This is a genomic window from Micromonospora sp. RTBAU3-60 (genome assembly GCF_054963695.1).
Genome location: NZ_JBUEGB010000055.1, coordinates 1 through 45,468, shown reverse-complemented (window position 1 = coordinate 45,468; position 45,468 = coordinate 1). Strand labels below are relative to the sequence as shown.

General features: G+C 74.0%; 47 protein-coding genes. 33 read left to right on the top strand and 14 right to left on the bottom strand.

The features are described 5' to 3' along the window. The 8 genes from ACY34I_RS31560 to ACY34I_RS31525 form a co-directional block, all read left to right on the top strand. Nucleotides 1-584 (top strand): glycosyltransferase family 9 protein (locus tag ACY34I_RS31560; RefSeq protein ID WP_462758828.1); only part of this gene is annotated, 584 nt, incomplete at its 5' end. Continuing rightward, nucleotides 581-1,555, top strand: a complete 975-nt coding sequence (locus ACY34I_RS31555) for a glycosyltransferase (protein ID WP_148794119.1) — start codon at nucleotides 581-583, stop codon at nucleotides 1,553-1,555. The genes ACY34I_RS31560 and ACY34I_RS31555, both read left to right, overlap by 4 nt. Continuing rightward, nucleotides 1,540-2,757, top strand: coding sequence for a glycosyltransferase (locus ACY34I_RS31550; RefSeq protein WP_462758827.1), 1,218 nt, complete (start codon nucleotides 1,540-1,542; stop codon nucleotides 2,755-2,757). Before ACY34I_RS31555 ends, ACY34I_RS31550 begins: the two co-directional genes overlap by 16 nt. Continuing rightward, a complete protein-coding gene (locus ACY34I_RS31545) occupies nucleotides 2,757-3,443 on the top strand; it encodes a D-sedoheptulose-7-phosphate isomerase (RefSeq protein ID WP_462758826.1) in 687 nt (228 codons plus the stop codon). The genes ACY34I_RS31550 and ACY34I_RS31545 overlap by 1 nt, the downstream gene beginning before the upstream one ends. A gap of 11 nt (nucleotides 3,444-3,454) precedes the next feature. Continuing rightward, nucleotides 3,455-5,008, top strand: a complete 1,554-nt coding sequence (locus ACY34I_RS31540) for a PfkB family carbohydrate kinase (protein ID WP_462758825.1) — start codon at nucleotides 3,455-3,457, stop codon at nucleotides 5,006-5,008. Continuing rightward, a complete protein-coding gene (locus tag ACY34I_RS31535) occupies nucleotides 5,005-5,706 on the top strand; it encodes an SDR family oxidoreductase (RefSeq protein WP_148794115.1) in 702 nt (233 codons plus the stop codon). Before ACY34I_RS31540 ends, ACY34I_RS31535 begins: the two co-directional genes overlap by 4 nt. Next, nucleotides 5,703-6,674, top strand: a complete 972-nt coding sequence (locus ACY34I_RS31530) for a glycosyltransferase family 9 protein (protein WP_462758824.1) — start codon at nucleotides 5,703-5,705, stop codon at nucleotides 6,672-6,674. Before ACY34I_RS31535 ends, ACY34I_RS31530 begins: the two co-directional genes overlap by 4 nt. Beyond that, nucleotides 6,658-7,644 carry a DNA topoisomerase IB gene (locus tag ACY34I_RS31525; protein ID WP_462758823.1) on the top strand — a complete coding sequence of 329 codons (987 nt, stop codon included), beginning with the start codon at nucleotides 6,658-6,660 and terminating at the stop codon, nucleotides 7,642-7,644. The genes ACY34I_RS31530 and ACY34I_RS31525 overlap by 17 nt, the downstream gene beginning before the upstream one ends. Nucleotides 7,645-7,996: 352 nt before the next feature. Here ACY34I_RS31525 and ACY34I_RS31520 read toward each other — a convergent pair whose 3' ends face one another. Continuing rightward, the gene (locus ACY34I_RS31520; protein ID WP_462758822.1) at nucleotides 7,997-8,500 is read right to left on the bottom strand and encodes a hypothetical protein; all 504 of its coding nucleotides are present in this window, start codon (nucleotides 8,498-8,500) and stop codon (nucleotides 7,997-7,999) included. A 239-nt stretch (nucleotides 8,501-8,739) separates the two neighbouring features. Between ACY34I_RS31520 and ACY34I_RS31515 the strand changes: the two genes are divergently transcribed. Further along, nucleotides 8,740-9,579: a class I SAM-dependent methyltransferase gene (locus tag ACY34I_RS31515; protein WP_462758821.1), complete on the top strand. Its 840-nt coding sequence runs from the start codon at nucleotides 8,740-8,742 to the stop codon at nucleotides 9,577-9,579. A gap of 30 nt (nucleotides 9,580-9,609) precedes the next feature. Continuing rightward, nucleotides 9,610-10,248, top strand: a complete 639-nt coding sequence (locus ACY34I_RS31510) for a TetR/AcrR family transcriptional regulator (protein WP_462758820.1) — start codon at nucleotides 9,610-9,612, stop codon at nucleotides 10,246-10,248. A gap of 13 nt (nucleotides 10,249-10,261) precedes the next feature. On the opposite strand, the gene ACY34I_RS31505 is transcribed toward ACY34I_RS31510, so the two are convergent. Together ACY34I_RS31505 and ACY34I_RS31500 are read right to left on the bottom strand one after the other, a co-directional pair. After that, nucleotides 10,262-11,212: a TIGR03557 family F420-dependent LLM class oxidoreductase gene (locus ACY34I_RS31505; RefSeq protein ID WP_462758819.1), complete on the bottom strand. Its 951-nt coding sequence runs from the start codon at nucleotides 11,210-11,212 to the stop codon at nucleotides 10,262-10,264. Nucleotides 11,213-11,301: 89 nt separating this feature from the next. Beyond that, the gene (locus ACY34I_RS31500) at nucleotides 11,302-11,424 is read right to left on the bottom strand and encodes a hypothetical protein (protein ID WP_255471749.1); all 123 of its coding nucleotides are present in this window, start codon (nucleotides 11,422-11,424) and stop codon (nucleotides 11,302-11,304) included. Nucleotides 11,425-11,564: 140 nt separating this feature from the next. Here ACY34I_RS31500 and ACY34I_RS31495 point away from each other — a divergent pair, with 140 nt between their 5' ends. Then, the gene (locus ACY34I_RS31495) at nucleotides 11,565-13,067 is read left to right on the top strand and encodes a glycoside hydrolase family 3 protein (RefSeq protein ID WP_462758818.1); all 1,503 of its coding nucleotides are present in this window, start codon (nucleotides 11,565-11,567) and stop codon (nucleotides 13,065-13,067) included. Between the two features lie 60 nt (nucleotides 13,068-13,127). Here the strand turns inward: ACY34I_RS31495 and ACY34I_RS31490 are convergent, their stop codons facing one another. Further along, nucleotides 13,128-13,415 carry a GNAT family N-acetyltransferase gene (locus ACY34I_RS31490; RefSeq protein WP_148794107.1) on the bottom strand — a complete coding sequence of 96 codons (288 nt, stop codon included), beginning with the start codon at nucleotides 13,413-13,415 and terminating at the stop codon, nucleotides 13,128-13,130. Further along, complete coding sequence (locus ACY34I_RS31485) at nucleotides 13,412-14,638, bottom strand: cysteine desulfurase-like protein (RefSeq protein ID WP_462758817.1); 1,227 nt, start codon at nucleotides 14,636-14,638, stop codon at nucleotides 13,412-13,414. The genes ACY34I_RS31490 and ACY34I_RS31485 overlap by 4 nt, the downstream gene beginning before the upstream one ends. Nucleotides 14,639-14,757: 119 nt before the next feature. On the opposite strand from ACY34I_RS31485, the gene ACY34I_RS31480 reads away from it, so the two are divergent. From ACY34I_RS31480 to ACY34I_RS31450, 7 genes are all read left to right on the top strand, one after another. Beyond that, nucleotides 14,758-15,123 carry a hypothetical protein gene (locus tag ACY34I_RS31480; protein ID WP_148794105.1) on the top strand — a complete coding sequence of 122 codons (366 nt, stop codon included), beginning with the start codon at nucleotides 14,758-14,760 and terminating at the stop codon, nucleotides 15,121-15,123. A gap of 64 nt (nucleotides 15,124-15,187) precedes the next feature. Further along, nucleotides 15,188-16,018: a DUF1206 domain-containing protein gene (locus ACY34I_RS31475; protein ID WP_462758816.1), complete on the top strand. Its 831-nt coding sequence runs from the start codon at nucleotides 15,188-15,190 to the stop codon at nucleotides 16,016-16,018. A gap of 76 nt (nucleotides 16,019-16,094) precedes the next feature. Continuing rightward, on the top strand, nucleotides 16,095-17,291 hold the full coding sequence (locus ACY34I_RS31470) for a mechanosensitive ion channel family protein (RefSeq protein WP_462758815.1): 1,197 nt from the start codon (nucleotides 16,095-16,097) through the stop codon (nucleotides 17,289-17,291). 300 nt (nucleotides 17,292-17,591) lie between these two features. Next, nucleotides 17,592-18,026: a phage holin family protein gene (locus ACY34I_RS31465; protein WP_462758814.1), complete on the top strand. Its 435-nt coding sequence runs from the start codon at nucleotides 17,592-17,594 to the stop codon at nucleotides 18,024-18,026. Next, on the top strand, nucleotides 18,023-18,385 hold the full coding sequence (locus ACY34I_RS31460) for a DUF3618 domain-containing protein (RefSeq protein WP_148794101.1): 363 nt from the start codon (nucleotides 18,023-18,025) through the stop codon (nucleotides 18,383-18,385). Before ACY34I_RS31465 ends, ACY34I_RS31460 begins: the two co-directional genes overlap by 4 nt. Next, complete coding sequence (locus ACY34I_RS31455; protein WP_462758813.1) at nucleotides 18,382-18,654, top strand: DUF4235 domain-containing protein; 273 nt, start codon at nucleotides 18,382-18,384, stop codon at nucleotides 18,652-18,654. Before ACY34I_RS31460 ends, ACY34I_RS31455 begins: the two co-directional genes overlap by 4 nt. Nucleotides 18,655-18,942: 288 nt before the next feature. Then, the gene (locus ACY34I_RS31450) at nucleotides 18,943-19,146 is read left to right on the top strand and encodes a cold-shock protein (RefSeq protein WP_013732668.1); all 204 of its coding nucleotides are present in this window, start codon (nucleotides 18,943-18,945) and stop codon (nucleotides 19,144-19,146) included. 93 nt (nucleotides 19,147-19,239) lie between these two features. On the opposite strand, the gene ACY34I_RS31445 is transcribed toward ACY34I_RS31450, so the two are convergent. Further along, nucleotides 19,240-19,437, bottom strand: a complete 198-nt coding sequence (locus ACY34I_RS31445; RefSeq protein ID WP_462758812.1) for a hypothetical protein — start codon at nucleotides 19,435-19,437, stop codon at nucleotides 19,240-19,242. 91 nt (nucleotides 19,438-19,528) lie between these two features. Further along, nucleotides 19,529-20,512: an aldo/keto reductase gene (locus tag ACY34I_RS31440; protein ID WP_462758811.1), complete on the bottom strand. Its 984-nt coding sequence runs from the start codon at nucleotides 20,510-20,512 to the stop codon at nucleotides 19,529-19,531. Nucleotides 20,513-20,597: 85 nt separating this feature from the next. Between ACY34I_RS31440 and ACY34I_RS31435 the strand changes: the two genes are divergently transcribed. Together ACY34I_RS31435 and ACY34I_RS31430 are read left to right on the top strand one after the other, a co-directional pair. After that, nucleotides 20,598-21,392 (top strand): trans-aconitate 2-methyltransferase, encoded by a 795-nt coding sequence (locus ACY34I_RS31435; RefSeq protein ID WP_462758810.1) that lies wholly within the window; start codon nucleotides 20,598-20,600, stop codon nucleotides 21,390-21,392. Continuing rightward, the gene (locus tag ACY34I_RS31430) at nucleotides 21,389-22,414 is read left to right on the top strand and encodes an adenosine deaminase (RefSeq protein WP_462758809.1); all 1,026 of its coding nucleotides are present in this window, start codon (nucleotides 21,389-21,391) and stop codon (nucleotides 22,412-22,414) included. The genes ACY34I_RS31435 and ACY34I_RS31430 overlap by 4 nt, the downstream gene beginning before the upstream one ends. 206 nt (nucleotides 22,415-22,620) lie before the next feature. Here the strand turns inward: ACY34I_RS31430 and ACY34I_RS31425 are convergent, their stop codons facing one another. Beyond that, nucleotides 22,621-24,009: a HAMP domain-containing sensor histidine kinase gene (locus ACY34I_RS31425; protein WP_462758808.1), complete on the bottom strand. Its 1,389-nt coding sequence runs from the start codon at nucleotides 24,007-24,009 to the stop codon at nucleotides 22,621-22,623. A gap of 29 nt (nucleotides 24,010-24,038) precedes the next feature. After that, nucleotides 24,039-24,728, bottom strand: a complete 690-nt coding sequence (locus ACY34I_RS31420) for a response regulator transcription factor (protein WP_089155714.1) — start codon at nucleotides 24,726-24,728, stop codon at nucleotides 24,039-24,041. Nucleotides 24,729-24,801: 73 nt separating this feature from the next. On the opposite strand from ACY34I_RS31420, the gene ACY34I_RS31415 reads away from it, so the two are divergent. From ACY34I_RS31415 to ACY34I_RS31405, 3 genes are all read left to right on the top strand, one after another. After that, nucleotides 24,802-25,731, top strand: coding sequence for an ADP-ribosylglycohydrolase family protein (locus ACY34I_RS31415; protein ID WP_462758807.1), 930 nt, complete (start codon nucleotides 24,802-24,804; stop codon nucleotides 25,729-25,731). A gap of 155 nt (nucleotides 25,732-25,886) precedes the next feature. Continuing rightward, nucleotides 25,887-27,893 carry a threonine--tRNA ligase gene (thrS, locus tag ACY34I_RS31410; protein WP_462758806.1) on the top strand — a complete coding sequence of 669 codons (2,007 nt, stop codon included), beginning with the start codon at nucleotides 25,887-25,889 and terminating at the stop codon, nucleotides 27,891-27,893. Nucleotides 27,894-28,031: 138 nt separating this feature from the next. Then, a complete protein-coding gene (locus tag ACY34I_RS31405) occupies nucleotides 28,032-28,589 on the top strand; it encodes an HIT family protein (RefSeq protein WP_462758805.1) in 558 nt (185 codons plus the stop codon). Nucleotides 28,590-28,740: 151 nt separating this feature from the next. Here ACY34I_RS31405 and ACY34I_RS31400 read toward each other — a convergent pair whose 3' ends face one another. Then, nucleotides 28,741-29,277, bottom strand: coding sequence for a hypothetical protein (locus tag ACY34I_RS31400; RefSeq protein WP_462758804.1), 537 nt, complete (start codon nucleotides 29,275-29,277; stop codon nucleotides 28,741-28,743). Nucleotides 29,278-29,357: 80 nt separating this feature from the next. Between ACY34I_RS31400 and ACY34I_RS31395 the strand changes: the two genes are divergently transcribed. Further along, a complete protein-coding gene (locus tag ACY34I_RS31395) occupies nucleotides 29,358-29,990 on the top strand; it encodes a CG0192-related protein (RefSeq protein ID WP_462758802.1) in 633 nt (210 codons plus the stop codon). 79 nt (nucleotides 29,991-30,069) lie between these two features. Here the strand turns inward: ACY34I_RS31395 and ACY34I_RS31390 are convergent, their stop codons facing one another. Further along, nucleotides 30,070-32,232, bottom strand: coding sequence for an elongation factor G-like protein EF-G2 (locus ACY34I_RS31390; RefSeq protein ID WP_462758800.1), 2,163 nt, complete (start codon nucleotides 32,230-32,232; stop codon nucleotides 30,070-30,072). 252 nt (nucleotides 32,233-32,484) lie between these two features. Between ACY34I_RS31390 and pgsA the strand changes: the two genes are divergently transcribed. The 7 genes from pgsA (at nucleotide 32,485) to ACY34I_RS31355 (ending at nucleotide 38,570) form a co-directional block, all read left to right on the top strand. Further along, nucleotides 32,485-33,099, top strand: coding sequence for a phosphatidylinositol phosphate synthase (pgsA, locus tag ACY34I_RS31385; RefSeq protein WP_148794089.1), 615 nt, complete (start codon nucleotides 32,485-32,487; stop codon nucleotides 33,097-33,099). Continuing rightward, nucleotides 33,096-34,037 carry a phosphatidylinositol mannoside acyltransferase gene (locus ACY34I_RS31380; protein WP_462758797.1) on the top strand — a complete coding sequence of 314 codons (942 nt, stop codon included), beginning with the start codon at nucleotides 33,096-33,098 and terminating at the stop codon, nucleotides 34,035-34,037. Before pgsA ends, ACY34I_RS31380 begins: the two co-directional genes overlap by 4 nt. 14 nt (nucleotides 34,038-34,051) lie before the next feature. Beyond that, nucleotides 34,052-35,212, top strand: a complete 1,161-nt coding sequence (locus ACY34I_RS31375; RefSeq protein ID WP_462758795.1) for a glycosyltransferase family 4 protein — start codon at nucleotides 34,052-34,054, stop codon at nucleotides 35,210-35,212. An 82-nt stretch (nucleotides 35,213-35,294) separates the two neighbouring features. After that, nucleotides 35,295-35,798 carry a hypothetical protein gene (locus ACY34I_RS31370; protein ID WP_462758793.1) on the top strand — a complete coding sequence of 168 codons (504 nt, stop codon included), beginning with the start codon at nucleotides 35,295-35,297 and terminating at the stop codon, nucleotides 35,796-35,798. A gap of 139 nt (nucleotides 35,799-35,937) precedes the next feature. Continuing rightward, nucleotides 35,938-36,855: a pyridoxal 5'-phosphate synthase lyase subunit PdxS gene (gene pdxS, locus ACY34I_RS31365; protein WP_148794085.1), complete on the top strand. Its 918-nt coding sequence runs from the start codon at nucleotides 35,938-35,940 to the stop codon at nucleotides 36,853-36,855. Nucleotides 36,856-36,928: 73 nt separating this feature from the next. Next, entirely contained in the window at nucleotides 36,929-37,534 is a 606-nt protein-coding gene (gene pdxT / locus ACY34I_RS31360; RefSeq protein WP_462758791.1) for a pyridoxal 5'-phosphate synthase glutaminase subunit PdxT, read from the top strand. A gap of 286 nt (nucleotides 37,535-37,820) precedes the next feature. Beyond that, nucleotides 37,821-38,570, top strand: coding sequence for a YebC/PmpR family DNA-binding transcriptional regulator (locus ACY34I_RS31355; RefSeq protein ID WP_148794083.1), 750 nt, complete (start codon nucleotides 37,821-37,823; stop codon nucleotides 38,568-38,570). Nucleotides 38,571-38,675: 105 nt separating this feature from the next. On the opposite strand, the gene ACY34I_RS31350 is transcribed toward ACY34I_RS31355, so the two are convergent. Then, a complete protein-coding gene (locus tag ACY34I_RS31350; RefSeq protein WP_462758789.1) occupies nucleotides 38,676-39,674 on the bottom strand; it encodes a hypothetical protein in 999 nt (332 codons plus the stop codon). Nucleotides 39,675-39,738: 64 nt separating this feature from the next. On the opposite strand from ACY34I_RS31350, the gene ACY34I_RS31345 reads away from it, so the two are divergent. Further along, nucleotides 39,739-40,308 carry a GNAT family N-acetyltransferase gene (locus ACY34I_RS31345; protein ID WP_462758787.1) on the top strand — a complete coding sequence of 190 codons (570 nt, stop codon included), beginning with the start codon at nucleotides 39,739-39,741 and terminating at the stop codon, nucleotides 40,306-40,308. Nucleotides 40,309-40,358: 50 nt separating this feature from the next. Here the strand turns inward: ACY34I_RS31345 and ACY34I_RS31340 are convergent, their stop codons facing one another. Together ACY34I_RS31340 and ACY34I_RS31335 are read right to left on the bottom strand one after the other, a co-directional pair. Beyond that, nucleotides 40,359-41,303: a permease prefix domain 1-containing protein gene (locus ACY34I_RS31340; protein WP_462758785.1), complete on the bottom strand. Its 945-nt coding sequence runs from the start codon at nucleotides 41,301-41,303 to the stop codon at nucleotides 40,359-40,361. Further along, the gene (locus tag ACY34I_RS31335) at nucleotides 41,300-41,641 is read right to left on the bottom strand and encodes a PadR family transcriptional regulator (protein ID WP_462758783.1); all 342 of its coding nucleotides are present in this window, start codon (nucleotides 41,639-41,641) and stop codon (nucleotides 41,300-41,302) included. Before ACY34I_RS31335 ends, ACY34I_RS31340 begins: the two co-directional genes overlap by 4 nt. Before the next feature lie 183 nt (nucleotides 41,642-41,824). On the opposite strand from ACY34I_RS31335, the gene dnaE reads away from it, so the two are divergent. After that, nucleotides 41,825-45,358, top strand: a complete 3,534-nt coding sequence (dnaE, locus tag ACY34I_RS31330) for a DNA polymerase III subunit alpha (protein WP_462758781.1) — start codon at nucleotides 41,825-41,827, stop codon at nucleotides 45,356-45,358. Nucleotides 45,359-45,468: the final 110 nt, after the last annotated feature.

Genomic DNA, 45,468 nt, shown 5'->3' with positions numbered 1-45,468 from the left:
GGCTGCGGACCGACCGGCTGCCGCCCGTCCCGGCCGCGGCCGGCGAGCCGGGCTACGTCCTGCTGCACCCGGGCTCCTCCGTGGAGACCCGCGCCTGCCCGCCCGAACTGGCCGCCCGGATCGTCCGGGTGCTCAGCGCCGCCGGCTACCGGGTGGTGGTGACCGGTGGTCCGGACGAGCGGGAGCTGACCGCGCGGGTCGCCGCCGCCGGCGGTGTGGACCTGGGCGGGCGTACCGGCCTCGACGAACTGGCCGCCGTCATTGCCCGGGCCGGCGCGCTGGTGGTCGGCAACACCGGGCCGGCGCACCTGGCCGCCGCGCTCGGGGTGCCGGTGGTCAGCCTGTTCGCCCCCACCGTCCCCTTCGGGCAGTGGGGGCCGTACCGGGTGCCGACCGTGCGGCTCGGCGACGCCGGCGCGCCGTGCCGGGACACCCGGGCCACCCGCTGCCCGGTCCCCGGGCACCCCTGCCTCTCCGCGGTGGAGCCGGGGCGCGTGCTGGAGGCGCTGCGGCTGCTCGGCGTGCCCGCCGACGCGCCGGAGCCGGTCGGCGCCCTGCCGATGGCTGGTGGGGTGGCGCGATGAACGTCCTGGTGTGGCACGTGCACGGGTCGTGGACCACGTCGTTCGTCCACGGCAAGCACCGCTACCTGGTGCCGGTCACCCAGGACCGCGGTCCGTACGGCCTCGGCCGGGCGCGCACCTACCAGTGGCCGGAGCACGCGGTCGAGGTGACCCCGCAGGAGCTGCGCCGGTCCGAGGTGGACGTGGTGCTGCTCCAGCGTCCCGAGGAGTTCGACCTGGCCTGTGAGTGGCTGGGCCGCCGGGTGGGCCGCGACGTGCCGGCGATCTACGTCGAGCACAACACCCCCAAGGGCGACGTGCCGAACACCCGCCACCCGATGGCCGACCGGGACGACCTCCTGCTCACCCACGTCACCCACTTCAACGAGCTGTTCTGGGACAACGGCGGCACCCGCACCGCGGTGGTCGAGCACGGTGTGGTCGCCCCGGCCGTCGAGTGGACCGGCGAGCTGGACCGCCTGGCCGTGGTCATCAACGAGCCGGTACGCCGCTGGCGGGTCACCGGCACCGACCTGCTGCCCCGCTTCGCCGAGATCGCCCCGCTGGACGTCTACGGCATGGGCGTCGCCGGGCTGGCCGACCGGCTCGGGCTGCCGCCGGACCGGCTGACCAGCCACGACGACGTGCCACAGCACGCCATGCACGCCGAGCTGGCCCGCCGGCGGGCATACCTGCACCTGTGCCGGTGGACATCCCTCGGGCTGAGCCTGATCGAGGCGATGACCATGGGCATGCCCGTGGTGGCCCTGGCCACCACCGAGGCCGTGGAGGCGGTGCCCCCGTCCGCCGGTGCCCTCTCCACCCGGGTCGACGTGCTGCTGGAGGTGGCCCGGAGCTTCCTGGACGACCCGGCGGCGGCCCGCCGGGCGGGTACCGAGGCCCGCAGCGCCGCGCGGCAGCGCTACGGCCTGGAGCGTTTCCTCGCCGACTGGGACCGGCTGCTGGAGGAGGAAGTATGCGCATCGCGATGATCTCGGAGCACGCCAGTCCGCTCGCCGTCCTCGGCGGGGAGGACGCCGGCGGCCAGAACACGCATGTCGCGGAGCTCTCCGCCGCGCTCGCGGCCGCCGGCCACGACGTCCGGGTCTACACCCGGCGCGACGCCGTGGACCTGCCCGTGATCGTCCGCGCCCCGGACGGCTACGAGGTGGTGCACGTGCCCGCCGGCCCGGCCGAGCCGGTCGCCAAGGACGACCTGCTGCCGTACATGCCCGCGTTCGGGGAGTGGCTGGCCGAGCGGTGGCGGGCCGGTGACTGGCAGCCCGAAGTGGTCCACGCGCACTTCTGGATGAGCGGCCTCGCCGCGCTCGCCGCCGGCCGACGGACCGGGGTGCCGGTGGTGCAGACGTACCACGCCGTGGGCACCGTGAAGCGGCGCCACCAGGGCGCGCAGGACACCAGCCCGCCCGGCCGGATCGACCACGAGCGCAAGCTGGGCCGGTCGGTCGACCGGGTGGTGGCCCAGTGCCAGGACGAGGTCGCCGAGCTGGTTCGGATGGGCGTGCCCCGGTCCCGGATGACGGTCATCCCGTCCGGCGTGAACCTGGCCACGTTCGCCCCGCTCGGCCCGGTCGCCGAGCGGGACGGTGCCCGGCCGCGCATCCTCACCGTCGGGCGGCTGGTGGAACGCAAGGGCTTCCAGGACGTCATCCGGGCCACCGCGCTGGTCCCCGACGCCGAGTGCGTGGTGGTGGGCGGCCCGCCGGCCGGGCTGCTGGAGACCGACCCGTACGCGCTGCGGCTGCGGGCGCTCGCCGAGTCCTGCGGGGTCGCCGACCGGGTCAAGCTGATCGGCGCGGTGCCCCGGGAGGAGATGGGGCGCTGGTACCGGTCGGCGGACGTGCTGGTCGCCGCCCCCTGGTACGAGCCGTTCGGGCTCACCCCACTCGAAGCGATGGCGTGCGGCGTACCGGTGATCGGCACCGCGGTCGGCGGGCTGACCGACACGGTGGTGCCCGGGCGGACCGGCGACCTGGTGCCGGCCCGGGATCCGGACGCCCTCGGCGCGGCGATCCGCCGGCTCTTCGGTGACCGGATCCGCCGCTTCGCCTACGCCACGGCGGCCCTGGAACGGGCCCGTACCCGCTACTCCTGGTCCCGCACCGCCGAGCGGCTGGCGGAGGTGTACGGCCAGGTGGCCACCGTGCGTCGACCCACCCGGGTGGTCGCCTGATGACGGCGCCCGGACCCGCGGTCGGCGGAACCGTGCTGGAGGACCACCTGACCCACCTGGCCGCCGCGCTGCTGCCGTTCCGGCAGTCGGAGCAGCTGCTCGCCCGCTGGGGCGGGGAGTTGGCGCACCGGCTCGCCGGCGGCGGGCGGCTGCTGGTGGCCGGCAACGGGGGCAGCGCCGCCGAGGCCCAGCACCTCACCGCCGAACTCGTCGGCAAGCTCCGCGACGACCGGGAACCCCTGTCCGCCATCGCCCTGCACGCCGAGACCTCCGCGCTGACCGCGATCGGCAACGACTACGGCTACCCCGAGATCTTCGCCCGCCAGGTCCGCGCCCACGGCCGCCCGGACGACGTCCTCCTGCTCCTGTCCACCAGCGGCGCCAGCGCCAACCTGCTCGCCGCCGCCCAGGCCGGACGGGACACCGGCCTGCGCTGCTGGGCCTTCACCGGCCCCACACCCAACCCGCTCGCCGACCTGTGCCACGAGACCCTCGCCATCGACTCGCCGGAGGCCCAGGTGGTGCAGGAACTGCACCTGGTCGCCACCCACGTGCTCTGCGAGTACGTCGACCGGGCCCTGCCGGCGGCGCTGGCCACCCGCCCGGCGGCCGGGTCGGGCCCGGTGCGGGCCGGCGTCGAGGTGGTGCTCGGTGACGACACCGGTCGGGAGGTGCAGGCCCGATGAGGAGGTCCAACGTGACGGGACCCGTGGTGGTGATCGGTGACACCCTGCTGGACCGGGACGTCGAGGGCACGGTGAACCGGCTCTGCCCGGACTCGCCCGTGCCGGTGCTCGACGAGAGCGCGTACGTCGACCGTCCGGGCGGCGCGGGCCTGGCCGCGGTCTTCGCCGCCGCCGAGGGCGCCGAGGTCGCGCTGGTCACCGCGGTCGCCGACGACGCCGGCGGGGCCCGGCTCGGCACGCTGCTCGCCGCCGCCGGCGTGCAGCTGTACGGGCTGCCGCTGGCCGGCGCCACCCCGGAGAAGATCCGGCTGCGGGCCCGGGGCCGGGTGCTGTTGCGGCACGACCGCGGCGGGCCGGCCGGCGAGCCCGGCGAGCCGAGCGAGGCGGTGCTGCGGCTGATCGCCGACGCCGCGGTGGTGCTGGTCAGCGACTACGGCCGAGGTGTCGCCCGGGATCCGGCGCTGCGGGCCGCGCTCGCCGCCACCCGCGCGCCGGTGGTGTGGGACCCGCACCCGCGCGGGCCGGAGGCGGTGCCCGGGGTGCACCTGGCCACCCCGAACGAGGCTGAGGCCCGCGAGCTGGCGAAGGTGCGGCCGGGCGGGTCCCGGCTGGTGACCGCGTCCCGGAGCGCCCAGTCCCTGCGGCAGCGCTGGCAGGCTGGGGCGATCGCGGTGACCATGGGCGGGGAGGGCGCCCTGCTCTGCCACGCCGGCTCGACCCCGCTGGTGGTCCCCGCGCCGGCCATCGCCGAGGGGGACACCTGCGGGGCGGGGGACCGGTTCGCGGCGACGGCCGCCCGCGCCCTGGCGGATGGCGCGCTGGTCTCCGAGGCGGTGCAGGCGGCGGTGGCCGAGGCGTCCGCGTACGTCTCGGGTGGGGGAGTGGCCACCGCGCTGCCCGCCCCGGTCCGGGACGCCCCTCCCGTGCTGGTCTCCGGCGGCGGGGACCGGATCGGCGCGGCCGCCGCTGCCGCGGTGGTCGCCGAGGTACGGGCCGCCGGCGGCACCGTGGTGGCCACCGGCGGCTGCTTCGACCTGCTGCACGCCGGGCACGTGGCGACCCTCCAGGCGGCCCGGCAGCTCGGCGACTGCCTCGTCGTCTGCCTCAACTCCGACGCCAGCGTGGCCGGCCTGAAGGGCCCGGAGCGCCCGGTCGTGCCGCAGGGCGACCGTGGCCGGCTGCTCGCCGCGCTGGGCTGCGTGGACGCGGTGCTGATCTTCGACGAGCCGACGCCGCACGCGGCCCTGTCCTGGCTGCGGCCGGACATCTGGGTCAAGGGCGGCGACTACGCCACCGGTGGCGGCGCGGAGACCCTGCCCGAGGCGGAGATCCTGGCCCGCTGGGGCGGGCACACGGTGGTCGTGCCGTACCTGGACGGGCGGTCCACCACCGACATGATCGCGGCGGCCCGCGGCGGGCGCGGCTCGGCCGTCCCGCCCGGCGTCGCGGGCGCCCCGGGTGCACCCGGCGGCGGTCACCCGGCTGGCGGCGGAGGGGGCACGAATCATCGCCGCAGTGCGGCGCTGCCGCATGGCGGCACGGAGCGGAGCGAGGGGGCGGCATGAGCAGCAGTCCACCCGGGGCCGGCCCCACCGTCCTGGTCACCGGCGGGGCGAGCGGGCTGGGCGCAGCGGTGGTCACCGCGGTGGCCCGCGCCGGGGGCCGTCCGCTCGTGCTGGACCGGCAGCGCCCCGCGGACGGCGTGCCGTGGGTCGAGTGCGACCTGGCCGACACCCGGGCCGCCGAGGCCGCCACCCGGGACCTGGCGGAGCGGTCCGGCGGGCTGGACGCCGTGGTCACCGCCGCCGGCACGGACGTGCCGGGCCGGCTGGCCGACCTCCCGGGCGAGACCTGGGAACGGATCGTGGCGGTCGACCTGCTCGCCACGGCCGCGGTGATCCGGGCCGCGCTGCCGTACCTGGAGGCTTCCCGGGGGACCATCGTCACGGTCGCCTCCACCCTCGGGGTCAAGGCGGTCAGCGACGCCACCGCGTACTGCGCGGCGAAGTTCGGGGTGGTCGGCTTCACCCGGGCGCTCGCCGCCGAACTGGCCGGCTCGGTCGGCGTCACCCTGCTCATCCCCGGCGGCATGCGCACCGCCTTCTTCGACGAACGGGACGCGCAGTACCGGCCCGGTCCCGACGCGGCGCTCAACGAACCCGCCGACACCGCGGCCGCGATCATGTTCGCTCTCTCCCAGCCGCCCGGCTGCGCCGTTCGGGAGATGGTGGTCTGCGCCGAGCAGGAGTCGTCGTACCCGTGATCCTCGTGCTCCGCGCGCTCGGGGTCGGCGACCTGGCCACCGCCGTCCCGGCGCTGCGCGGCCTGCGGGCCGGCTTCCCCGACCGCGAGCTGGTGCTGGCCGCGCCGGCCTGGCTGGCGCCGCTGGCCGACCTGGTCGGCGGGGTGGACCGGGTGCTGCCCACCGACGGGCTGGCCGCCCCGCCCACCTGGCCGGGCCCGAAGCCCGCGGTGGCGGTCAACCTGCACGGGCGGGGTCCGCGATCGCACCGGATGCTCGCCGCCGCCCGGCCCGGCCGGCTGCTCGCCTTCGCCAACGGCGACGCCGGGCACCTCGACGGACCGCGCTGGGACGACGACGAGCACGAGGTACGCCGCTGGTGCCGGCTGCTGCACTGGTACGGCCTGCCGGCCGACCCGGGCGACCTGGCGCTGCGCCGCCCGCCCGCCGCCGGCCTGCCCTCCGGCGCCACCGTGCTGCACCCGGGCAGCAAGATCCCGGCGAAGCGCTGGCCGGCGGAGCGCTTCGCGGCGCTCGCCCGGATCCTCACCGACCGCGGTCACCGGGTGGTGCTCACCGGCTCGACCGGCGAGCGGGAGCTGTCCGCCCGGATCGCCCGGGACGCCGGGCTGCCGCCGGACGTGGTGCTCGCCGGCCGGACCGACCTGGCCGAGCTGGCCGCCCTGGTCGCCGACGCCCGGCTGGTGGTCAGCGGGGACACCGGGGTGGCCCACCTGGCCACCGGGTACGGCACCGCCTCGGTGGTGCTGTTCGGGCCGGTGCCGCCGGAGCACTGGGGGCCGCCGCCGGACCGGCCCCGACACCGGGTGCTGGACGTCACCCGCCCGGGGGCGTCCGACCGGCATCGGAACGGCCCCGGCGGGGTAGGTACTCAGCCATTGTTGGCGGCCATCTCGGTGGACGAGGTGCTGGCCGCCGTGGACGAGGCGGAACGGGCGGTGCGGGTGTCCGGTGCGATTGCGGCGTAGTGATCCGGGCCGGCCGGGGTACGGACGCCGGCGGCGCGGCAAGGGCTGGCTCTTCGTCGACCCGGAGGGTGCGCCGGTGCGCGACCCCGACGAGCTGGCCCGGCTGGGCGACCTCGTCATCCCGCCGGCCTGGCAGGACGTGTGGATCTCGCCGTATCCGAACGGGCACATCCAGGCCACCGGCATCGACGCGGCCGGGCGCAAGCAGTATCTCTACCACCCGCAGTGGCGGCAGAAGCGGGACGAGGCCAAGTTCGACCACGTGCTGGAGGTGGCCCACCGGCTGCCGGTGCTGCGCGACCGGGTCGACCAGGACCTGGCGCTGCGCGGGCTCCGCCGGGAACGCGTCCTCGCCACCGTCGCCCGGCTGCTGGACATGGGCACGTTCCGGGTCGGCAGCGACCAGTACGCCACCGGCGACGACCCCACCTTCGGCGTCTCCACCCTGCGCCCCGAGCACGCCCGCTCTCGCGGGGGCTGCGTGGTCTTCGAGTTCCCGGCGAAGGGCGGCATCGAGCAGGTACGCCGGATCGAGGACGCCGAGCTGTGCCGGGTGCTGACCAGCCTGCGGCGCCGACGCCGGACCGAGGAGCGGCTGTTCGGCTACTGGGACGGCCGACTCTGGCGGGACGTGCGCAGCGACGAGGTCAACGACTACCTGCGGGACGCCAGCGGTGGGGAGATGACCGCCAAGGACTTTCGTACCTGGCACGCCACCGTGCTGGCCGCCACCGAGCTGGCGGCGGCCGACGGCGAGCGCTCGGCGACGGCCCGCAAGCGGGCGGTCGCGGCGGTGATGCGCTCGGTCGCCGAGCTGCTCGGCAACACGCCCACCGTGGCCCGCACGTCCTACGTGGACCCGCGGGTGGTGGATCTCTACCACGACGGGGTGGTGGCCCCGGTGGAGCCGGAGATGCCGCGCCACGTGGTGGAGCAGGCCGTGCTGGGGCTGCTGGAGGAGGGGAGCTGACCGGCCCCGCCGCGAGGTCCTGGGGGGAGATACGACGGGGCCGGCGTTCGGCATGGCCGTCGAGGGCTGGCGGGGGTTCGCCCGTCCCGCCGGGGTCGCGGAGCGCCGGCACCGGGCGGTCGTCCGCGACGAACCTGTCGCGGACGCCACGCCACGGCCCCCCGTTACCAGTGGGCCGCGCCGGTCTCCCGGCCGCCGGCCCGCGATCAGTATGTCCGCTGCGAGTTGATTACGGACGCCGGAGTGTTGACGATGCGTGCCTGTTCGAGGTGTCGCACCCGCGGTACGCCCATCACCTGGATCGGCCGGTTTCGCGGCGACGGGCCGGGGCAGGCGCGGGGCGCGCCGTGGGTCAGTCGTTCAACACCTGCGCCAGCCGGTCCCGGAACCGGCGCTCCGAGTCGCTGACCACCTCGCCGCCGAGGCCCAGCAGGCCGCCGCTGGCGGCCGCGCCCACCACCTGCTCGGCGATCTCCACCAGCCAGTGCCGGTAGGCTCCGGCCTGCCCCTCGTCCACCTTGCCGGCCAGCAGGGCCGACGCCTGCGCGGCCCGGGCGAGCACGTCCTCGATCATCGCCTGCGGGTCGGCGGGCTCGATCATCGGCAGCTCCGCGCCGGTCTCCGGGTCGCCCACGCGGGAGACGACCTCGCCGGCGACGGCGGCCACCAGCGGGCTGGCCGACTCGCGTCCGGCCGCGATGGACTCCAGCCCGGCGGCGTTCTCCGCCATGGTGCGCCGGGAGCCGTCGGACTCGGCCGCGCTCGCCGCGGTGAGGACCGACTGCGGCAGCCCGACCAGCAGCCCCCACTCCTCGTCGGAGAAACCGAACCCGGTGTACGCCGGCTGCTCGATCACGATCAAGCCCCTTTCGCCGTGGTGGTCGTGTTGTCGAAGGGCACGCCTGGCGTGCCCGGGTCAGGCTAGTCCAGCCCTAGCCGGTCCTGTTCGGACACCACGCGCACGGACAACGTTTCATCAGGGGCCGCAGATACCCCCGCCGATCACGGCCGAAACCGGACCGGGTGTTGACGCGCCACCGCGCCGGATTCATTATGAACATACGTTCATGAACAGTCGTTCATAAGGAGGCCGAGGTGGGGACGATCGTGAACGAGCATCAGGAGCAGGCCTGGAACGGGTACGAGGGACGGCACTGGGCCGCACACCAGGCCCGCTACGACGCCATCAACATCGGCTTCAACGAGCTGCTGCTCGCCGCGGTCCGGCCCGGCGACCGGGTGCTCGACATCGGCTGCGGCAACGGCCAGCTCACCCGGCTCGCCGCCCGGCGATCCGGCACCGGGCACGCGTTCGGCATCGACCTCTCCGCGCCGATGCTGGACCGGGCCCGGGCTTCGGCGGCCGACGAGGGCGTGGACAACGTGGACTTCGTCCGCGCCGACGCCCAGGTCCACCCGTTCCCGGCCGCCGGGTTCGACGTCGCGCTGAGCCGGTTCGGGGTGATGTTCTTCGCCGACCCGGTCGCCGCGTTCGCCAACGTACGCCGGGCGCTGCGCCCGGGCGGTCGGCTCGCCTTCGTCTGCCTCGACGACGTCCGCCGGGGCGACCTCGGCGCGGTGTTCGGGTCCGCCGCCGCGCATCTGCCGCCGCCGGCCACCGATGGCACGGCCGCGGGTGAGCCGCTCTCCTTCGCCGACCCCGACGTCGTTCGCAGTGTGCTCGCCGACGCCGGCTTCGTCGACGCGGCCTGCGCCCCGCGGCAGGCGGTGGGCCGGTGGGGCCGGGACGCGGCGGACGCGGCCGACTTCCTCGCCGGCTGGGGGCCGATCCAGCACCAGCTCGGTCCGCTCGAACCGGCGGTCACCGAGCGGGTCCGGGCCGCGCTGGCCGAGGCCATGCGCCCGCACGAGGGGCCGGACGGGGTGCACCTGCGCAACGCGGCCTGGCTGGTCACCGCCCGCTGCCCCGACTGACCGCCGGCCGCCGCCCTAGGATCCCGGGTCATGGCACCGAGACGAGCGGCGGCACTGCGCGGCGGCGAGCAGAGCCTGCGGGAGCACCTGATCGCCGCCGCCCGGGCGCTGGTCGCCCGGCGCGGCACCGCGGGGCTGACCGTCCGGGACATCGCCGGGGAGGCCGGGGTCGCCGACGGGGTGCTCTACAACCACTTCGCCGACAAGGAGGAGCTGCTCGCACACGCGTTGCACGCGCACGTGCGGGCGGTCGAGGCGGAGCTGGACGGGGTGCCCCCACGGCCGGGAGAGGGGACCGTCGCGGCGAACCTGCGCGCGTACCTGGAGCGGGCGCTGGCGCTGCACGCGGCGATCCTGCCGGCCTTCGCCGGGCTGACCACCCAGCCGAAGCTGCTGGCCCGCCTCGGCGACCTGCCCACCCCGCTCCACGGCGGGCAGGGCCTGCGGGCGGACCTCGCCGGCTACGTCCGCGCGGAGCAGGGGCTGGGCCGGGTGGCCGCCTCGGCCAGCCCGGAGGCGGTCGCCACGCTGGTCGTCGGGGTCTGCCACGATCTGGTCCTCGGCCGGCTGCTCGACCCGTCCGGCGTGCCGCCGGAGCCCTCGGCCGAGCTGGTGGACGCCCTGGTCGCCACGCTGCTGCACGGCGTCCTGCCGGGCGACCGAGCCTGACGGCCCGGGTCCGTCAGCCCAGCCGGGGCAGCACCTTCCGCTGGTAGAGGTCGAGCAGGCCCTGCCAGTGCGGGCCGGTGTTGGTCACGTAGAGCTCGTCGTAGCCGGCCTTGGCGTACTTGTCGATCATCTCCAGGTGGGCGTCGGCGTTGTTGCCGCAGACGAACGCCTGCTTCATCATCTCCGGCTTGACCAGCTGCGCGGCCTGCTCGAAGTGGCGCGGCGAGGCGAGCACCTGGGACAGTTCGCCGGGCATGGCCTCGTTCGGCCACTTCTCGTACGCGAGCCGAACGCCCTCGTCCTCGCTCTCGGCGTACGCCGCCTTGAAGCCGGCCTGGCACGGCTTGTCGCCGCCGCCGTTGTCCCGGAACCGCCGGACCAGGTCGGCGTCGGGCTTGGTGCTGATGTAGCCGTCGCCGATCCGGGCGGCCAGGTCGATCGACTTCGGACCGAAGCCGGACAGGTAGACCGGCGGGGGAGTGTCCGGCAGCGTGTAGATCCGGGCGTGCTGGACGGTGTAGTGCTCGCCGTAGTGGTTGACGAAACGACCGCGCCACAGCTTGCGCATCACCTCGACCGCCTCCTCCAGCATCTCCAGCCGGAGGTCGATCTGCGGCCAGGGGTCGCCGAGGATGTGCTCGTTGAGCGCCTCGCCGGTGCCGACGCCGAGCACGAACCGGCCGGAGTGCAGCACCGCGCTGGTGGCTGCGGCCTGGGCGATCAGCGCTGGGTGGATCCGCATGATTGGGCAGGTGACCGCAGTGGTCACCGGCAGCGAGCAGACCTGGCTGAGCGCGCCGATCGTCGACCAGACGAAGGAGCTCTGGCCCTGCACGTCGAGCCAGGGGTGGTAGTGGTCGGAGATCCACAGCGCTTCGAAGCCGGCCTGCTCGGCGCCGCGCGCCTGCGCGAGCAGTTCCGCCGGGCCGTACTCCTCGCTGGACAGGAAGTAGCCGATCTTCATCTCTCCCCCTCGCCGGGTGCGGGCGCACCGTACGGACAACGAGAGCCGTACCCGGGAAGCTGGCGCGCGAACGCCGGGCGTCCCGGCGATCAGCGGCGGAACATCGCCCGGATGGCGAGCAGCAGGAGCAGGCCGCCCACCACCAGGCCGAGCAGGCGTACGCCGGGGATGTCCGCGGCGGTGGTGGCGTCGGCGAGCAGCGCGGGGTGCATGGTCGCACTCTCCCACTCCGGCGCCGGGGAACGCCAGGCGCTAACAGTAAGGATTGTTGACTATTGCGGGAGGCGATGTGACCATGGCAAGCGCCGCCCGGAGGCGGCGGGCCGTGGGGGAGACGGGGGTACGACAAGGCATGAGCGCGCGCAGCGAGCGAGCGACCGGAGACCTGGCGGGTCTCGCCGCCGCCGTCCTGCAACCCGGATTCGTCGGCACCACCCCGCCGGCCTGGATCCGCCGGTGGCTCGGTGCGGGCCTCGGGTCGGTGGTCCTCTTCGCCCGCAACGTCGTCGACCACGACCAGGTCGCCGCCCTGACCGCGGCGCTGCGCGCCGAGCGGCCCGACGTGATCGTCGCGATCGACGAGGAGGCGGGGGACGTCACCCGGATCGAGTCGGCCCGGGGCAGCTCGCGACCCGGCAACTTCGCCCTCGGCGCGGTCGACGACCCGGGCCTGACCGAGGAGGTGGCCCGCGACCTGGGCGCCGAACTGGCCACGGTGGGCGTCAGCCTCAACTACGCGCCGGACGCCGACGTCAACTCCAACCCGGCCAACCCGGTCATCGGGGTCCGCTCGTTCGGCGCCGACCCGGCCCTGGTGGCCCGGCACACCGCCGCCTGGGTACGCGGGCTGCAGGCCGGCGGGGTGGCCGCCTGCGCCAAGCACTTCCCCGGCCACGGGGACACCCACGTCGACTCCCACCACGACCTGCCCCGCATCGACGGCGACCGGGCCCGGCTGGACGCGGTCGAGCTGGTCCCGTTCCGGGCCGCGGTGGCCGCCGGGGCGCAGGCGGTGATGACCGGGCACCTGCTGGTGCCGGCGCTGGACCCGGAACTGCCGGCCACGCTGAGCCCGCGCATCCTCAGCGGGCTGCTCCGCGACGAACTGGGCTTCCAGGGCGTGGTGGTGACCGACGCGGTGGAGATGCGGGCGGTCGCCGACCGGTACGGCTTCGCCGGAGCCGCCGTACGCGCCCTCGCCGCCGGGGCGGACGCCATCTGCGTGGGCGGGGAGCGGGCCACCGAGGCGGCCGCGACGGAGCTGCGCGACGCCATCGTCGCCGCCGTGGTCGCCGGCGAGCTGCCCGAGGAACGGCTGGCCGAGGCGGCGAAGCGGGTCGGCCAGCTCGCCGCCTGGACGGTCGCCGCCCGCGCCGACCGGCCGGTCGTGGCCCGCGCCGGCGGCGGCTCGGCGATCGGACTGGCCGCCGCCCGCCGGGCGGTGCGCGTGGTCACCGGGGCAGCCGGGGTGCTGCCGCTGGCCGGCCCGGCGCACGTGGTGGAGTTCGCCCCGCCCCGCAACATCGCCATCGGCGCGGAGACCCCGTGGGGGATCGCCGCACCCCTGACCGAGCTGGTCGCCGGCACCACCGCCGCCCGGTACGCCGAGGGCGAGACCCCGGCCGACCCGGCCGGCGGGGCGGCCGGACGGCCCCTGGTGCTGGTGGTGCGGGACCTGCACCGGCACGAGTGGATGCGGGCGGCGGTGGACCGGGCGCTGGCCGTCCGCCCCGACGCGGTGGTGGTCGAGCTGGGCGTCCCCGAGCTGGTCACCGGCGCGGTGCACGTGGCCACCCACGGCGCCACCCGGGCGGCCGCGTACGCCGCCGCCGAACTCCTCGCCGGCGCCCGCTGACCGCTCGGCCGGTGCGGCACTCGGCCCGCCTCGGGGTGGAGCCGGTCGGCAGCCGGGGCGTTACGGCTCGGTGACGACCAGGTCGGCGTACTCGGGGTGGCGCTGGATGAACTTGGCCACGAAGCGGCACTGCGGCACCACCCGGTCGCCCCGCTCGCGGAGCTGGTCCAGGGCGCCCCGGACCAGGGCCTCGCCCACGCCCATGCCCCGGTAGCGCTCGTCCACCTCGGTGTGCGTCAGGACCAGCATCCCGCTCCGCGGCTGGTACGCGGTGAACCCGGCCAGCGCGTCGTCGACCAGGATCTCGAAGCGGCGCTTGGCGGGGTCGTCCTCGACCAGGTAGCTCACCCGGTCATTGTCTCCCCGGTGCCGGCCAGCCGGTCGAGTTCGGCCAGCAACCGGTCCACCTCGTCGACCGTGTTGTAGTGGTAGACGCTGGCCCGGACCGCCCCGCCGCTGTCCCGCAGCCCCATGGTCCGGAAGTACTCGTAGGCGTAGTAGTCGCCGGAGGAGAGGCAGACGCCGGCCGCGCCCAGCGCCGCCGCCGTCGCCGCCGGGGTCAGCCCGGCCACCCGGAACGACACGGTGGGGCAGCGCCGGGCCGGGGAGCCGTACACGGTGACCGCCGGCCGCGCGGCCAGCCCGGCGAGCAGCCGCTCGAAGACCGCCTCCTCGTGGGCCTGGGCGGCGGCCAGCCCCGCCCGGACCCGGTCCCGGCGGCTGCCGGTCGCCGTGGCATCCAGGGTGGCCAGGTGGTCCACGGCGGCGGCCACCCCGGCCAGCAGCGGGAAGCTCGGCGTGCCGTACTCGAACCGTTCCGGGACCGCGTCGGAGGAGGGCACCAGCTTCGCCGGCCGCAGCGCCGCCCACCGCTCCGGGTCGGCCACCATCGCGGCCAGATGCGGGCCCGACCACTTGTAGGCGCTGGTGACCAGGAAGTCCGTGCCGAGCGAGGTCAGGTCGGTCGGGCCGTGCGGCACCGCGTGGACACCGTCCACGCAGACCAGCGCGCCGGCCGCGTGCGCGATCTTGGCGATCGCCGCGACGTCGGGGATGGTGCCGATGGCGTTGCTGCCGGCGGTCACCGCGACCAGCCGGGTGCGCTCGCCCACCAGGTCGGCGTACTGGCCCGCGGGCAGCTCGCCGGTCGCCGGGTCGAACTCGGCCCAGCGCACCGTCGCCCCGGCGGCCTCAGCCGCCTGCACCCACGGCCGGACGTTGGCGTCGTGGTCCAGCCGGGAGACCACCACCTCGTCGCCCGGCCGCCAGCCCGCGCCGAGCGTCCGGGCCAGGGTGTACGTCAGCGCCGTGGCGCTCGGCCCGAGCACCACGCCCTCCGGCTGCGCGCCGGTCAGGTCCGCCACCGCAGCGCGGGCGGCGGCGACCAGCTCCAGCGACCGCCGGCCGGGCACGAAGGCGGTGCTCCGGTTGCCCGTCGCGGCCCCCATCGCGGCGGCGACCGCGTCGATCACCGGCTGGGCGGTCTGGGTGCCGCCGGCACCGTCGAAGTGGGCGAAGCCCTCGGTCAGCGCGGGGTAGGCGGCCCGGACACGGGCGATGTCGAACGGCATGCTCGGGACCCTAGCGTGCACGGAACGGCTGCTTGGCAACGCCTGGTGGGGTGAAGGCGCTCCTCCTTGCACCGCACGCGTGGGTGGTCGCGTGGTGGTCGTCTCGTACCCTTGGCCGGGTGACGAACCGACACGTTTCCCCCGCACTGACCCCCGTCCGTCGCGGCGCCGGCCTGCTGGCCGGCCTCGCACTCGGCGTCGCGCTGCTGGCCGGTTGCAGCTCGGAGGGCGCCTCCACCGACTGCGGGCTGGACGCCTGCACGGTCACCTTCGACCGCGGCGTCGAGGCCAGCGCCAACATCCTCGGCGTCGAGGCGAAGCTGGTCGGCGCCCAGGGTGACCAGGTGACGGTCGAGGTGGCCGGAGAACAGCTCTCGCTCACCGTCGGGCAGCAGGCCACCGAGGTCGGCGGCTTCCAGGTGAGCCTGGACAGCCTCACCGACGAGCAGGCCGTCGTCCGGGTGGCCCGCAACCCCAACGGCTGACCAAGCGGCCATAGGCGGCGGCGGCCGACGTTTGACGACCTTGGCGGCGGGAGATTGTGCCGCCATGTCACTCACCCGGAACGCCGGAGCCGCCGTCGCCCACGCCGCCCACGCCGCCAACAGCCGGTGGCTCGAACTGTTGACCCGGGCCGGATTCGTCGGCTACGGGATCCTGCACCTGCTCTTCGCCTGGCTGGCGCTCCAGATCGCCTTCGGCCGCTCCGGCGAGGAGGGCAACCAGAACGGCGCCCTGCGTACCCTGGGCGCCCAGCCGCTCGGCAAGTTCCTGCTGGTGGCGATCGCGATCGGCCTGTTCGCCATGGCGATCTGGCAGGCGTTCGAGGCGACCATCGGCCACCGGGGCCGGCGCGGCCGGGAGCGGCTCTTCGAACGGATCGCCTCGGTGCTGCGCACCGTCGTCTTCGTCTGGCTGGCCTGGACCGCCGTCAAGGTCTTCGAGGACGCGAGCGCCAACGCCGCCGACCAGCAGCAGGCGCTCACCGCGAAGCTGATGGCCGGCGCCGGCGGCCGGTGGCTGGTCGGTCTGGCCGGCCTGGCGCTCGCCGCCGTCGGGATCGGCATGATCGGGTACGGCCTGAAGAAGAAGTTCGAGCGGAACCTCAAGATCGGGCAGATGACCCCGAAGGCACGAACCCTGGCCCGCCGCCTCGGCATGGCCGGGTACGCCGCCCGGGGCGCCGTCTTCGCCATCGCCGGCCTGCTGATCGTCGTGGCCGCGGTGAAGTACGACCCGGCGAAGGCCCGCGGCCTCGACGCCGCCCTGCGCACCCTGCGCGACCAGTCGTACGGGCCGGTGCTGCTGGCGCTCGCCGCGCTCGGCATCGCCGGCTTCGGCATCTACTGCTTCCTCCAGTCCCGGTACCGCCAGGTCTGATCCTGGTCGATACCTGGACTGTCGGGCATTATGGGCCCTTTGTCCGAGCCTGCCCGGCGGGAGGGAGAGAGATTTCGTGCAGAGCTACGTCGAAACGGCCGTCGCCACGCTCGCCGCGGCGGCGGTCGCTCTGCTGCTGGTCGAGGTGGTGCACCGGGCGGCCCGCCGGCTGGGCCGGCGTTCGGTGCTGATGACCGAGCTGACCGAGCACGCGCACCGCCCCTTCCAGGTGGCCGCGACCGCGCTCGCCGTGCAGCTCGCCGTCCGCTTCAGCACCCTGTACGCGGTCGGCAGCCCGTGGCGCCAGACCGTCCTGCACGCCCTCGTGCTGGCCCTCATCGCCGCCACGGCCTGGCTGGTCGCCTCGCTGCTGGTGGTGGTCGAGGACACCGCGCTGGCCCGGTTCCGGGTGGACGTGCCGAACAACCGGCACGCCCGCCGGGTACGGACCCAGGTGGTGATGCTCCGCCGGCTCACCATCGCGGTGATCGTCATCCTGGCCGTGGGCGTGCTGCTGATGACCTTCCCCGGGGTCCGCGGCATCGGCGCCGGCGTGCTGACCTCCGCCGGCGTGGTGGCCGCGGTCGCCGCGCTGGCCGCCCAGAGCCTGCTGGGCAACGTCTTCGCCGGTCTCCAACTCGCCTTCAGCGACGCGGTCCGCCTCGACGACGTGGTCGTGGTCGAGGGGGAGTGGGGCCGGATCGAGGAGCTGACCCTCAGCTACGTGGTGGTGCAGATCTGGGACGACCGACGACTGATCCTGCCCACCTCCTACTTCACCCGCACCCCGTTCCAGAACTGGACCCGCACCGAGGCGGCGGTGCTCGGCACCGCAGAGTTCGACCTGGACTGGGGGATCCCGGTCCAGTCGATGCGGGAGGAACTGCGCCGCCTCTGCGAGAGCACCGAGCTGTGGGACGGCCGGGTCTGCGTACTCCAGGTGACCGACGCCACCGGCGGCATGGTGAAGGTCCGGGCCCTGGTCAGCGCCGCCGACGCCGGCAGCCTGTGGGACCTGCGCTGCCTGGTCCGCGAGCACCTGGTGGCCTGGGTACGCGACCAGCGGCCAGCCGCGCTGCCCCGGCTGCGCACCGAGGTGGGCGACGCCGCCGGCGCGCTGCCCTGGCAGGCGGTGCGGTCCCCGCGTCCGGCCCGCCGCCCGCCGGAGACCGAGGTGCCCGACGACGCGCGGGTCTTCGGCGGCAGCGACGACGGCGAGGCCCGCAGCGAGGTCTTCGTCGGCCCGGAGGAGCCCGCCGAGGCCCGCAGCTGACCCGGCCCGCCCCCGGAGCCCCGGCCGCCCCGGCGCCGGGGGCTCCCGCGCGTGCGGCGGTGCCCACGGGCGCCGGAGCCTACCCGCGCCACGTGCCGCCGTCGCCTTGTCACGAGACCTTCCGCCCGGTGCGTTTGTTCCGCCCGTTTCGGGGGACCCGCCGCGCACGCCCCGGCTCGGGTCCACCATCCGGTGGCCCGGCGTCCGGTGGCGCGCGGCCGGGCCGACCGGCCGTTCCGCGCAGGATTGACGGGCGGCGAATCCGGGCATACAGCGCGGTAATGAGGAAAGGAGGACAGCATGGCTGACGTCGCGAGCCGCAGCACGTCCCGGACCGGGAACGAGCCGTCCACCGCGGAGCTCATCCAGCGGGCCACCGAGCAGGTCTCCCGCCTGGTACGGGACGAGCTGGCGCTGGCCCGGGTGGAACTGACCCGCAAGGGCAAGCACGCCGGTATCGGGATTGGTCTGTTCGGCGGCGGCGGGGTGATGGCCCTCTACGGCGCCGGGGCGCTGGTCGCCACGGTGATCCTGGCGCTGGCGCTGGTCCTGCCCGCGTGGCTGGCGGCCCTGATCGTCGCGGTGGCGCTCTTCCTGCTCGCCGGGATCCTCGCCCTGATCGGCAAGACGCAGGTCAGCCGTGCCGTCCCACCGGTGCCCCAGGCGACCGTCCGCAGTGTCCGGGCGGACGTCGACACGGTCGCCGCGGCGGTGAAGGACGGGAGACGGGGATGACCGGCAACGGACGCGGTGACGTGGAGGCGCTCCGCGAGGAGATCCGCCGCACCCGGGTGGAGTTGGGTGAGACGATGGAGCTGCTTGCCGCCCGGGCCGACGTGAAGGCCCGGCTGCGGGAGTCGGCCGAGCAGGCGAAGGGGCGGATGCGTGAGCAGGCCGCCCATGCCATGGCCCGGGTGCGCGGGCAGGCGACGGCGAAGTCCCGGTTCGCCCGGGAGCAGGCGGCCGGGAAGGCGCGGCTCGCCCGGGCTCGGACGACGGGGAAGGGCCGCGCGGTGGTGCCGTGGGCGGCCGTCGCGGCCGGCGCGGTGGCGACCGTGGTGGTGCTGCTGATCGTCCGCGGGAGGCGTAGGTGAGCAACAGGATCGGCAAGGCGGCGTACAAGCCCGTCGGGGTGCTGCTCGGGCTGGCCGCCGGTACGGTCGCCGGGGTCATCTTCCGGCAGGTCTGGAAGATCGCGGCGGGCGAGGGCGACGCGCCGAGCGCCACCGACGAGGAGCGGGGCTGGGGCGAGATCCTGGCCGCCGCGGCGTTGCAGGGGGCGATCTTCGCGGTCGTCCACGCCACGGTGGCCCGGGGCGGGGCGGTCGGCGTACGCCGGCTCACCGGCCACTGGCCCGACTGACCAGTTACGCACGGCAGACCCCCTTTCCGCCAGCGCGGGAAGGGGGCCTTTCGCACGGCCCGCACAGCCCGGCCAGTGGAGCGGCCGCAACCGTCAGGTCACATGTCGGAGAATTTCGTCGGGTAGGCTGTGCAGAGTTTTTGCGTACGTGGTTTGCTGTCTCACGCTGTTGAGAGACGCGTGGGTTGAGAGAAGTCTCCTTCCGGGGGCCGCCTCAGGCGCCGCTGCTCGAAAACGGCCAACCGGCCGCACGGCGTGCTCGGCCGCCAGTTTTAGAAGGAGATACACATGGCGCAGGGAACCGTGAAGTGGTTCAACGCTGACAAGGGCTTCGGCTTCATCACCGTCGACGGCGGGGGTGCTGACGTGTTCGTCCACTTCTCGGCCATCCAGTCCAGCGGCTACCGCACGCTGGAGGAGAACCAGCGGGTGGAGTTCGAGATCGCCCAGGGTCAGAAGGGTCCGCAGGCCGAGCAGGTCCGCCCCCTCTGAGCGTGGATCCGCCGGCCGCGCCGGCCGGCAGATCGAAGCCCCGCTTCCCGTTTCGGGACGCGGGGCTTTCCGCATTCCTGGCCCGGGCGTGGATCAGGTACGCCGGCGTCGTGCCCGCAACCCGAACCAGAGCGCGACGAGTCCGATCAGGACGACGATCGGGCCGATGACCGCCCAGATCCGTTCGCCGGTCATTACGCTGCCGTCCACGTAGCCCAGTCCCTGCAGCGTCCAGACCGCGCCCAGCACGACGGCCAGCAGCCCCACGGTGAGCCGGAACCAACCCCTCATCGTTCCCCCTCCGACGACGCCCGCCCGACTCCAGCATGCCCGCCGATGCCGGGACCCGGCGACGCCGCGCCGACGCCCCGGCGGGCCGGGCTCACCACCGCTCGTGCACCCGCGGCCGGATCAGCTCGTCGTAGGTCTCGCGGACGGCGGCCAGCTCGGCCGCGCCGAGCGGCGGCAGGTCGGCCGCGGCGGCGTTGCGCCGGGCCTGCTCGGCGTTGCGCGCGCCGGGGATGACCACGGTGACGCCGGGCTGGTCGAGGATCCAGCGGAGCGCGAACTGGGCCATCGTCCGGTCGGTGCCGACCAGCGGCGCGAGCCGGCGTACGGCGGCCAGGCCGAGGTCGTAGTCCACCCCGGAGAAGGTCTCGCCGACGTCGAACGACTCGCCGTGCCGGTTGAAGGTGCGGTGGTCGTTTGCGGGGAAGGTGGTGTGCTCGTCGTACCGCCCGGAGAGCAGGCCGCTGGCCAGCGGCACCCGGGCGATGATGCCGACCCCGGCCGCCGCGGCGGCGGGCAGCACCCGCTCCAGGGGCTTGTGCCGCACCGCGTTGAGGATGATCTGCACGCTCGCCACGCCGTGGCGGGCGATGGCGGTGAGCGCCTGGTCGCAGGTCTCGACGCTGACTCCGTACCCGGCGATGCGCTGCTCGGCGACCAGGGCGTCCAGCGCGTCGAAGACCCGGTCGTCGGCGAAGACCGCGCTGGGCGGGCAGTGCAGCTGCACCAGGTCGAGGGTGTCCACCCCGAGGTTGGCGCGGGAGCGGTCGGTCCAGGCCCGGAAGTTGTCCAGGGTGTACGCCTCCGGGGTCTGCGGCACCCGCCGGCCCATCTTGGTGGCCACGGTCAGCCCGTGCCCGGGGTGCTCGCGCAGGAACCGGCCGATCAGCTGCTCGCTGCGGCCGTCGCCGTACACGTCGGCGGTGTCGAGGAAGGTGACCCCGGCGGCCACGGCGGCGGCGAGCACCTCCAGCGCCGTGTCCTCGCTGACCTCACCCCAGTCGGCGCCGAGCTGCCAGGCGCCGAGTCCGGCGATGCCCACCTGCCGGCCGAGTCGGGCGAAGCTGCGCTGTTCCACCCGGGGAAGCCTAGTGAGCGGCTTGTCGAGCCGCGCGGCGGGCCGTACTCTCCAACAAGACGTACGTACGGTTTGGAGAACTGTGATGTGGGACCCGAGCACCTACCTGCGCTACGGCGACGAGCGTTCCCGCCCCTTCCACGACCTGGTCGCGCGGGTCCCCGCCACGCGTCCCCGGACCGTGGTCGACCTCGGCTGCGGCCCCGGCACCCTCACCGCCACCCTGGCGGAACGCTGGCCGCAGGCTCGGGTGAGCGGCATCGACTCCTCCCCGGAGATGATCGACCGGGCGGGCGCGCTCGACGCCCCGGTCTCGTTCGCCGTCGGCGACGTCCGGTCCTGGCGTCCCGCGCCGGACGTGGACGTGGTGGTCTGCAACGCGGTGCTCCAGTGGGTGCCCGGCCACCAGGAGCTGCTCGCCCGCTGGGCCGCCGAGCTGCCGTCCGGGGCGTGGCTGGCCTTCCAGGTGCCCGGCAACTTCGCCGCCCCGTCGCACCGGGCGCTGCGCGAGGTGGCCGGCCGGGACCGGTGGCGGGACACGCTCGCCCCGCTGCTGCGCGAGGCGCCCGTGGACGACCCGGTCGACTACGCCGCGCTGCTGGCCGGTGCCGGCTGCGCGGTCGACGCCTGGGAAACTACCTACGTGCACCTGCTTCCGGCCGCCCCGGACGCGGACCACCCGGTGCTGAGCTGGATGGAGGGGACCGCGCTGCGCCCGGTCCGGGCCGCGCTCGATCCCGCCGGCTGGGCCGACTTCCGCGCCGAGCTGGGGGTACGGCTCGCCGAGGCGTACCCGGTGCGGCAGGGTCAGGTGTACTTCCCGTTCCGCCGGATCTTCGTGGTCGCCCGTACCGGCGCCCGCGCCGAGGAGAACCTGTGACCGACCTGCCCACGTTCATCGCCGGACTGCCCAAGGTGGAGCTGCACGTGCACCACGTCGGCTCCGCCTCGCCCCGGATCGTCGCCGAGCTGGCCGCCCGGCACGAGGGGCGCAGCCCGGTCCCGGCCGACCCGGAGCTGCTCGCCGACTACTTCGCCTTCCGCGACTTCGCCCACTTCATCGAGGTCTACCTCAGCGTCGTGGACCTGATCCGCGACCCCGAGGACGTCTGGCTCCTGACCCACGAGGTGGCCCGGGAACTGGCCCGGCAACAGGTGCGGTACGCCGAGCTGACCGTCACGCCGTACTCGCACGTGCGTCGGGGGATCCCGGCGCCGGCGTTCTGCGAGGCGATCGAGGACGCCCGCAAGCGGGCCGAGGCGGACTTCGGCATCGCGCTGCGCTGGTGCTTCGACATCCCCGGCGAGGCCGGGCTGCCGGCCGCCGAGGAGACCCTGCGGATCGCGCTGGAGGAGCGGCCGGACGGGTTGATCAGCTTCGGCCTGGGCGGTCCCGAGATCGGGGTGCCGCGGCCGCAGTTCAAGCCGTACTTCGACCAGGCCCGGGCGGCCGGGCTGCGTTCGGTGCCGCACGCCGGCGAGACCACCGGCCCGGAGACCATCTGGGACGCGCTGCGGGAGCTGGGCGCGGAGCGGATCGGCCACGGCGTCTCCGCCGTGCTCGACCCGCAGCTGCTCACCCACCTGGCCGAGCGGCGGATCCCGCTGGAGGTATGCCCGACCTCCAACGTCCGCACCCGGGCGGTGGCGAGCCTCGACGAGCACCCGCTGCCGCAGCTCGTCGAGGCCGGGGTGCTGGTCACCGTCAACTCCGACGACCCGCCGATGTTCGGCACCACCCTCAACGACGAGTACGCGGTCGCCGCCCGGCTGCTGCACCTCGGCCCGGACGGGCTCGCCGCGCTGGCCCGCGCCGCAGTCACCGCCTCGTTCCTGGAACCCGCCGAGCAGGCCCGGATCGGCGGCGAGATCGACGCGTACCTGGCGGCCGCGACGCGCTAGGCCCTGGGGAGTGGCGCGCGACGGGAGCTGGTGTGGGGGACCGGACTCCCGCCGCGCGCACGGCCCCACCGGCCGGATGGTGTGACGGGGCGTCCCGACCGACGGGACTGATGGGTTCCGTCTCCGATCCTGGCAGCAGCGGAGGGTGGTTCGACCGTCGTTAATCCACACCTAAGGAAGACTTGCGCCGGGCCACAACCAGCGGCTCAGCGCGGGCGGGGCCAGCGCCGGCGGGTCTTCTGCTCCCGGGCGTCCCGCGCCATCCGTCCCACCAGGCCGAACCGGTTGACCGGCCGGGGCGTCGCCTCCGGGTCGGCGAGCAGCATCACCACGCTGGCCCCGCCGAGCCGGGCCCGGTCGATGCTGACCGACCCGTTGGCCTGCAGCGCGACCCGCTTGGCGATGTCCAGCCCCAGCCCGGTGGAGCCCTGGTCGCTGGCGCCCCGGCGCAGCGCCCGGTCCGGGTTGGCGATGCCCGGGCCGGCGTCGTCGATGCGGATCGCCACCCACCCGTCCCGCCGGCTGACCGCCACCTCGAAGGCGGTGCCCTGCGGGGTGTAGCGGAACACGTTGCCGATCACCGCGTCGAGCGCGGCCGCCAGCTCGGCCCGGGCCACCGGGGCGGGGATGCGCAGCTGCGCCCCGACCACCCGGTGCGGCCGGTTCTGGTCGCCGGCCAGCGCCGACCAGAAGATCATCCGGTCCCGGACCACCTCGCTGACGTCGCAGGCGGCCGGCCCGGCCTCCTGGCTGACCGCCTTCCGGGTCGTCTTGATCAGCTGGTCGACCTCGCCCTCCAACGTGACGATGGCCTGGCGGATCCGCCGGATGCCCCGGCGGCGGTCCAGCTCCGCCGGGCTGAACGTCCCGATGCTGGTGTCGTCGGACTCCAGCGCCTCGGCGTCGAGTCGCAGCGCGGTCAGCGGGGTACGCAGCCGGTGGGAGAGGTCTGCGACGAGTTCGCGCTCGTCGGCGCGGAGCGCGACCAGGCGCTCCGCCATCCGGTTGAACGCGTGCCCGGCCTCGGCCAGCTCCCGCGGGCCGGACGGTTCGACGCGTACCCCGACGTCGCCGTCGCCGACCGCGATCGCCGCCTTGACCAGTTGGCCGGTGGCGTCCACCGCGCGGGCGGCCACCCGGTCGACCACGATCACGGCGGCCCCGACCAGCGCCGCCGCCACCGCGAGCAGCAGCAGCCACCGCCGGCCGGAGCCCGCGTCGAGCACCGCCTCGGGGACGAAGACCTCCACCACGGCGACCTGGTCGCCGAGCACCACCGGGTCCAGCCGCAGCACGCCGCCGGGCACGTCGGTGACCGTCGAGCGGCGCTCGGCACCGGCCCGGGCCAGCGCCGCCGCATCCGCCCGGCCGCCGGACTCGTCGCCCCCGATCCCGTGTACGACCGGCCGCGGCGTCCGGTCGTCGCCGGCGGCCGCCACCGCCCGCCGGATCACCTCAGGCTCGGTGCTGACCGCGAGCGCGCCGGTGACCAGGGCACTGCGCCGGGCCGCGTCGGCCAGTTTCGCGTCGCGTGCCTGGTCGCCGAGGGTGATCCCGAGCGGAATGAGGAAGGCGAGCGCGACGAGGCTGCACATGCCGGCCGTGAGCCAGGCCAGCGCCGGCCTCAGTCCGGCGCCACCAGCCGGAAGCCGACCCCCCGCACGGTGCGCAGGTAGCGCGGCTTCGCCGCGGACTCGCCCATTTTGCGGCGCAGCCAGTAAAGGTGAACGTCGATGGTCTGGTCCTCGCCGACCGAGGGCTGCCGCCATACCTCCTCCAAGAGTTCGCGCCGGGACACCACCCGGCCGGGGCGCGCGGCAAGATACGCCAGCAGGTCGAACTCCTTGCGGGTCAGGGCCAGCGGCTCCCCGTCCAGCACGGCGCTGCGCTCGCCGACATCCACCCGCAGGCCGCCCACCGTGTGCACCGCCGGCTGCACCGTGCGGCTGGCCCGGCCCGCCCGGCGCAGCACGGTGGTGATCCGGGCGTCCAGGTGGGCGCCGGTGAACGGCTTGACCATGTAGTCGTCGGCGCCCGCCCGCAGCAGGCGCACCACGGACTGCTCGTCGTCCCGGGCGGTGGCGATGATGATCGGCACGTCGGTGATCCCGCGCAGCATCCGCAGCGCGTCCGAGCCGTCGAGATCGGGCAGGCCCAGATCGAGCACCACCAGGTCGGGCGTCTCGGCGGCGACCCGGCGCAGCGCGTCCAGCGCCGTGCCGACGGCGTGCACGGCGTGCCCCCGGTCGGTGAGGGACCGCAGCATCGCGCCGCGTACGACGTGATCGTCTTCGACCAGGAGGACGGTTGCCACGTCAGCACCGTACTCGGCGTGGCAAGTTGATCGCGTTGCGGCGTTCCGGGGAACCGGGCAAGCTGGGACGACGATGACGTTCACCCTCTTCCCCGACACCCGCCTCACGCTCGCCCGCGACAGTCTCGCCGGCCTGTCGGTCGGCGACGCCCTCGGTTCTCAGTTCTTCGTCCCCGGCCGGCACCCGGCCGATCTCGCCACCGGACGGCTGCCGGCGCCGCCGTGGCAGTGGACCGACGACACCGAGATGGCTTGTTCCGTGGTGGCCGCGCTGAGCGGAGCGGGTCGAATCGACCGGGACGCGCTGGCGCTCGGCTTCGCAGAGCGCTGCGAGCCGTACCGCGGCTACGGCCCGGGCGCGGTGACCATCCTGCGGCTCATCCGCACCGGCACGCCGTGGCCGGTGGCCGCCGCGTCCGCCTTCGACGGGCAGGGCTCCTGCGGCAACGGCGCCGCCATGCGGGTCGCGCCGCTCGGCGCCTGGTACGCCGACTCGATCCGCCGGGCCGCCGACCAGGCTCGCGCCTCGGCCGAGGTGACCCACGCCCACCCGGAGGGGATCGCCGGGGCGGTCGCCGTCGCGGTGGCCGCCTCGCTCGCCGCCCGGGCCCGGCTCGACGGGGACCGGCCCACCCCGGCCCGGCTGCTCGGCGCGGTGGCCGGCGCCCTGGACCCGGCCGCCGAGGTGCACCGGGGCGTACGCCGGGCCGTCGCGCTGCTCGGCCACCCGGCCGCCGCGGTCGTCGACGCGCTCGGCAACGGCTCCCGGGTCACCGCGCAGGACACCGTCCCGTTCACTCTCTGGGTCGCCGCCACCCACCTCGGCGACTACCCGGCCGCGATCCGGGTCTGCGTCGAGGCCGGCGGCGACGTGGACACCACGGCGGCCATCGTCGGCGGGGTGGTCGCCGCGTACACCGGGGTCGGCACGCCGGGCGGCGTACCGGACGGCTGGCTCGCCGCCCGCGAGCCGCTGCCCGACTGGCTCCCCGCCCACGCCTGACCCCCGCCCAGCCCGGCGAGCAGTCCACCGCCGAGCAGCACGTCCGGCCACGGATCGGGACAGTCCGGCGTCGCCGACGGTGCGGAAAGGTCGACCGATAGCATCGCAGGGGCCGGTACCCGGCGCATTCGAACCCGTCGACGACAGGAGTCACCGTGTCCGCACCCCGTACCCCCGTCGTGGCCGACCCCGTCGTCGTCGCCGCCGGGACGACGGCGGCCGACGCGGTGGCCGCGGCCGGCCTGCCCACCACCGGCCCGAAGGCGATCGTGGTGGTCCGCGACCCGGCGGGCGTGCTGCGCGACCTGGACTGGAAGCCGGCGGAGGAGACCGCCGTCGAGCCGGTGAGCATCGACTCGCCGGACGGGCTGAACGTGCTGCGCCACTCGACCGCGCACGTGCTCGCCCAGGCGGTGCAGGACGTCTTCCCGGAGGCCAAGCTCGGCATCGGCCCGCCCATCGAGAACGGCTTCTACTACGACTTCCAGGTCGACAAGCCGTTCCAGCCGGACGACCTGGCCAAGCTCGAGAAGCGGATGCAGGAGATCGTCAAGTCCGGCCAGCGGTTCCGCCGGCGCCGGTTCCACAGCCTGGACGAGGCGCGGGCCGAGCTGGCCAGCGAGCCGTTCAAGCTGGAGCTGATCGACGTCAAGGGGGAGGGTCTCGACTCCTCGCAGGTGATGGAGGTGGGCGGCGGCGAGCTGACCATCTACGACAACCTCGCCGCCAGCGAGGACAAGGTCTGCTGGTCGGACCTGTGCCGCGGCCCGCACCTGCCGAACACCCGGCTGATCGGCGCGTTCAAGCTGATGCGCTCGGCCGCCGCATACTGGCGGGGCTCGGAGAAGAACCCGCAGCTGCAGCGGGTGTACGGCACCGCGTGGCCGACCCGGGACGAGCTGAAGGCGTACCTGAAGCTGCTGGAGGAGGCCGCCCGGCGCGACCACCGCAAGCTCGGCGCGGACCTGGACCTGTTCAGCTTCCCCGACGAGATCGGCTCCGGCCTGGCGGTCTTCCACCCCAAGGGCGGCATCATCCGCCGGGAACTGGAGAACTACTCGCGCCGCCGGCACGAGGCAGCGGGGTACGAGTTCGTCAACTCCCCGCACATCACCAAGGCGCAGCTCTTCGAGACCTCCGGTCACCTGCCCTACTACGCCGACACGATGTTCCCGCCCATGCAGCTGGAGGGCGCGGACTACTACCTCAAGGCCATGAACTGCCCGATGCACAACCTGATCTTCCGGGCGCGCGGGCGGTCGTACCGGGAGCTGCCGCTGCGGCTCTTCGAGTTCGGCACGGTCTACCGGTACGAGAAGTCCGGCGTGGTGCACGGCCTCACCCGGGTACGCGGCCTGACCCAGGACGACTCGCACATCTACTGCACCCGGGAGCAGATGCCGGGTGAACTGACCACCCTGCTCACCTTCGTGCTCGACCTGCTGCGCGACTACGGCCTGGACGACTTCTACCTGGAGCTGTCCACCCGGGACGACTCGCCGAAGTTCATCGGCAGCGACGAGGACTGGGCGGAGGCGACCGAGGCGCTGCGCAGTGCCGCCGAGGCGTCCGGCCTGGACCTGGTGCCGGATCCGGGCGGCGCGGCGTTCTACGGCCCGAAGATCTCGGTGCAGGCCAAGGACGCGATCGGCCGGACCTGGCAGATGTCCACCATCCAGGTCGACTTCAACCAGCCGGCACGGTTCGGGCTGGAGTACCAGGCGGCGGACGGCAGCCGGCAGCAGCCGGTGATGATCCACCGGGCGCTCTTCGGCTCGATCGAGCGCTTCTTCGGGGTGCTCACCGAGCACTACGCGGGCGCCTTCCCGGCCTGGCTGGCCCCGGTGCAGGTGATCGGCATCCCGATCCGCGAGGAGCACACCGACTACCTGCACGGCTTCGTCGCCGCGCTACGCGCCGAGGGGATCCGCGCCCAGGTGGACACCGGCACCGACCGGATGCAGAAGAAGATCCGCAACGCCCAGCAGCAGAAGATCCCGTTCATGGTGATCGCCGGTGACGACGACGTGGCCGCCGGCACGGTCTCCTTCCGCTACCGCGACGGGTCGCAGCGCAACGGCGTGCCGATGGCCGAGGCGGTCACCCACGTGCTGGACGTGGTCAACTCCCGCACCAACTCCGGCCCGTCGGCGGAGAGCTGACCGGCGCCGTCCACGTGCCACGAGCGGCGGTGTCCCCGGCCGGGACGCCGCCGTTCGCCGCATCCGGCGCCGGGCACGACATCGACCGCGACCAGCCACCACCGGCTGGTCCGGTGCGGTGACCGTAGGATCGGCGCTGTGACTGGGGCGGATCGGCACTTCGAGAACGGCACCGACAACGGTCTGGCGGACGGACTGGACCGGCTCTGGACGCCGCACCGGATGACCTACATCTCGGGGGAGGACCGGCCCGCGGGCGGCTACGAGAAGCCCGCCGGCTGCCCGTTCTGCCGGGCCCCCGGCCTGCCCCCGGACGAGAGCCTGGTCGTCGCCCGGGGCGAGCACGTCTTCGCGGTGCTCAACCTCTACCCCTACAACCCGGGGCACCTGCTGGTCTGCCCCTACCGGCACGTGGCCGACTACACCGAGCTCGACGCGCCGGAGACCGCCGAGCTGGCGGCGTTCACCAAGGACGCCATGCGGGTGATCCGCCACGTCTCCAACGCGCACGGCTTCAACCTGGGCATGAACCAGGGCGGGGTGGCCGGCGCCGGCATCGCCGCGCATCTGCACCAGCACGTGGTGCCGCGCTGGGGCGGGGACGCCAACTTCATGCCGGTGATCGGCCGGACGAAGGTGCTGCCCCAACTGCTCGCCGACACCCGCGACCTGCTCGCCAAGGCCTGGCCCGCCTGATCCTGGGCGGCGGCCCCGCCGTCAGGCGTGCCTGCGCCGGGTGCGGGCACCGCGCAGGACTTGGTACCCGAGCCCGCCGCGGCGGCGCCAGCGCCGGCCAGCCGGCGATGAGCAGCCCGCTCCGGCCCGGTCCGGCAGCGTGCAGCGGTGGTCAGCGTGTCCGGCCGCGGAGCCGGGCCACCCGCCGACGTGGGCCGGTGGCGGTCGGCCGGTCCGCCTCGGCCTGGTCGCCGGCCACCTCGGCGCGGACGGCGAGCTGGCGCAGCCGCCGCTCCACCACCCGGTCGCCGTGCCCGGCGATCCAGACGCAGACCGCGGCCAGCGGCAGCTCGACCAGCGCGGCCAACAGCACCGACACGGTCAGGTCCGGCCCGCCGGGGGTGGTGACGACGTCGAACCAGGCGTCCACCACCAGCATGGTCGCGGTGGCGCTGGCCGCCAGCCCCACCTGCCGGTGCCCCCGGTACGCCTGCACCGCGGTCAACCCCAGCAGCGCCACCAGCCCCAGGTCGAAGCCCACCCAGGCGGCCCGGTAGTGCACGGTCAGGGCGTGATGGGGCAGCGTCAGCGCCAGGTAGCCGATCCAGGGCAGGGTGAGCAGCGCCAGCACCCCGAAGGTGGGCGCCACCCAGCGGGGCGCCGGTCGTACCTCCGTCGCCCGGTGGACCTGTTCGGCCGCCGTGCCCATCGTTCCTCCAGGCTGCGGTAGTGCGTCGCCGCCAAGGTCGGCCAACTCCGGCGCGCCCTCCCGACAGTACGATCTCGCCCATGGCTCTGCTGCACCGCGCGGAACTGCGCCCCACCAAGCTTGACCTGCTCGCCGCCTGGTTGCCCACTCGCTCGTGGTTCGCCGGGACGGCCGGCGCCGACGTCACCCGGGTGGGGACCTTCCGCTTCGACGACCCGGCCGGCGAGGTCGGGATCGAGACCCTGCTCGTCCGGGCCGGGGACGGGCCGGTCCTGCAGGTGCCGCTCACCTACCGGGGCGCGCCGCTGGCCGACGCCGACCAGTGGCTGGTCGGCACCACCGAGCACTCCGTGCTGGGCCCCCGCTGGGTGTACGACGCCTGCGCCGACCCGGTCTACCCGCCCGCCCTGGCGGCCGCCGTCCTGGCCGGCGCCGGGCAGGCGGAGGAGTACTTCGAGGTGGACGGGCGGCGGGAGGTCCGTCCGCCCACCATGACGGTGACCGGCGGCCGGGCCGGCGGGATGGTGCCGCCGGTGGTCGGCGTACCCCGGGAGGTGGTCGACGGCGACCCGACGCTGATCCGGACCGACCCGGTCGACCTGGCCGTGGTCCGGCGGCCGGTCCCCGGCGACGCCCCCGCCGAGGCGTGCCTGACCGGCACCTGGCCGGGGCAGGCGACCCCGCTCGTGCTGGCGTACGCGGTGCCCCGCTGACCGTCCGCCGGGGCCGCCCGGGCACCCTGGCTGGCGTTCCCGCCCGCCGGACGCCCCGCCCGGGTGCCCGCGGCGGGCGTCAGGAGCGGGCGCTGTGTTCCTTGCGAACCTGCTCGGCGAGGTGGGCGGGCATCGGCTCGTACCGGGCGAACTCCCGCCGGAAGGTGCCGGTGCCGGCGGTCATCGAGCGCAGCTCGACCGCGTAGCGGAGCAGTTCGGTGGCCGGCACCTCGGCGCGGACCACCGTCCGCCCCTCGGCGTCCGGATCCGGCTCGGTGCCCAGCACCCGGCCGCGCCGGCCGGACAGGTCGCCCATCACCGCGCCCACCGACGAGTCGGGCACCCGGATGGTCACCTCGTCGACCGGCTCCAGCAGAGTCGGCTGCCCCTTCTCGGCGGCGTCGCGCAGGGCCAGGGCGCCGGCGGTCTGGAACGCCGCGTCGGAGGAGTCGACGCTGTGCGCCTTGCCGTCGAAGAGGGTCACCCGCAGATCCACCACCGGGCAGCCGGCCACCAGGCCGCGCTCCATCTGCGCCCGGACGCCCTTCTCCACCGACGGGATGTAGTTGTGCGGGACCGCGCCGCCGACCACCTTGTCCACGAACTCGAAGCCGCCGCCGCGCGGCAGCGGCTCCACCTCGATGTCGCAGACCGCGTACTGGCCGTGGCCGCCGGACTGCTTGACGTGCCGCCCGTGCCCCTTGGCGGCGCTGGTGAACGCCTCGCGCAGCGCCACCCGGACCGGCTCGGTCTCCAGCTCCACCCCGCCGGCCCGCAGCCGGTCGAGCACCACGTCGGCGTGCGCCTCGCCCATGCACCAGAGCACCAACTGGTGGGTCTCCGGGTTGCGCTCCAGCCGCAGCGTCGGGTCGCCGGCCACCAGCCGGGCCAGGTTGCGGGCCAGGGCGTCCTCGTCGGCCCGGCTCTTCGCCACGATCGCCACCGGCAGCAGCGGCTCCGGCATCTCCCACGGCGCGATGAGCAGCGGCTCCTCCTTGAGGGAGATGGTGTCGCCGGTCTCCGCGCTGCCCGACTTGGTGATCGCGCAGAGGTCACCGGCGACCGCGGCGGGCACCTCGCGCAGCGTCGCGCCGAGCGGGCTGTAGAGGTGGCCGACCCGCTCGTCGGCGTCGTGGTCGGCGTGGCCCCGCTCGGCCATGCCGTGCCCCGACACGTGGATCACCTGGTCGGGGCGGAGGGTGCCGGAGAAGACCCGGACCAGGGAGACCCGCCCCACGTGCCGGTCGACGGTCGTCTTGACCACCTCGGCGACCAGCGGACCGTCCGGGTCGCAGGCCAGCGGCGGACGCGGCGAGCCGTCCACCCCGGTGACCGCCGGCAGTTCGTGCTCCAGCGGCGACGGGAACGCCGCCACCAGCCCGTCGAGCAGCACGTCCAGGCCGACGCCGGTCTCGGCGCAGACCGGCACCACCGGGTAGAAGTGGCCCCGGGCCACCGCCGTCTCCAGGTCGGTGATGAGCACCTCGGTATCGATCTCCTCGCCACCGAGGTAGCGGTCCATCAGGGTCTCGTCCTCGCTCTCCGCGATGATCCCCTCGATCAGCTCGTTGCGGGACTCCTGGATGGCCGGCAGGTGCTCCGGGTCCGGCTCGCGCACCGCCGCCGGCAGCCCGTCCGAGTAGTCGAAGACCCGGCGGGTGATCAGCCCCATCAGGCCGACCACGGACACACCGTCGTCGCCCAGCATCGGCAGGTAGAGCGGAAGCACGTTGTCGCCGAACACGCGCTGGCACAACGCCACCGCCTCGTCGAAGTCGGCCCGCGGGTGGTCCAGCCGGGTCACCGCGACCGCCCGCGGCATGTCCACCGCGGCGCACTCCTCCCAGAGCGCGGCGGTGGCGGCGTCCATCCCGTCGACGGCGGAGACCACGAACAGCGCGGCGTCGGCGGCGCGCAGCCCGGCGCGCAGCTCGCCGACGAAGTCGGCGTAGCCGGGGGTGTCCAGGAGATTGACCTTGACGTCGTGGTGCAGCAGGGGGGCGCAGCACAGACTCACCGAGCGCTGCTGGCGTACGGCGGCGGGATCGTGGTCGCAGACCGTGGTGCCGTCGGTCACGGTGCCGGCCCGGCTGATCGTGCCGCTGGCTGCGAGGAGCGCCTCGACCAGTGTCGTCTTGCCGGCTCCCGAGTGCCCGACCAGCACCACGTTGCGAATCCTGTCGGGCTCGCTCACCACCGGCGTGCCGCCGGTGACACCCTTCTCCTGATTTTTCTGCGCCATCGCGGCGCACCTCCCTCAGCCGGTGGTGGGTGGCGACCGCCGCGCGCGACGGGGAAGCGGGCCCGGGCGGGTACCGCGGCGATATCCTCCGGTGGTCTCCTGGGCGACGGGTTCTCGGACGGGGGGTCGGTGAGCTGGCTCACCTCCCTGGCTCGATCTCACACCCGATGCCGACCCGGCACAAGCCCGCCAGGCGGGTCGGGACGCCCGGCCGTGTCGTGAGCGGCTGCCGGCCGTTATCGTGAGACCGCCATGGCGAAGATCTTCCAAGTGACGGCCCGGGCGGGCATGACCCGCGTCGTGGAGCCGATCGCGCGCGGGCTGCTCCGCGCGGGCGTGTCCCCCAACGCGGTCACCGTGACCGGCACCCTCGGCGTACTCGTCGGCGCGCTCGGCTTCGGCGCGCGCGGCCACCTGGTCGCCGGCGCGCTGATCGTCACGGTCTTCGCGCTCACCGACCTGCTCGACGGCACGATGGCCCGGATGAGCGGCGGCTCCACCCGGTTCGGGGCCTTCCTCGACTCGAGCATGGACCGGATCGCCGACAGCGCCGTCTTCGGCGCGGTCGCATACTGGCTGGCCACCGAGCACCACTACTCGGGGGTGGCGGCGGCGCTGCTCTGCCTGGCCGCCGGCGGGCTGGTGTCGTACGTCAAGGCCCGCGCCGAGGGGCTGGGCATGACCGCGAACGTGGGCGTCGCCGAGCGGACCGAGCGGCTGCTGATCGTCGGGGTGGGCGGCCTGCTCACCGGCCTCGGCCTCGGCCCGGCGCTGCCGATCGCGCTCTGGCTGCTCGCCGCGGTCTCGATCTTCACGGTCGGGCAGCGCATGGTCCACGTGTACCGGCAGGCGGTCAGCCCGGAGTGAACCTCACCGAGCTGGGCCTGGTCGCCGGCTGGCGGGTGGCCAGGGCGCTGCCCCGGCCGGTGGTCGCCGCCGCCTTCCGGGCGGGCGCCGACCGCGCCCACCGCAAGGGCGGCGGGGCTACGGCCCGACTCCGCGCCAACCTGCGCCGGGTGGTCGGCCCGCAGGTGAGCGAGGCGGAGCTGGACGAGCTGGTCCGGGCCGGCCTGCGGTCGTACGCCCGGTACTGGATGGAGGCGTTCCGGCTGCCCGCCCTGGACCGTCAGCAGATCCTCGCCGGGTTCCGCCTGGACGGCGCCGACCTGCTCGGCGCCGACGTGGCGGCCGGCCGGGGCGCGGTGGTGGCGCTGCCGCACGCCGGCAACTGGGACGCCGCGGGCGCCTGGGTGGCCGCCTCCCGATGGCCGATCACCACCGTCGCCGAACGACTCAAGCCGGAGGCCGTCTACGAGCGCTTCCTCGCCTTCCGGCAGGGCCTCGGCATGGAGATCCTGCCCACCCACGGCGGCGACCGGCCGGCGTTCGACGTGCTGCTGGACCGAATCCGGGCGGGCGCGGTGGTGCCGCTGCTGGCCGACCGGGACCTCTCCGCCCGCGGGGTGGAGGTCGACTTCTTCGGCGCCCGGACCCGGATGCCGGCCGGCCCGGCCCTGCTGGCGATCCGCACCGGCGCGCCGCTCTACGTCACGTCGATGTGGTTCGAGCCGGACATCGCCCGCGGCGCCCTGACCCCGGTGGAGCTGCCCGACCCGGCGAGCGGCCCGCTGGACGAGCGGGTCCGCGCGCTCACCCAGCGCATTGCCGACGGTCTGGCGGCGGGCATCGCGCGGCATCCGGAAGACTGGCACATGTTGCAGCGGATGTGGCTGGACCAGCGCAGGACGACCGACGGCGGCACGGACGCCCCGGCGCAGCCGCCGGCCAGCCCCGGGACCATCTGAGGAAGCGGGCGCAAATGCGGATCGGCATCGTGTGCCCGTACTCCTTCGACGTCCCGGGCGGGGTGCAGAACCACGTCATGGACCTGGCCGAGGCGCTGATCGGGCTGGGGCACGAGGTGAGCGTCCTGGCCCCGGCCGACGAGGACGCGCCGCTGCCCGCGTACGTGGTGCCGGCCGGGCGGGCGGTGCCGCTGCCGTACAACGGCTCGGTGGCCCGGATCGCGTTCGGCCCGGTCTCCACCGCCCGGGTGCGGCGCTGGATCACCCGGGGCGACTTCGACGTGCTGCACGTGCACGAGCCGCTCACGCCCAGCCTGTCGATGCTGGCCGTGCTCTGCGCGCGCGGCCCGGTGGTGGCCACCTTCCACACCGCGATGACCCGGTCCCGGGTGCTCTCGGCGGCGCAGGGGGTGCTGCAGATCCTGCTGGAGCGGATCACCGCCCGGATCGCGGTCAGTGCCCTGGCACGCAAGGTGCAGGTCGAGCACATGGACGGCGGGGCGGTGGAGATCCCCAACGGGGTGGCGGTGGCGAAGTTCGCCGGCGTCGAGCCGCTGCCCGGCTGGCCGGGGGAGTGCCGGCCGGGCACCGGGGGGACGGTCGGGTTCCTGGGCCGGTTCACCGAGCCCCGCAAGGGCTTCCCGATCCTGCGGGACGCCTTCGTCGCGCTCGCCCCGCACCGGCCCGGGCTGCGGCTGCTGGTGGCCGGGCCGGGCGACCCGGACGACCTGTACGGGCAGTTCCCGGCCGAGCTGCGGGACCGGGTCAGCTTCCTCGGCCGGGTCTCCGAGGCGGACAAAGCTCGCATGCTGCGCAGCCTGCACCTGTACGTGGCGCCGAACACCGGCGGGGAGTCCTTCGGCATGATCCTCACCGAGGCGCTCGCCGCCGGGACCACCGTGGTGGCCAGCGACCTCGACGCCTTCCGCCGGGTGCTGGACGGCGGGCGGGCCGGGCAGCTGTTCCCGACCGGCGACGCGGCGGCGCTGCGCACCGCCCTGGCCGAGCTGCTCGACGACGCGGACCGGCGGGCGGCGCTGACCGCCTGCGGCGACCAGGTCGTGGCGAATTTCGACTGGCCCGTGGTCGCCCGCCGAGTGGTGGAGGTGTACGCGGCCGCGATCGAGGCCACCGACGGTCGGGTGATGGACCAGGAGTGGGCGGGGCTGGGCTGAGCCACGTGGCCGATGGGGCCGATGTGACGGGCGCGCCGGCCGGAGGCCGCGCCGGACCGGACGGGAACGGAGCAGCACTACGATGCCGGGCATGTGGTGGGTGGTGGGCACGGTCCTGGCCGTCGGGCTCGTCGCGGCGTACCTGACCTGGACGGCCGGCCGGGTCGAGCGGCTGCAGGCCCGCGCGGAGTCCGCGGCCCGGGCGCTCGACGCCCACCTGCTGCGCCGCGCGGCCGCCGCCGCGGTGCTGGCCGAGCGGCGCTACGGCGTGGAGCTGTACGCGGCCGCCCGGATCGCCCTGGACGCCGTGCCCGAGGAGCGAGAGGCCGCCGAGAACGACCTCACCCGCCAGCTGCGCGCGGTCGAGCTGGACCCGGACGAACCGGCCTGCGAGGCGGTGATCGCCGCCAGCCGGCGGCTGGCGCTGGCCCGGCAGGTGCACACCGACCTGGTCCGGGACGCCCGGACGGCCCGCGGCCGCCCGCTGGTACGCCTGTTCCGGATGGGGCGCCGGCACGAGTGGCCGCAGTACTTCGACATCGACGACCCCACCCTCACCACCCGGGCCGACGTCACCACCGCCTGACTCCCGGCCCCGGCGCTCCCCGGTCGTGACACCGACCACAGAGCAGGCCACCCGGGGTCTGATTGGCTGTCGGATCCTCGTTGACCCCGTCGTAGCCTTTTCGCAGCCACCCCCCGAGCAGGTCAAGGAGCGATGACCCGTGCCCGAATCCACCTCCCCGAACACCAACGCCACCTCCGTCGTCGGCACCGCCCGCGTCAAGCGGGGCATGGCCGAGATGCTCAAGGGCGGCGTGATCATGGACGTGGTCACCCCCGAGCAGGCCAAGATCGCCGAGGACGCCGGAGCGGTCGCCGTCATGGCACTGGAGCGGGTGCCCGCCGACATCCGCGCGCAGGGCGGCGTGTCCCGGATGAGCGACCCGGACATGATCGACGGCATCATCAACGCCGTCTCGATCCCGGTCATGGCCAAGGCCCGGATCGGCCACTTCGTCGAGGCGCAGATCCTGCAGTCCCTCGGCGTGGACTACATCGACGAGTCCGAGGTGCTGACCCCGGCGGACTACGAGAACCACATCGACAAGTGGGCGTTCACCGTCCCCTTCGTCTGCGGCGCGACCAACCTGGGCGAGGCGCTGCGCCGGATCACCGAGGGCGCGGCCATGATCCGCTCCAAGGGCGAGGCCGGCACCGGTGACGTCTCCAACGCCACCACCCACATGCGCAAGATCCGCAAGGAGATCCGCCGGCTCCAGTCGCTGCCGGCCGACGAGCTGTTCGTCGCCGCCAAGGAGCTCCAGGCGCCGTACGAGCTGGTCAAGGAGATCGCCGAGACCGGCAAGCTGCCGGTGGTGCTGTTCACCGCGGGCGGCATCGCCACCCCGGCCGACGCGGCCATGATGATGCAGCTCGGCGCCGAGGGCGTCTTCGTCGGCTCGGGCATCTTCAAGTCGGGCAACCCGGCCCAGCGCGCTGCCGCGATCGTGAAGGCCACCACCTTCCACGACGACCCGGACGTGCTAGCCAAGGTCTCCCGCGGCCTCGGCGAGGCGATGGTCGGCATCAACGTCGACGAGATCCCGCAGCCGCACCGGCTGGCCGAGCGCGGCTGGTGACAGGCAAGGCGGGGCCCCTGCTTAACGCCTGAGGCAGAGCAGGGGCCCCCTCTTGACAGCGAGAGGAGCGAAGGTGACCACACCCGTCATCGGGGTGCTCGCCCTGCAGGGCGACGTGCGGGAGCACGTCGCCGCCCTGGCCGGAGCCGGCGCGGACGCCCGCCCGGTACGCCGTCCCGCTGAGCTGGACGCGGTCGACGGGCTGGTCATCCCCGGCGGCGAGTCCACCACCATCAGCAAGCTGGCCGACATCTTCGAGCTGCGCGAGCCGATCGACAAGCGGATCGCCGCCGGCATGCCGGTGTACGGATCCTGCGCCGGCATGATCATGCTGGCCGCCGAGGTGCTCGACGGCCGCCCCGACCAGCGGGGCTTCCAGGGCATCGAGATGACCGTCCGGCGCAACGCCTTCGGCCGTCAGGTCGACTCGTTCGAGGCGCCGGTGGAGATCGACGGGGTCGAGGGCGAGCCGTTCCACGCCGTCTTCATCCGAGCCCCCTGGGTCGAGCGGGTCGGCGCGGGCGTCGAGGTGCTCGGCCGGGTCACCGAGGGGCCGGCCGCCGACCGGATCGTCGCGGTCCGGCAGGACAACCTGCTGGCCACCTCGTTCCACCCGGAACTCACCGGCGACCTGCGGGTGCACCGCTACTTCGTGGACCTGGTCCGGTCCGCGGCCTGAGGCCGGGAGCAGCCCTTCCGTACCCTCCTGGGCATGTTTTCGGGCCGGCGGTTGTTGTCTCCCGGCGGCGGCCGGGCCACCCGCGGGCCCGTCCCGGCGTCCCGGCACGGGTGCCGGGTGTGACATGCGGGGACGCCCTCTCGGTAGGATTGCCGCGGTTCGGCAGGGCCATCGCTCGCCGCAGCCGTCCACGCGGAGCCGACCGGCCAGCTCCATCCGTACCGGTTGACCGTGGATTCGGCGCGGGCAGTCGACGCAGGCGTGGATCATCAAACGGAGGTATGAGATGTCTGGCCACTCAAAGTGGGCGACCACCAAGCACAAGAAGGCCGTCATCGACGCCAAGCGCGGCAAGATGTTCGCCAAGCTGATCAAGAACGTCGAGGTGGCGGCCCGGACCGGCGGCGGCGACCCGGCCGGCAACCCGACCCTCTACGACGCGATCCAGAAGGCGAAGAAGAACTCCGTCCCGAACGACAACATCGACCGCGCGGTCAAGCGCGGCTCCGGCCTGGAGGCCGGCGGGGCCGACTACCAGACGATCATGTATGAGGGCTACGGCCCGAACGGCGTCGCGCTGCTCATCGAGTGCCTCACCGACAACCGCAACCGCGCCGCCACCGAGGTACGCACCGCGCTGACCCGCAACGGCGGCTCGTTCGCCGACGCCGGCTCGGTGTCGTACCTGTTCTCCCGCAAGGGCGTGGTGATCGTCCCCAAGGCGGGCACCACCGAGGACGACGTGATGATGGCGGTCCTCGACGCCGGCGCCGAGGAGGTCAACGACCTGGGTGAGGCGTACGAGGTGGTCTCCGAGCCGGGTGACCTGATCGCGGTGCGCACCGCCCTGCAGGACGCCGGCATCGAGTACGAGTCGGCCGAGTCCTCCCTCGTGCCCAGCGTCAACGTGCCGCTGGACGAGGAGGGCGCGCGCAAGATCTTCAAGCTGATCGACGTCCTCGAGGACTGCGACGACGTGCAGAACGTCTACGCGAACTTCGACGTCTCCGACGAGGTCATGGCGGCCGTCGGCTGACCCAAGTGGGCCTGGATATATGCACCTCCCGGATATGTCATCGTCCGGGAGGTGTTGGCCCGATCTTCAGGAGGTCGCCGACGGCCACCGCCCCGACCGCGGCCGTCAGTCGGCGGCGAACCGGCGGGCCACCGCGTCGAAGGCGGCCTTGCGGCGTACGGAGCCGTCGGGCAGCACCGCGACCAGGCCGTAGCCGGCGGTGTCCAGGTCGAGCTCCGGCTCGGGCCGGTGCGGATAGCTGAACGACGCGTAGGTGAAGACGAAGGCGCCGTCGACGCCGGCCGCGTCGGCCCGGTCCAGCAGGAGGCCGACCTCCTCGGCCTGCGCCCGCTCGTCCCGGACCACCGGCTCGCGCAGCCGGGGCGGGTCCGCGCCCCGGTCGACCACCGTCCAGGCGAGGGCGCCCCGGGCCTCGGCGCCCGCGTACGTGGCGCAGCCGAGCTCGGTGAGCACCACCGGCTTGCCGGGCCGGCGCCACCGCCCGATCGCCGCCGCCCACGCCTCCGGCGACTGCCCGCTGCGGTAGTGGTCCACGCCGACGAGGTCGAAGGGCCGCCAGTCGACGCTCTCGAAACCGAGCGCCGCGTACGTCACCGGACCCTGGAACCGGGACCGTGCCGTGGCGGCGGCCCGGCGCAGGTGCCGGTTGAGCGCCCACGGGAACGGGCCGTGGCGCAGGGTGCTCCACAGCAGCCGGCGCGGGCTGGCCATGGTGGCCATCCGGTCGGTGGTGGTGGCCCCGGCGACGATGCCGCGCTGGAACAGGGTCGTCTCCCAGCCGGCCACCAGCACCACCTCGGCGCCCCGGGCGCGCAGCCGCTCCCCGATGTCGGCGCAGCTGCCGAGTTGGAGGCGGGCGGCGGCCGACGTCGCGTCCGGCAGCGCGGGGGAGAGCCAGACCGCCAGCCCCGCCTCGGCGGCGGCCTCGGCCGCCACGCGCAGCCGGTCCAGGTTCTCCCCGACGAGTCGTACCGCGGTGGCGTGCAGCTCGGTGGCGATCACCCGCAGGTCGGCGCGGACCTGGTCGGGGTCGAAGTCCGGCCGGGACGGCCGGCCGGGCAGCAGTTCGACGCCCGTGTCGTAGGCGATGCCCCGGACCCGCATGGCCACTCCTCATCGATACGAAACTCAGCTGACCGTACGCCGGTCGCGCTCGTACCCTTCGCGGATGCTCGTCCCCGATCTGCCGCTGCGCACCGACCGGCTCCTGCTGCGCCCGTTCACCGCCGACGACCTCGCCGCCCTGACCGCCTACCGCTCCCGGCCGGACGTCACCCGCTACCTCTACCACGAGCCGTACGACGATGTCGCCGCCCGGGCGGCGATCGAGCGCCTGCGGGGACGCACCGCGCTGCGCGCGCCGGGCGACGTGCTGAACCTGGCGGTGGTGCTGCCGGCGACCGGCGAGCTGGTCGGCGACGTGTTGCTGACCTGGACCAGCGGCGAGCACCGGCAGGGCGAGATCGGGTACGTGCTGCACCCGGAGCACACCGGCCGCGGGTACGTCACCGAGGCAGCCCGGGAGATGCTGCGGCTCGGCTTCGAGGGCCTCGGCCTGCACCGGATCGTCGGCCGCCTCGACGGCCGCAACACCGCGTCGGCGCGGGTGCTGGAACGGCTCGGCATGCGCCGCGAGGCGCACCTGCGGGAGAACGAGTTCGTCAAGGGCGAGTGGACCGACGAGGTGGTCTACGCCCTGTTGGGCCGGGAGTGGCGGGCTGGAGCGGCCGAGCGCTGAGGCGGACACGTCCGGCCCGGCGCCCCCGTGTGCGCCGGGCCGGGACCGCCTCAGGCGGCCTGCCGTCGGGCCTTGACGGCGCTGTCGATGAGGCCCCAGACGGTGACGGCCGCGGTGAGGACGACGGCCACCCGGGCCACGTCCTGCGCCCCTCCCTCACGCAGCCACTCGAACCGCTGGACCAGCTCCGGGTTGAGCAGCCGGTCGGTGAGCAGCAGCCAGACGAGTGGCACGGCGAACGCGAGGTCGAGCACCGCCTTGACCGCGACCAGCGGCCAGGTCCAGCGGCGGGCCCGGTACTTCGCGACCTCCAGGCCGATGTCGGCGACCAGGACCGCCAGCAGCAGCGGCAGCCAGAAGCTCCACAGCGCCGGGTCGATCATCGGCAGCCGCGAGCCGTCGCCCGACACCCAGGGCTGGAAGTGCTGCCAGGGGAAGAAGGCGATAGCGAGCACCAGGAAAACGATCGACGCGCAGCTATCGACCAGCGTCACCTGCCGCTCCTCGGGTGCCTCGGGCAGTTGGTCGACGCTCCACTCGGGCAGGTTCAGCGGCGTGTTGGTGCGTTCGAGCACGGCGAAGCAGAGGGTGACCCAGAACGCGATCTGCACCGCGGTCTGCAGGGCGCTGCTCACCCCGACGCCGATCGCCCCGCCGGCGTCGCCCTCGACGGTGGCCTTGACCACGCCGGCGACGACGCCGACGATGGCCGGAATGAAGGTGAGCAGCGTCCGCAGCAGCCGCCACCAGAGCAGGTAGTAGCGCGGACCGATGAGCTGCAACCGGCGGTCGGTGTAGCGGGCGGCGAGCTGCTCGGGGTTGCCCAGTTCGGTGAGCACCTCGCGCTCCGCGGTGCCGCGCTCCTGCCCGGCGTCGGTGCGCCCGTCGATCATGTCCTCGATGGACGCGCGCAGCTCGGTCGCGATCTCGGTGCGGCGTTGCGCCGGGACCGTGCGGAGGGTGGCGGCGACGTAGCGGTCGGTCAGGGAACTCATCGGTCCACTCCTTCGACAAGGCTGGCGACGGAGGTCTGCACGGCGGCGAGGTCGTCGAGGAGACGGTCCAGCACCGCCTCGCCCTCGTCGCTGGTGCGATAGAACTTGCGCGGCCGGCTCTCCTCGGTGTTCCACTCGCTGGTCAGCAGCCCCTGCTCCTCCAGCCGCCGGAGCAGGGGATAGAGCGTGTTGGCGTCGACCGGGAAGCCGTGCTCGCCGAGCCGTTGCAGCAGCGCGTAGCCGTAGTCGGGCCGGCGCAGGGCGACCAGGCTCGCCACCACCACCGTGCCGCGTCGCAGCTCCTGGAGATGGGTCCGGAGGACCTCCTCACTCACCATGCGTCACACGATACTGTGTGGCACACACTATTTCAATCGGATGCAGCATCGTGTGGCACGCGGGCATCGGAAGAGAGACCCGGAACACCCTCGGCGCGGACGGTGGAGCCGGTCCCGGGACCTGGGTAGGGTGAGTCGTCGACTCTGACGCAGCCTTGATCCACACCCCGGGGGGCGCCACGCATGGGCGATTCGTTCGCGCATCTGCACGTGCACACTGAGTACTCGATGCTCGACGGGGCGGCGCGGCTCAAGGACCTCTTCGCCGAGGCGGCCCGGCTCGGCATGCCGGCGGTGGCGATCACCGACCACGGCAACATGCACGGCGCGAACGACTTCTACAAGCAGGCGACGGCGGCGGGCGTCAAGCCCATCCTCGGGGTCGAGGCGTACGTGGCGCCGGAGTCGCGCTTCCACAAGCAGCGGGTCAAGTGGGGCCGCCCCGAGCAGAAGAGCGACGACGTCTCGGGTAACGGCGCGATCACCCACATGACCATGTGGGCGGCCAACAAGACCGGCCTGCACAACCTCTTCACGCTCAACTCCCGCGCCTCCATGGAGGGCCACTACGTCAAGTGGCCCCGGATGGACATGGAGCTGATCGCCGAGCACGCCGAGGGCATCATGGCGACCACCGGCTGCCCGTCCGGCGCGGTGCAGACCCGGCTGCGGCTGGGTCAGTTCGACGAGGCGCTCAAGGTCGCCGCCGCGTACCAGGACATCTTCGGCAAGGAGAACTACTTCCTGGAGATCATGGACCACGGCCTGGACATCGAGAAGCGGGTCCGGGACGGGTTGATCGAGGTCGGCCGCAAGCTCGACATCCCGCCGGTGGTCACCAACGACTCGCACTACACCCGCGAGGAGCAGGCCGAGGCGCACGACGTGCTGCTCTGCGTGCAGACCGCCAGCAACATCGACGACCCCAACCGGTTCCGCCTCGAGGGTGGCGGCTACTACATCAAATCGGCCGATCAGATGCGCGCGGTCAACACCTCGGAGCTCTGGCAGCTGGGCTGTCGCAACACCCTGCTGGTCGCCGAGAAGGTCGACCCGACCGGGATGTTCGAGTTCCACAACCTGATGCCGCGGTTCCCGATCCCCGAGGGGGAGACCGAGGAGTCCTGGTTCCGCAAGGAGACGTTCAAGGGGTTGGCCCGCCGCTTCCCCAACGGCATCCCGGAGGGGCACGTCGCCCAGGCGGAGTACGAGCTGGGCGTCATCGTGCAGATGGGCTTCCCGTCGTACTTCCTCGTGGTCGCGGACTTCATCCAGTGGGCAAAGAGCCAGGGCATCGCCGTCGGTCCGGGCCGTGGCTCCGCCGCCGGCTCGCTGGTCGCGTACGCCCTGGGCATCACCGACCTGGACCCGATCCCGCACGGCCTGATCTTCGAGCGGTTCCTCAACCCCGAGCGCGTCTCGATGCCGGACGTCGACATCGACTTCGACGAGCGCCGGCGCGGCGAGGTGATCCGGTACGTCACCGACAAGTGGGGCGAGGACAAGGTCGCGCAGATCGCCACCTTCGGCACGATCAAGGCGAAGGCCGCGATCAAGGACTCGGCCCGGGTGCTCGGCTACCCGTACGCGGTGGGCGACCGGATCACCAAGGCGATGCCCCCGGCGGTGATGGGCAAGGACATCCCGCTGTCCGGCATCTTCGACCCGAAGCACCCGCGCTACGCCGAGGCGGGCGAGATCCGCGGCCTCTACGAGTCCGACCCGGACGTCAAGAAGGTCATCGAGACCGCGAAGGGCATCGAGGGGCTGATCCGGCAGACCGGCGTACACGCCGCCGGCGTGATCATGTCCGCCGAGCCGATCATCGAGCACATCCCGCTGATGCGCCGGGACGCCGACGGGGCCATCATCACCCAGTTCGACTACCCGACGTGCGAGTCGCTCGGGCTGTTGAAGATGGACTTCCTCGGCCTGCGCAACCTCACGATCATCGACGACGCGGTCAAGAACATCCAGCTCAACCACGGCAAGGAGCTGGATCTGCTGGCCCTTCCGCTGGACGACAAGGCCGCCTACGAGCTGCTCGCCCGCGGTGACACCCTGGGCGTGTTCCAGCTCGACGGCGGGCCGATGCGCTCGCTGCTGCGGCTCATGAAGCCGGACAACTTCGAGGACATCTCCGCCGTGCTGGCGCTCTACCGGCCCGGCCCGATGGGCGTGGACTCGCACACCAACTACGCGCTGCGCAAGAACGGTCTCCAGGAGATCACGCCGATCCACCCGGAGCTGGAGGAGCCGCTGCGGGAGATCCTCGCCCCCACCTACGGCCTGATCGTCTATCAGGAGCAGGTGCAGCGCGCCGCGCAGATCCTCGCCGGCTACAGCCTCGGCCAGGCCGACCTGCTGCGCCGCGCGATGGGTAAGAAGAAGAAGGAGATCCTCGACAAGGAGTTCATCCCGTTCCGGGACGGCTGCCGTGAGCGCGGCTACTCCGACGAGGCGATCCAGGCGGTGTGGGACGTCCTCGTCCCGTTCGCCGGCTACGCCTTCAACAAGGCCCACTCGGCCGCGTACGGCCTGGTGTCGTACTGGACGGCGTACCTCAAGGCGCACTACCCGGCCGAGTACATGGCGGCGCTGCTCACCTCCGTCGGCGACGACAAGGACAAGATGGCGCTCTACCTGTCCGAGTGCCGGCGGATGGGCATCCAGGTGCTGCCGCCCGACGTGAACACCTCGGCCGGGCCGTTCACCCCGGTCGGCCGGGACATCCGTTTCGGCCTGGCCGCCATCCGCAACGTCGGCGCGAACGTGGTCACCTCGATCATGCGCTGCCGCGAGGAGAAGGGCGCGTACGCCGACTTCTACGACTTCCTGTCGAAGGTGGACGCGGTGGTCTGCAACAAGAAGACCATCGAATCCCTGATCAAGGCCGGCGCCTTCGACTCGCTGCAGCACCCGCGCAAGGGCCTGCTCGCCGTGCACGCGGACGCCATCGACGCGTACGCCGACGTCAAGCGTAAGGAGGCGGTCGGCCAGTACGACCTCTTCGGCGCCGGTTTCGGCGACGCGGACGCCGGCAGCAGCACCACGGTGATGCCGGTCATCGGCGAGGGGGAGTGGGACAAGCGGGACAAGCTCGCCTTCGAGCGCGAGATGCTCGGCCTGTACGTCTCCGACCACCCGCTGTTCGGCTTGGAGCACGTGCTCGGCGCGGCGGCCGACTGCACCATCGCCGCCCTCTCCGAGGAGGGGACCGTGCCCGACGGCGCGGTGGTGACGCTGGCCGGGATCCTCTCCGGCGTGCAGCGCCGGGTCACCAAGCAGGGCCGGGCCTGGGCCTCGGCCACGCTGGAGGACCTGGCCGGTGGCGTCGAGACGCTGTTCTTCCCCAACACCTACGAGGTGATCGGCCAGTACATCGCCGAGGACGCGATCGTGGTGGTCAAGGGGCGGGTGGACCGCCGCGACGACACCCCGCGGATCATGGCGATGGACATGTCCATGCCGGACATCAGCAGCAACCCGGCGAACAAGCCGGTCACCCTGACCATCCCGGTGCACCGCTGCACGCCGCCGCTGGTGGAGAAGCTCAAGGAGACCCTGGTGCTGCACCCGGGCGACACCGAGGTGCACGTCAAGCTGCTCAACGGCGGCAAGGTGACCACGCTGCGCCTCGGGCCGTTCCGGGTGGCGGCCACCACCGCGCTGATGGGCGACCTGAAGAGCGTCCTCGGCCCGGCCAACGTCAGCTGACCGCAGCGGGCCACGCCAAGATCGCCCGCCTGAGCCGGTCGCACGCTCGAACCGGCCGATGCTCGACCGCTAGGGGTCCGAGGTTTGGCGCTCTCGTCGGGCTGGTCGAT

Excerpts from the sequence above, each read along its gene's own strand:
- ACY34I_RS31555 (WP_148794119.1), top strand. The coding sequence starts at position 581 with ATGAACGTCCTGGTGTGGCACGTGCACGGGTCGTGGACCACGTCGTTC.
- ACY34I_RS31550 (WP_462758827.1), top strand. The coding sequence starts at position 1,540 with ATGCGCATCGCGATGATCTCGGAGCACGCCAGTCCGCTCGCCGTCCTC.
- ACY34I_RS31545 (WP_462758826.1), top strand. The coding sequence starts at position 2,757 with ATGACGGCGCCCGGACCCGCGGTCGGCGGAACCGTGCTGGAGGACCAC.
- ACY34I_RS31535 (WP_148794115.1), top strand. The coding sequence starts at position 5,005 with ATGAGCAGCAGTCCACCCGGGGCCGGCCCCACCGTCCTGGTCACCGGC.
- ACY34I_RS31510 (WP_462758820.1), top strand. The coding sequence starts at position 9,610 with ATGGCACCGAGACGAGCGGCGGCACTGCGCGGCGGCGAGCAGAGCCTG.
- ACY34I_RS31505 (WP_462758819.1), bottom strand. The coding sequence starts at position 11,212 with ATGAAGATCGGCTACTTCCTGTCCAGCGAGGAGTACGGCCCGGCGGAA.
- ACY34I_RS31500 (WP_255471749.1), bottom strand. The coding sequence starts at position 11,424 with ATGCACCCCGCGCTGCTCGCCGACGCCACCACCGCCGCGGACATCCCC.
- ACY34I_RS31495 (WP_462758818.1), top strand. The coding sequence starts at position 11,565 with ATGAGCGCGCGCAGCGAGCGAGCGACCGGAGACCTGGCGGGTCTCGCC.
- ACY34I_RS31485 (WP_462758817.1), bottom strand. The coding sequence starts at position 14,638 with ATGCCGTTCGACATCGCCCGTGTCCGGGCCGCCTACCCCGCGCTGACC.
- ACY34I_RS31475 (WP_462758816.1), top strand. The coding sequence starts at position 15,188 with ATGTCACTCACCCGGAACGCCGGAGCCGCCGTCGCCCACGCCGCCCAC.
- ACY34I_RS31465 (WP_462758814.1), top strand. The coding sequence starts at position 17,592 with ATGGCTGACGTCGCGAGCCGCAGCACGTCCCGGACCGGGAACGAGCCG.
- ACY34I_RS31460 (WP_148794101.1), top strand. The coding sequence starts at position 18,023 with ATGACCGGCAACGGACGCGGTGACGTGGAGGCGCTCCGCGAGGAGATC.
- ACY34I_RS31450 (WP_013732668.1), top strand. The coding sequence starts at position 18,943 with ATGGCGCAGGGAACCGTGAAGTGGTTCAACGCTGACAAGGGCTTCGGC.
- ACY34I_RS31445 (WP_462758812.1), bottom strand. The coding sequence starts at position 19,437 with ATGAGGGGTTGGTTCCGGCTCACCGTGGGGCTGCTGGCCGTCGTGCTG.
- ACY34I_RS31435 (WP_462758810.1), top strand. The coding sequence starts at position 20,598 with ATGTGGGACCCGAGCACCTACCTGCGCTACGGCGACGAGCGTTCCCGC.
- ACY34I_RS31425 (WP_462758808.1), bottom strand. The coding sequence starts at position 24,009 with ATGTGCAGCCTCGTCGCGCTCGCCTTCCTCATTCCGCTCGGGATCACC.
- ACY34I_RS31415 (WP_462758807.1), top strand. The coding sequence starts at position 24,802 with ATGACGTTCACCCTCTTCCCCGACACCCGCCTCACGCTCGCCCGCGAC.
- ACY34I_RS31400 (WP_462758804.1), bottom strand. The coding sequence starts at position 29,277 with ATGGGCACGGCGGCCGAACAGGTCCACCGGGCGACGGAGGTACGACCG.
- ACY34I_RS31395 (WP_462758802.1), top strand. The coding sequence starts at position 29,358 with ATGGCTCTGCTGCACCGCGCGGAACTGCGCCCCACCAAGCTTGACCTG.
- ACY34I_RS31390 (WP_462758800.1), bottom strand. The coding sequence starts at position 32,232 with ATGGCGCAGAAAAATCAGGAGAAGGGTGTCACCGGCGGCACGCCGGTG.
- pgsA (WP_148794089.1), top strand. The coding sequence starts at position 32,485 with ATGGCGAAGATCTTCCAAGTGACGGCCCGGGCGGGCATGACCCGCGTC.
- ACY34I_RS31375 (WP_462758795.1), top strand. The coding sequence starts at position 34,052 with ATGCGGATCGGCATCGTGTGCCCGTACTCCTTCGACGTCCCGGGCGGG.
- ACY34I_RS31370 (WP_462758793.1), top strand. The coding sequence starts at position 35,295 with ATGCCGGGCATGTGGTGGGTGGTGGGCACGGTCCTGGCCGTCGGGCTC.
- ACY34I_RS31355 (WP_148794083.1), top strand. The coding sequence starts at position 37,821 with ATGTCTGGCCACTCAAAGTGGGCGACCACCAAGCACAAGAAGGCCGTC.
- ACY34I_RS31350 (WP_462758789.1), bottom strand. The coding sequence starts at position 39,674 with ATGCGGGTCCGGGGCATCGCCTACGACACGGGCGTCGAACTGCTGCCC.
- ACY34I_RS31345 (WP_462758787.1), top strand. The coding sequence starts at position 39,739 with ATGCTCGTCCCCGATCTGCCGCTGCGCACCGACCGGCTCCTGCTGCGC.
- ACY34I_RS31340 (WP_462758785.1), bottom strand. The coding sequence starts at position 41,303 with ATGAGTTCCCTGACCGACCGCTACGTCGCCGCCACCCTCCGCACGGTC.
- ACY34I_RS31335 (WP_462758783.1), bottom strand. The coding sequence starts at position 41,641 with ATGGTGAGTGAGGAGGTCCTCCGGACCCATCTCCAGGAGCTGCGACGC.
- dnaE (WP_462758781.1), top strand. The coding sequence starts at position 41,825 with ATGGGCGATTCGTTCGCGCATCTGCACGTGCACACTGAGTACTCGATG.